Source organism: Haloferax prahovense DSM 18310, assembly GCF_000336815.1.
Lineage (GTDB): Archaea > Halobacteriota > Halobacteria > Halobacteriales > Haloferacaceae > Haloferax > Haloferax prahovense.
Genome location: NZ_AOLG01000057.1, coordinates 1 through 57,603, shown reverse-complemented (window position 1 = coordinate 57,603; position 57,603 = coordinate 1). Strand labels below are relative to the sequence as shown.

Below are 57,603 nucleotides of genomic sequence, written 5' to 3'. Positions count from 1 at the left end.
GTCACGCCCGATGACATCGACGACCCTCACGAGTTAGAGATGAGCATGACCATCGAGCGCGACGGCGAGGTCGTCTACGACGACGCCACGAACACTAGCGAGATGGTCCGCAGTTGCGAGGAACTCGTGTCGTACTTCACGCGCCACAACACGGTCCCCGAACTGGCGGTCATCCTCACCGGCACCTCGCTCGTCCCCGAACAACCGTTCGACCTCCAAGAAGGCGACCGCGTCGACATCACCGTCGAGGGTATCGGCACCCTCTCGAACGGCGTCACTACCGTATGACACCCACACCCACCGATATCACAGAGGAGTTCACGCGCCGCGACTGGCAGGGCGACGACGTGACGGGAACCGTTAGGCTCGCCATGATCGGCCTCGGCTGGTGGACCCGCGACGAGGCGATTCCCGCGGTCGAGGAGTCCGAGTTCTGCGAGACGACGGTCGCCGTCAGTAGCTCGAAGGAGAAAGCCGAGGGCGCGAGAGAGCTGGCCGGGTCGATAACCCACGGGCTCACCTACGACGAGTTCCACGAGGGCGTCGCGGCCGACGCCTACGACGCGGTGTACGTCGTCACGCCGAATGGATTACATCTCCCGTACGTCGAGACCGCCGCCGAGTTGGGGAAGGCCGTCCTCTGCGAGAAACCGCTCGAAGCGTCGGTCGAGCGGGCCGAGAAACTCGTCGCCGCCTGCGACCGCGCCGACGTGCCCCTGATGGTCGCCTATCGGATGCAGACCGAACCGGCCGTCCGACGCGCCCGCGAACTCGTCGAAGCCGGCGTCGTCGGCGACCCGGTGTTCGTCCACGGGCACATGTCCCAGCGCCTGCTGGACGAAGTCGTCCCCGACCCCGACCAGTGGCGACTCGACCCAGAACTCTCCGGCGGCGCGACCGTCATGGACATCGGGCTCTACCCGCTGAACACCGCCCGGTTCGTCCTCGACGCCGACCCCGTCCGCGTCAGGGCGCGCGCCCGAGTCGACGACGAGGCGTTCGAGGCCGTCGGCGACGAACACGTCAGCTTCGGCGTCGACTTCGACGACGGCACGCTCGCGGTCTGCACCGCCAGCCAGTCGGCCTACCAGTCGAGCCACCTCCGGGTGACCGGCACCGAGGGAGAACTCGAAATCGAGCCTGCGTTCTACAACCGACAGAAGCGCGGCTTCCGGCTGTCGTGGGGGGACCAGTCAGCCGACTACGACTTCGAGCAGGTGAACCAGATGACCGAGGAGTTCGACTACTTCGCGTCCCGCCTCCTGACGGAGACCGACCCCGACCCCGACGGCGACCACGCGCTCGTGGACATGCGCGCGATGGATGCGATTTACGCCGCGGCGGAGCGCGGCACCGACGTCCCGGTCGACACCGACGTCGACTCCGCCTCCGACGAGGCGTAAGCCCCGATTCGACGCGTTTTCGCCCGGAGTTTTATTATCGGGGTCGCCGCACCTCCCCGCATGCAGTTTGGTATCCTCGGCACCGCAGGTATCGGCATCGAATCGGTGATTCCGGCGATTCAGGCGAGCGACCACGCGGCGGCCGCCATCGCGTCCCGCGACGAGACGCGGGCGAGCGCGGTCGCCGACGAGGTCGGCATTCCCACCGCGTACGGCAGTTACGAGGCGCTGTTGGCCGACGACTCCCTCGACGCGGTCTACATCCCACTTCCCAACAGCCTCCACGCCGACTGGGTTCGGGCGGCCGCCGACCACGGTCTGCACGTGCTCTGCGAGAAGCCGCTGACCGCCAGCGCCGACGAGACGGCCGCCGTCTTCGACTACTGCGAGGACGCGGGCGTCACGCTGATGGAGGGGTTCATGTATCGCTTCCACCCGCGGACCGAGCGGGCCGCGGAACTCGTCGCCTCGGAACTCGGCGAGGTCGTCTCGGTCACGTCGAACTTCTCGTTCCGGCTGCCCGACGGGGCGGAGAACATCCGCATCGAGCCCGAACTCGCGGGCGGGAGCGTCATGGACGTCGGCTGTTACGCCATCAGCGCGGCGCGACTCTTCCTCGGGACGCCCGACCGGGTGTACGCGACCACGACCGACACGCGCGACTGCGGCGTCGACACGCGGATGTCGGGCGTCTTGGAGTACGACTCCGGCGCGACCGCCCGGGTCGAGTCATCGTTCGATACGCCCGAGACGCAGTACTACCGCGTCCAGACCACCGACGGTTGGCTGGAGGCGAAGACCGCGTTCAACATCGAGCCGACGGCGTCCGCCGAACTCACCTACGCGACCGACGGCCGCGTCGTCACCGAGACGTTCGACCCGATAGATAACTACCGACGCGAGGTCGAGGCGTTCGCCCGCGCCGTCGAGACCGGCGAGACGCCGCGAATCGACCGCGAGGAGTCCGTCGACCTCATGCGGACCATCGACGCGGTTTACGAGAGCGCCGACACCGGGCGCGCGGTCGACCTGAACTGACCGCCCGCGGGCGGTGTCCGCTTCGGCTCAGTCCAGCCGAACGTCAGAGCGGAACTCGGGGCGACCGGTCGCCTCCACGTCGAGGCGAAACAGCGCCCCGGCCGCGTCGCCTGCTCTCCCGTCCGGGTCGCCGCCGGCGGTCGTCACGTAGAGCGTATCGAGGTCGGACCCGCCGAACGCGACGCTCGTCACTTTCTCCGTCGGCACGTCGAACCGTTCGAGTTCGGTTCCGTCGCCGTCGTACTTGACCACACAGCCCCCCTCCCAGCGGGCGGACCAGATGTTGCCCGCCGAATCGACCGTCATACCGTCCGGCAGTCCGGGCGTGTCCGGCGATTCGACGAACCGCTCGCGGTCCGAGACGGCTCCCGTCTCCTCGTCGTAGCCGTACCGATAGATGGTGTGTACCTCGGTCTCCGTGAAGTAGAACCGCTCGCGGTCGCGGGTGAAGCCCATCCCGTTCGGAATGCCGACGCCGGTCTCGACCGTCGTCACCGTCCCGTCGGTGTCGAGGCGGAACAGCCGCCCGCCCGCGGATTCCGTGGGCATCGTCCCGCAGAACACCCGCCCGGCGGGGTCGGCGATGACATCGTTGAACCGGGTCGGCGAGTCGACAATTCGCGTCACCGCTTCGAGTTCGCCATCGACGACGCGGCCGACGCGACCGCGGTCCATGAACGCCAACAGCGACCCGTCGCGCTGCATCGTCACGCCGGCGAGAACCGACGTTTCGACGGGACAGTCGTGCGCTCCCGTCTCGGGGTCGTAGCGGTGGAGCCGCCCGGCTTCGATGTCTACCCAGTACAGCCGCTTTTCGTCGGGGTGCCAGACCGGCCCCTCGCCGAGCCGGCACGACGTGTCGACCGCTCGTGTGACAGTCATGGCCGTTCGTTCGCAATCGACCGCAAAATACGCTTCCCCCGAGTTCGCGGGGGTCGCCGCCACTCTCGTCGACGCCTTCAGAAGTGCGAAATCTTGTCTCGCCGGTAGAGGTCGAGCGAGAGCACCGTGTTCGGCGACCGCTGCCGGACCGCGTAGGCGATGGCGTCGGCGACCTCTATCGCCTCCGTCACCTCGCCCTCGTCGAACGACTCCGCCTGCGTCTCGCCGCTCTCGGAGCCGAACTCGGTCCTGACCTCGGTCGGGTTGACGCAGGTCACGCCGACGTTCTCCTCGCCGATGGACCCCTGCAGGCTCGACGCGAACCCGCGGACCCACCACTTCGTCGCGGCGTACACCGGGTTGTGGGGTCGCGGGTGGTTCCCGGACATACTCCCGAGGAAGACGATATTGCCCTCCGTCTCCACGAGGTGCGGAATCGCCTCTCTCGCCGTGTAGAACATCCCGTCGACGTTGACGCCGGTCATCAGCCGGTACTCCTCGTCGGTGAGTTCAGCGACCGGCTTGTCGACGCCGAGACCGGCGTTGCAGACGACGATGTCGAGCGAGCCGAACCGCTCGACGGTCGCGTCGACGAGCGCCCGGACCGCGTCGGGGTCGGTCACGTCGGTCGGCACGACGCTCACGGCGGCGTCCGTCGCCGCGCGAATCTCGTCCGCGAGCGATTCCAGTCGCTCGACTCTGCGGGCGGCGAGACATACGTCCGCGCCGTCTTCGGCGAGCACGCGCGCCGTCGCCGCGCCGATTCCCGAACTCGCTCCCGTGACGAGCGCCGCCCGCCCGTCGAGCGGGTCTTCCAAAGCGGTTGGTCGGTCGACCATACACCGTGATTGTGACCCTGTCGCATACGTGTTTTCCCCGTGGCAATCCGGCGACGGGCGCTTGGAACACGTTTATTAGACTTCCGTCGATTGTCATTGTATGGCACGTATTGCGGTTACCGGAGCGGCTGGCAACGTCGGAAGAGTCACGGTCGAGACGCTGGACTCGGACCACGACGTGACGCCCATCACGCACCGAGAACGCGAGGGACTCGATAGCATCATCCTCGACGTGCGCGACGAGGACGCGCTGACTGAGGCGTTCGAGGGCCACGATATCGTCGTTCACCTCGCGGCCAATCCGAACCCCGACGCGGCGTGGGACAGCGTCTACGAGGTCAATATCGGCGGCACGTACAACGTCTACGAGGCGGCGCTGGCGGCCGACGTCGACCGACTCGTCTTCGCCAGCACGAACCACGTCCACCAGATGTACAACATCGCCGACCCGACCCGCCCGGAGACCCTGGCCGCCGACGCCGAGGCGGTCGGCGTGTCGGACCCGGCGCGTCCCGACTCGTACTACGGCGTGAGCAAGGTGTTCGGCGAGGCGCTGGGCAACTACTACGCGGACCGACACGGACTGGAAGTGCTCAACCTCCGCATCGGGTGGCTCCTGACGGCCGAGGAGGTCCGCGAGAAGATGGACGAGGAAGAAGACGTCGCGCGCTACGTCCGCGCGATGTGGCTCAGCCCCGACGACTGCGCACAGGGGATGCGCCGGGCCGTCGAGGCTCCCCTCCCGGACTCGCCGCTCGCGGTCAACCTCGTCTCCGCGAACGACGACCGGTACCTCTCGCTCACGGAGACGATGCGCGCCATCGGCTACCGCCCGCGGGACAACTCGGCGACTGTCGTGGAGTGAGCGGGGACCGGAGCGAACTGTGAGTGAGGTTCCGACCTGTCGCGAGGCGCGCCGCGGCTGACGACGCCCGTCCCCGCTCGCCGGTTGGTTCACCCGTCGAACGCGGTTCCGAACTATTATTCAGGAGAACGAACGCGAAACATTTTCGAGACGAGTTGATTCAACCCCTCCGTTTTTATATCATCATCAGTCATTCACAACCTATATATGAGGGAAGATAACATGGGTACAACATGGCTGAGCATGGCTGTAGCGATGAAAGTGTGAACCGCCGAAAGTACCTGAAAGCCCTGTCCGTGGGTGCCGCCGCCGGCCTCGCTGGATGTACCGGGGGTGGCGGCTCCGAGACCGAGGCCACCGAGGGCGGGAGCGGTTCCGACGGCTCCGGCGGCGACACCGAGACCGGTGGGGACAGTTCAGGCAGCACGTGGGACTCGCAGCTCGAAGTCCTTCACGGCTGGGCCGGCGGCGACGGCGAGGCGGCGGTCACCGCGCTCATCGAGGCGTTCGAGGAGGAGCACCCCGAGATGGATACGAACTTCCAGGCGGTCGGGGCCAGCGCGAACGTGAACCTCAACGCGACGATTCTTCGACGGCTCGCGAACAACAACCCGATGAGTTCGTTCGCCAACTGGCCGGGGAAGAACCTCGAACGGTACTCGGGCGCACTGATGGACCTCGAAGCCGACGTGTGGGACGCCGAGGGATTCAAAGACACCATGCAGTCCCGCGCGGTGGAAATGTGTAAGCTCAACGACAAGATGCCGGCGGTCCCAATCGGGTCCCACCGGATGAACAACCTGTTCTACAACCCCGCCGTCTTCGAGGAGGCCGGCATCGACGCGTCGAGCCTCGATAGCGTCGACGCGCTCCTCGACGCGCTCGAAACCATCGACCAGAACACGGACGTGACGCCGATGGCGCAGGCGATGGTCGCGCCGTGGACGAACCTCCAGCTTTGGGCGCAGATTCTGACGAGCCAAAGCGGCGTCGAGGCGTACACGAACTTCATCGAGGGCAACCCCGACAGGGCGGCCGTCGTGGAGGCGCTCGAGGCGCTGAAGACTATCAACGAGAACTACATCACCGCCGACGCCTCGTCCATTAGCTTCACGACGGCGGGCCAGAAGGTCATCTCGGGGAAGGCGGCCACCATCCACCAGGGGAACTGGGTCTACGGCATGTTCCGCGCCGACGACAGCTTCAACTACAAAGAGCAGTGGGATTGGATACCGTTCCCGGGCACGGAAGGTATCTACTTCTACCACGTCGACTCCATCGTCGCGCCGAGCAACAACCCGAGCCGCGAGGAGACCATCGCGTGGCAGAAGTTCGTCGGCTCGAAGAAGGCCCAGATCGCCTTCAACAACCCCAAGGGGTCGGTTCCGCTCCGCACCGACATCGACCCGAGCGAACTGACCGACTTCCTCGCGATGACGTACGAGGACCTCACCGATTCGGAGGCCTACCCGCCGACCATCGCCCACGGGCTCGCAGTCACGCCCAAGACGATGGGCGCGTGTAAGACCGCCTTCGGCGACAACTTCATGGGGCCGTTCAAGGTCGAGGCCACCGCCGACGCGCTCATCGAAGCGGTCTCCGAGTAGGGCTTCGGTCGAAACTACACCTTTATCACTCACAAATAAAATATAGGTATATCCATGGCCACACACGATAACACGGAGCACGTCTCCGACGCGACCGACGAGGCGGTCGGGTGGGAGTCGAAGCTCCAGTATTTCCTCAACAGCGACTTCGTTCGCTCCGCGCCGTACTGGGGAATCCCGTTCGTCCTCATGAGCATCGCCGTCTACGGTGGCATCGGCTACAACTTCGCCATCTCGTTTACGGACTACGAGGGCCTCGGAACCCCCGATTACTCCGTTCTCGACCTGGAGATGTACGCCCAGGCGCTGTCGAGCGACGCGTTCATCGCCGCCGCGCAGAACAACTTGGTCCTCCTGGTAGGCTTTACGACTATCTGTCTGGTACTCGGACTGTTCCTCGCAATCCTGTTGGACCACGGCATCCGCTTTTCCGAGAAGTTCCAGACGGTCTATCTCCTCCCGATGAGCCTCTCGTTCGTCGTCACCGCACAACTGTGGCTCTGGATGTTCAACGTCGAAAGCGGCATCCTCAACCTCGTCGTGACGACCCTCGGGTTCAATCCCGTGGACTGGCTGGGGAACCCATCAATCGCGCTCGGTGCGGTGATATTCGCCCTCATCTGGCAGTTCAGCGGGTACACGATGGTCGTCTACCTCGCGGGGCTCCAGTCGATTCCCGACGACCAGTTCGAGGCGGCCCGCGTCGACGGCGCGAGCATCACTCGGACCTACCTCCGCATCATCGTCCCGCAACTGAAGGAAGCGTCCGTCAGCGCGGCCGTCGTGTTGATGGTGTTCGCGCTGAAGGCGTTCACCTTCCTGTACGCTCTCGTCGGACGCTACCGCCCGCCGAACGGGACGGACATCCTGGCGACACTCATGGTGCGCCGCGCGTTCAAGTTCGGTGAGTGGGCCTACTCGGCCGCCATCGCGACCATGCTCCTCGTCATGGCGCTCGGCGTCATCGGACCGTACCTCTACTACCAGTACAAACAGGGGAGTCTCTGACCATGTCACAGTCGTCATCCACAGGCAGTTTCGACGTCGCATCGCTCGTCGAGGACGTGAACCTCCGGCGCGTCGCCCAGTACGCGCTCGTCGTGTTCTTCCTCGGCTTCTTCCTCGTCCCGCTAGAGACGGGAATCATGACCGCCATCAAGACGAACGAGTCGGTCGCCCGCTCGCTCCCCTTCGCGCCGCCGGTCGGCGAGGGCTTCACCCTCGGTAACATCCAGTTCGCCCTCGAACAGCTCTCGGGGTCGTTCTTCAACTCGCTCATCATGTCGATTCCGGCGACTATCGGGAGCGTCCTGTTCGGGAGCATGGCCGCCTACGGCCTCACGATGGTCAACTGGCGGGCCCAGATGGGCGTGCTGATGCTCTTCGTCGTCGGCGTCTTCGTCCCCTACCAGGCCGTGTTGGTCCCGCTCGCGCGCTTCTGGAACAACATCTTCCCGCTCGCGCGGATGATAGAGCCGATGGTGGCGTCGATACCCTTCTTCCAGGGGTACCACGCGGAACTCGTCCCTCTCGTCATCACCCATATCGCCTACGGGATTCCCATCTGTACGATACTGTTCCGGTCGTACTACCAGAGCCTCCCGAACTCGCTCGTGGAGGCCGGTAAAATCGACGGCGCGAGCATCACGAAGATTTACCGGCGCATCATCCTGCCCATCTCGAAGCCGATGTTCGGCGTCGTGTTCATCTACCAGTTCACGCAGATTTACAACGAGTTCCTCTTCGCGTTCACGCTCGTCACCGGGTCCGACGCGCCCGCAGCACCGGTCACGCTGGTGCTGCCCGCAATCGGGGCGTCGACTTCCGGCATCGACTTCGGTATCAGGATGTCCGCGGCGTTCCTCGCCGCGGTTCCGACGCTCATCCTGTACGTCGCGTTCGCCGAGCAGTTCGCCAAGGGACTTCGCACGGAGGCCTAAGCTATGGGACAGATTCAACTCACCGACCTGACGAAGCGCTTCGGCGACACGGTCGCCGTCGACGACCTGTCGCTCGACATCGCCGACGAGGAGTTCCTCGTGCTCGTCGGCCCGTCGGGCTGTGGGAAGTCGACGACGCTCCGGATGTTCGCCGGCCTGGAGACCCCGACCAGCGGGGACATCTACATCGGCGGGGACCACATGAACTACCGCGTCCCGCAGAACCGCGACATCGCGATGGTGTTCCAGGACTACGCGCTGTACCCCCACATGACCGTCCGGCAGAACATCCGGTTCGGGCTGGAAGAAGAGGAGGGATACACGTCTGCGGAGCGCGACGAGCGCGTCGTCGAAGTCGCGGAGACGCTCGGCATCGCCGACCTGCTCGACCGCAAGCCCGACGAACTCTCGGGCGGTCAGCAACAGCGGGTCGCGCTCGGGCGCGCCATCGTACGCGACCCCGAGGTGTTCCTGATGGACGAGCCGCTGTCCAACCTGGACGCCAANCTCGGGCGCGCCATCGTACGCGACCCCGAGGTGTTCCTGATGGACGAGCCGCTGTCCAACCTGGACGCCAAGCTCCGGGCGGAGATGCGCACCGAGCTCCAGAACCTGCAGGACCAACTCGCCGTCACGACCGTCTACGTCACCCACAACCAGACGGAGGCGATGACGATGGCCGACCGTATCGCCGTCATGGACGACGGCGAACTCCAGCAGGTTGCCTCTCCCTTCGAGTGCTACCACGAGCCGAACAACCTGTTCGTCGCGGAGTTCATCGGCGAGCCGATGATAAACCTCGTCCGCGGAACGCGCTCGGAGTCGACGTTCGTCGGTGAACACTTCTCGTACCCGCTCGACGAGGACGTGATGGAGTCCGTCGACGACCGCGACGACCTCGTCTTGGGGGTGCGCCCCGAAGACATCGAAGTCGCCGACGCGGCCCCCGACGACGCCGCGCTCGACGATCACGAACTCCAGATGGACGTGACTGTCGTGGAACCCCACGGCGACCAGAACGTCCTCCACCTCTCGCACCCGGACCAACCTTCCGACGACGACGCGTTACAGGCGGTCACGGAGGGAATGCACCTCGTCACGCGGGGCGACCGCGTCACGGTGAGGATTCCGCCGGACACGATTCACGTGTTCGACGCGGAGACCGGAGCCGCGGTACACAACCGCCGACACGACCAGGAAGCCGACCTCACAGAACTCGAACAGTAGCCATGGCACGATTGACACTCGACGACGTAACGAAGGTTTACACCGAGGACGGCGGCGGCGACATCGTCGCCGTCGAAGAGATATCGCTCGACATCGACGACGGGGAGTTCCTCGTGCTCGTCGGTCCCTCGGGGTGCGGGAAATCGACGACGCTCCGGATGATGGCGGGACTCGAAACCGTCACCGAGGGCGAACTCCGACTCGAAGACCGCGTCCTCAACGACGTGTCCGCGCAGGACCGGGACATCGCGATGGTGTTCCAGTCGTACGCGCTGTACCCGCACAAGAGCGTCCGCGGCAACATGTCGTTCGGCCTCGAAGAATCGACCGACCTGCCGGACGACGAGATACGCCAACGGGTCGAGGAGACGACCGATATGCTCGGCATCTCCGACCTGCTCGACCGCAAGCCTAGACAGCTTTCGGGCGGCCAGCAACAGCGGGTCGCGCTCGGGCGCGCCATCGTACGCGACCCCGAGGTGTTCCTGATGGACGAGCCGCTGTCCAACCTGGACGCCAANGGGTCGCGCTCGGGCGCGCCATCGTACGCGACCCCGAGGTGTTCCTGATGGACGAGCCGCTGTCCAACCTGGACGCCAAGCTCCGGGCGGAGATGCGGACGGAGCTCCAGCGCCTCCAAGAGGAACTCGGCGTCACCACCATCTACGTCACCCACGACCAGACGGAGGCGATGACGATGGGCGACCGCGTCGCCGTCCTCGACGACGGCGAACTCCAGCAGGTCGGGACGCCGCTGGACTGCTACCACCGGCCGAACAACCTGTTCGTCGCGGGCTTCATCGGCGAGCCGTCGATGAACTTCTTCGACGGGTCGCTGGAGGGTGGCACTTTCCGCGGCGACGGCTTCGACTACCCGCTTTCGGACGCGACCAGAGACCAACTCGGCGGCGCGAGCGCCCTCACGCTCGGCATTCGACCCGAGGATATCGAGGTCGGCGAGCGGCGCTCCGGCGACCGAACCTTCGACGCCGAGGTGGTCGTCGTCGAGCCGCAGGGTAACGAGAACACCGTCCACCTGCGGTTCGCCGAGGGCCGCGAGGGGACTCGGTTCACCGCGACCACCACTGGACGGTCGAGGGTCGAATCGGGCGACCGGACGACCGTCTCGTTCCCCGAGGACGCGATTCACCTGTTCGACGGGGAGACCGGCAACGCGCTGAAGAACCGAGAGCTCCCGTCGAACCGCGCCATCGGCGCGTTCATCTCCGACTGACGACTCGGTCGACACCCCCTGTCGCCGTTCGTTCTTTCACCCCTGCGGGCCCTCCAGGCACCCCACCTCCTCGGACTGACCATCCACACCTTCTCTCATCTTTTGTTCGCAAGCGCTGCTCCGGTAGTCGTCAGTACTCGCCTCCCGGCAGCGCGGTAGCGACGTGCGCGAGTCGCGCCGCTCCGGTGTCGAACGACTGCGGGTAAAAGGCGGCCACGGCGGACGCGCCGCGAGCGGTGAGACGCTCACTTCTCTCGGCTGCGGTGTCGCGTCCAGTCGGTGTGTTATGTCAGGCTGATGCGGCCGCTGTGGGACAGTTTTCTCGGGTTACTCCTCGTCGAAGAGGGTCTCTCCTTCGACCATGTGTTCTCCGACGGCGTCGAGGTCGAGCGTCAGCCCGAGGCCGGGCTTCTCGGGAATCTCCATGCGACCGTTCTGAATCAGGTCGTCCTCCTCGACGAGGTCCTCCCACCAGCCGAGCTGATAGGAGTGGTACTCGAGGGCAAGCGAGTTCGGGATGGCCGCGGCGACCTGCGCGGAGGCCATCGTCCCGATGGGCGACGAGACGTTGTGCATCGCCACGGGGATGTAGTACATGTCCGCGAGGTCCGCAATCTTCCGCGTCTCGCGCATGCCGCCGACGCGGGGCAGGTCGGGCGCGATGATGTCCACCGCCTGCGGTTCGAGCAGCGTCCGCTGGCCGAACTTCCGGTAGACGTTCTCGCCGACCGCGATGGGCGTCGTCGTGGACTGGGTCACGAGCTTCTGCACGTCGTGGTTCTCCGGCGGCACGGGGTCTTCGAGCCACCACACGTCGTAGTCTTCCAGCTCGGACGCGAGGCGCTTGGCGCTCCCGCCGGTAAAGGACCAGTGGCAGTCGAACGCGACGTCGGCGCGGTCGCCGACGGCCTCGGTGACGGCCTCGACGATTTCGACCTTGTGGTCGATTTCGGGGTTGCGGAGGTGGCGGTTCGCGCGGTCCTTCTCGTGGCCCGAGGGCACGTCGAGGTCGAACTTGATGGCGTCGTAGCCGAGCTCCTCGACCACGCGGACGCCCTCCTCGGCGCAGGCCTGCGGGTTGGCCTCGTCTTCGGTGTGGAGGTCGCAGTAGACGCGCACCTCGTCGCGGTACTTCCCGCCGACGAGCTGGTAGGCGGGCACGTCGAGGAGCTTCCCGGCGACGTCGTGAAGCGCGATTTCGATGCCCGAGATGGCGGAGATGACCTTGCCCGAAACCGAGCCCTCGCCCGACATCTTCTGGACGAGGTGCTCGTAGAGACGGTCGATGTCGAGGGGGTTCTCGCCGACGAGGAACGGTTTCATCCGCTCGATGATGGCGGTGTCGCCGCCGCCCCAGTAGGCCTCGCCGGTGCCGACGACGCCCGCGTCGGTGTAGACGCGGACGAGAATCCACGGGTAGTTCCCGTCGACCATCGTCGTCTGTACGTCCGTGATTTCGGCGTCGCGGACGCCGCCTCGCGGATTCGTGATATCCATCGTCTCCGCGGACAGGTCGCGCATCGTGTACTCCGCGTTCGGGTCGCTAAGCTTCGCTTGCTCAACCATTGCGCACGTATATCTCGAAAGCCACTACAAAAGTGTGTGGGTTGGTAGTTCGTCGCTCAGTTCGCGTGTACTCCCCGAGCAGTAACCGTCGCTGTCGCCCGAGCACCGGCCGTCGTTGACGGCTTACAAATGGTGACAATTTCGCAAGAATTGTATGTCGGAAGAGAGAACACACGACCGATGACGGAACCCAGTAAAAACTACGTCAACGGTGAGTGGGTCGCTTCGGAGACCGGCGAGACGGCCGAGGTGACGAACCCCGCGAACCCGAGCGAGGTAGTCGCGACGTACCAGCACTCGAACGAGAACGACGCTGCGGCGGCCGTCGACGCCGCCGTGGCGGCCGAAGACGAGTGGCGAAACACGCCCGGCCCCGAGCGCGGGCGCATCCTCCGCGAGGCGGGCACGCTCCTCGCCCAGCGGAAGGACGAACTGACGGAGATTCTCATCGCCGAGGAGGGGAAGGCGCGGCCCGAAGCGGCGGGCGAGGTACAACGCGCAATCGACATCTTCCACTACTTCTCGACGAAGGCCGCCGACCTCGGCGGTGCGAGGAAGGGTGCGAGCGGACCGAACACGAACCTCTACACGCGGCAGGAGCCCGTCGGCGTCGCGGCGCTCATCACGCCGTGGAACTACCCCATCGCCATCCCCGCGTGGAAGCTCGCCCCGGCGCTCGCTGCCGGCAACACCGTCGTCCTGAAGCCCGCCTCCATCGCGCCCGGCGTCGTCGTCGAAATCGCCCGCGCGCTCGACGAGGCCGGCCTTCCGGACGGCGTCCTCAACGTCGTCACCGGCCCCGGTAGCTCGGTCGGTAGCGAGTTCATCGGCAACGAGGGCACGGACCTCGTCTCGTTCACCGGTAGCAGTCAGGTCGGCGAGATGGTCTACGAGCAGGCCACAGACGCCGGCAAGCGCGTTCAGACCGAACTCGGCGGGAAGAACCCGACGCTCGTCGCCGACTCGGCCGACCCCGCCGAGGCCGCCGACATCGTCGCTAACGGCGGGTTCGGCACCACCGGCCAGTCCTGTACGGCGTGTTCCCGCGCCATCGTCCACGAGGACGTGTACGACGACTTCGTCGCCGAACTCGTCGACCGCGCGGAATCCCTCGACGTCGGCCCCGGAACCGACCACGAGATGGGCCCGCAGGTCAGCGAGTCCGAACTCTCCTCGACGCTGGAATACATCGATATCGCCGAGGGCGAGGGCGCGACCCTCGTCGCCGGCGGCGGCGTCCCCGAGGGCGAGGAAGTCGAGACGGGCCACTTCGTCGAGCCGACGGTGTTCACCGACGTCGACCCCGACATGCGCATCGCACAGGAGGAGGTCTTCGGTCCGGTCGTCGCCGTCATCGAAGTGAGTGACTTCGACGAGGGACTGGTGGTCGCGAACGACGTCGACTACGGCCTGTCGGCCAGCGTCGTCACCGACGACCACACCGAGGCGAACCGCTTCGTCGACGAGGCCGAAGCCGGCGTCGTGAAGGTCAACGACAAGACGACCGGCCTCGAACTCCACGTCCCCTTCGGCGGGTTCAAGCGCTCCTCGTCCGAGACGTGGCGCGAGCAGGGCGACGCCGGTCTCGACTTCTACACCATCGAGAAGACGGTCTACGACAACTACTGAGCGGCTCCCGACGGTCGTCGACAGCGACCGTCTGCAATCGTCTCGTTCTTTTCTCTCGTCTCCTCTCGTTTCCTCTGCTGTCGTTTTCTCACCCGTCATTCGCACCCTCCCCCGGCCGAGACTGTTGGCTCAGCCCGCTCCAAACACGATTCTCTATAACAGAACGGCACTCTACGGGTGACTGCAGTATGGGTTACACGACTAGCTGTGTAATTTTCACTCGTAATCACACGCCGAGAGCTGTGTTAACATGGCTCTACATCGAGAATTCGAGGGGTTCGCGGTCTGTTCCGAGATAGCGAACAGGGTGCGTCAGTAGTTGATGTTGAGCTCGACGACGTTCGCCGCGCTCAGGACGCGTTCGGGGAGCGACCCGTGGAGGTCTTCGTCGCTGACCCGGCTGGCGGGTGCCGAGACGCTGATGGCACCGAGCACCTCGCCGGAGGACGATTTGATGGGTGCCGCGAGGCAGCGCAGCCCTTCGAGGCGCTCGCCGTCGTCGATGGCGTAGCCCCGCTCTCGAACCGCTTCGAGCACCTGAAACAGCTCCTGTCGCGTGCCGATGCTCTTCGGCGTCTTCTGTTCGAGACCGTGACGCTCGATTATCTCGTCCACCCGCGACTCCGGGAGGTTCGCGAGAATCGCCTTCCCGAGGGCGGTCGTGTGCAGGTTCGTTCGGAGGCCCGCGTAGGTGTCGAGGTCGACGGCGTCGTCGCCTTTCGCCCGCATCAGGTAGACGCCCATCCCCTGTTCTTCGACGAGGAGGTTGGCGAGTTCACCCGTGTCGGCGGCGAGCGACTTGACCTCGGGTTCGGCGACCTGATACACCTCCATCGACTTCCGACTGTGACCGCCGACTTCGAGGAATTTCAGACCGACGCGGTAGTCGTCGCCGTCCTTGAGAACGTACCCGTGTTTCTGGAGGGTCGTCAGGTGGTTGTGGACCGCGCTTTTTCCCATGTGGAGGTCGCTCGCCAACTCCGTGACTCCACAGGGTCCTTTCTCCATCAACTCTTCGACGAGCGCCAGTGTCTTCTCGGTGGTTCGCACCGGATGTTTGGCGTCCATAGCTACTCGTTGTCAAGTATCTGAATAAGTGTTCTGGTCCGGAGAACGGTGACGCCGAGTCGCAGAAAGGCGTCCCGTTCGACTCGGAAAACCGCTTTCGATGGTTGATGCTGAGCGTAACGCGAGAGTCGGCGGTGGGCGTTCATGAGTTGGACTTGTCACGGCGTCCGCCGCCGCCTCGCGCGTACTGGTATGACTGACACGTCACACGGTCGGACCGCTCGCGCCGACCACGCGTAACCTCGTGCCGGAGCATGATATTTTTTGGCATGGGTGTAGAGCTTGCCCGGCGGTCGTCTCCTCGGCGCGACCGGTTTGCCGTCGCGACCGCTGGTTCCTCCCCGACGCTCACCTCGATTATCGACCGAATTCATTTATAGATGTTTACATAGTTGTTATAAGATAGCCTACGTATCTCGATGACTCGCTTCCGTTTCACTCCCCTCTGGACAGTCGTTTTCGTCGCTGAAAATGGGTCTTACTAGATGTCTGGGCCACAAGTGAACCTTCCAATAACCCCGTCTGTCAGAACTGCGTAAACGTGTCAGATATCTCGCCCCAAAATATATTCAATCTGTGATTTCATCGATGAGTCCTCGGCCGCCCCGCGGGCGTCAGTCGTCGCCGGTCACGGCCCCCCCTCACACCGCTTCGAGCGAGCGAGCGCCGCCGGGCGGTCCGGTAGAACCACAGCGACGCGACGCCGCCGCCGACGACGTTCGAGGCGGCGAACGCGACCCAGATGCCGCCGGGACCGAGGGCGCTCGCCCCCCACAGCGCGGCCGGAATTCGCACGACGCCGAGGGCGAGGATAACGATGAGCGACGCTGCTGTCGTCCGCCCCGCCCCGCGCAGTCCGCCGGTGAACACCCGCATCAGTCCGACGAATCCGAACGAGGGGGCAATCGTTCGGAGGAAGGAAACGCCGGCGTCGACGACGGTCGCGTCGGCCGCGAACAGGCCGACGAGCGGACGGGCGGCGACCCAGACGACGACGCCGCAGGCGCTCATGGCGCCGAACAGGAACGCCGCGGCGAAGCGGTTAGTCGCCGTCGCGCGGTCGGTCGCTCCCGCGCCGAGGTTCTGTCCCGTCATCGTCTCGACCGCGCTCGCGAACGCGACCGTCGGGAGGACGACGACCGAGAAGATGCGCGTCCCGACCCCGTAGCCGGCGACCACGCCGGTCGAAAACAGCCCGACGACGGCCAAGAGGAGGTTGATTGAGACCGCCCGTCCGGTCTCTTCGAGGGCGGTCGGCAGGCCGAGTCGGAACAGCCGCCTCGCGGCCGCGGCGTTCGGGACGAACTGTCCCGGTCGGAGCCGAAGCCCGCGTCGTCCGTCGAGGAGGATGCCGACGCCGACGACGGCCGCCAGCCCGCGACAGCACACCGTCGCTATCGCCGCCCCGCGGATGCCGAGTTCCGGCGCGCCCCACCAGCCGAAGATGAGAATCGGGTCGAGGACGACGTTGAGCGCGACCGACCCCGCCATGACGAGCATGGGCGTGACGGTGTCGCCGCGGCCCCGCATGAGCGAGATGAACGCGTAGAACGCGAACACGAACACCATCCCCAGCGAGACGATGCGCATGTAGGCGGTCGCGAGCGGGAGGACTGCGGGTGACGCGCCCATGAACGCGAGCACGTCGTCGACCGCGACGTAGGCGACAGCGCCGACGCCGACGGCCGCGATGGCCGCGTACGTGAGCGTCTGCGCCGCCGCCCGTTCCGCGTCGAGCGATTCGCCCGCGCCGGTGTGTTGGGCGACGAGAACGCTCCCGGCGATAGAGAGTCCCAGTCCCAGCGAGAGGAACAGGAACACCAGCGGGAACGCGAACGAGATGGCCGCCAGCGCCTCGGTGCTGTAGCGCCCCAGCCAGAGCGTGTCCGCGACGTTGTACGCCGTCTGGAGCAGGTTCGTGACGACGATGGGGAACGCGAGGTAGCAAAGCGGCCTCGCGATGCCTCCCTCGGTCAACTCGAGTTCGGACGGTCCGACGAACAGGCCGTCGAGGCGCGCTCGGAGCTTCGTCACGCGACCCATCAGTCGTATCGGTCGCGCCAGTAGCGCGCGAGTTCCGCGCAGGTCGTCACCCACGTGTCGCCGGTCGAGAGCATCCGCTGGAGCAGGGACTCGAGCGCGTCGACGCGGCTCGCTCGGCCCACAATCTGCGGATGCATCGTCAAGACGAACAGCCGACCGCGCTCGCGAATGCCGTCGAACTCGGCTTCCCACGTGTCGAAGACGGGACCGTGCGGCGAGATACCCGACTGAAACTCGAACGTCGGACCCATGTTGAACCCCCAGTAGACGAAGTCGTCCAACAGGTAGTCGTTGGGAATCTCCACGAGGTCGCGGTCCTCGCGGAGGTACGGCATATCCGTGTCCTGCCACGAGGCGTCGTACAGCATCCCGGCGTCCTCGACGAGGTCGAGTGTCTGGTCGCGCATCCCGCCGACGGTCCGGTAGCCGACCGGGGGCTCGCCGGTGAGGTCTTCGACCACCTCGATGGTCCGCCGGAACTCGGTCGCCTCGCGCTCGGCGGACATCTCGCGGGGCGAGACGTGCGTGTAGCCGTGGTGGGCGATTTCGTGGCCGTGTTCGTGGAGGAACTTCACCGCCTCGGGCCACTCTTCTGCGACCTTGCCGGGGACGAAGAACGTGCAGTTCACGTCGTACTTTTCGAACAGTTCGACGAGCCGCGGCACGCCGACTTCCGGCCCGTAGTCGCCGCGGTAGTCCAACCGGGCGAACTCCGGGTCGAGCGCGGCGGCCGCGCGCCACAGTTCGTTGGCGTCGAGGTCGAACGTGAACGTCGCCGCGGCGCAGTACTCGCCCCACGGGTCCGGCTTGTGGTTCGAATCGACGCGCGCGAACAGTTCGTCGCTCATCGGTCGCCTCTCGCGTCGCTCTCCGGGACCCGGTCTCCGTCCTCGATTCCCGCCCGCGTCGCCGGTTCGAGGTCGGACAGCGCGTTCGAGACGGTCCCGTGGGCCGTCACCGCCGGCGGCGCGTGGTCGTCGTCGTAACCGTACTCCACGAGCCGATTCCGGTTCAGACAGAGCTTGTCGTACTCCGGTTTGAACAGGTCGAACAGCTCGAAGCGGTCTTCCAGTTCCGGGAACCGCTCGTGGTACCGCTCGATGCTCGCGCGGACCTGCCGCCACAGGCGTGTCTCGTCGTAGCCCTCGCGGCGCTCTAGTCGGTCGGCCACGTAGCGCAGGACGCAGACGAACAGCGTGCCGACGATGTGCTGGCACATCCCGTCCGGCGACTTCCGGTGGACGATGTCGTCGTGTTCGTACAGGTCGTCGGGGAGTCTGTCGAGTTCCGGCAGTCGCGTCTCGCTGACCGCGATTTCGTCCACGTAGTCCTTCACCGCCAGCCGGGTCGGCCGGCCGTCCCGAAGGACGAGCATCGTGTTCGTCCCGTGGGGCATGAACACCATCCCGTAGCGGTAGAGGTAGTGCAACAGCGGCGGCAGCAGCACGTCGAAGCAGTCGGCTAGCCACTCGTCGATGGAACAGCCGGCCCGCTCGGCGAGCGTGGAGACGACGGGCGTGCCGTCGGCGTCCTCGTGCATGAGCGCCGAGAGCGTGAGCACCTGCTCGTCGTCGTCGACGAGGGCTTCGACGCTCTCGCGCCACACCGCCCCGAGCAGTTCGTGGTACTGGTACGGCGCGTCGTCCAGTTGCGAGAACTCGGGGTGGTCGTAGTTGAGACTCGCAATCTCGCCCGGCAGCACCAACTCGCAGTCGTCGCGGAGGAACGGGTCGTCGTCGCGAATCGACTGCACGTACTCCGTGACCCGGGGCGCGGCGCGCGCCTGCTCGCCGGGCAGTCCCCGATAGACGATGGTGTTCAGCACGCGAATCGGGACCTTGACGTGCGGCTTTTCTGGGTCCGTGAGGTTCGTCAACGTCCGCACCGACTGCTGCGGGAGGTAGCTGTCGGGACCGGTCCCCAGCGGGACGATGTCGCCGGCCGCGATGTCCTTGGCGAACAGCTGCGCGACGGTGTTTTTCCACTGCCACTCGTGGACCGGGAGGTAGTAGTAGTCGTCGGGGTCGTGACCGCCGGCCCGGAGCGTCGCGTCGAACTCCGCCGCGGCCTCGCCGAGTTGCTGGGCCATCAGCGATTCGTACCGCAAGCCCTCGACGCTCCGAAAGTCGGCGCGGTCGCGGTGTGCAGCGACCCAGACGAGCGATTGCGGCGTCTTGCACTCGGGGGCGTACGCCCGGTAGTCGTCGTAGCCGAAGCCGATACGACCCTTGTTGATGGTGAACCACGGGTGACCCTCCATCTCGCCTTCGACCGCGGCGTACGGCATGTCCAGTAGGCTCTCGTCGGCATCGGCCTTGCGGGCGTCGATGTGGGCGTCGGCGACCAGCGTGTTGTTGTACTCCCGGACGAGGTGACTCGCCGTCTCGGGGGCCACGCCGAGCGACCCCCGCGCGTCGAGGAGGAACTGGACGGGGTCGGTCGCGGGCCGCCAGCCCTCTCCGTCTCCGTTTCCGTTCGGGTTCTCGTCGGCGTCTTCGCTCTCCACCTCGCCGCCGACGTCTCCGTCCCGTCGCTCGATGCTGTCGGGGTCGACCCGGTAACTGTCGAACGGCCGCGATTGGGCCGCGAACCGGTAGACGACGCCGTCGTAGTCGAGCCGGTACCGGGTCCACTCGCCGTCGGTGCCGCGTGCTTCGGGGTCGAGCAGCTCCTCGTACAGGAACTCCTCGAACAGCTTCGTGAGCAGGTCGCGGCTCACGTCCGCCCACCGGTCCGCGTCGAGCGCAGTCTGGAGCGTCTCCAGTCCGTCTATCTGTCCTGTGCGTCCCGTCCGTCCGTTCGTCCGCAGTTCCGGTCCGTTCATTCGTCTTCCTCCGCCGTCGATGCCGCCGCAGTCGCGCCGCCGGTCGTTTCGAGGAACCGCTCGACGGCGAAGTCCTGAAACACGGTGTCCTCGTCTTCGGGGTAGACCGTCCGGTCGCAGAGTCGGTTCACGATGTGCGCGTTGCGATAACAGCCGAGGCCGAGGTCGGGCGCGCCGACGCCGTGGGTGTGGCGTTCCGCGTTCTGGACGAAGATGCGCCCCGTCACGTCGTCGTCGAGGCGCAGTCGGTAGTCGTCGGTGACGCGGTAGCGACCCTCGTCGTCCCACTCGATGCGCGATTCGAGCGACGAGAGGAAACTCGGCGTCGGCCGGTGGTAGCCAGTCCCGAGGACGACGACCTCGCTCTCGTGGGCGAACGGCGTCTCGGACTGCCACTGCTCGCAGTCGAGGCGGTAGCGCGGTCCGTCGGAACCGGACACCCGCTCGATGCCCTCCACCGAGGTCATGGCGAACAGCCCCACGTCGGGGTCGCGGTCGCCGATGGAGCGACGGTAGAGCGCGTCGTATATCTCGGCGCTGGTGTTCACGTCGATGCCCTTGTACAGCAGGTCCTGTTCGGGGTACACCTCGTCGCGGGTCTCCTGCGGGAGGTCGTTGAAGTACGACGTGTACTCCGGCGTGAAGTGCTGGAGTCCGAGCTTCGAGTACTCCATCGGGAAGAACCCCTCCGAGCGCGTGAGCCAGTCGAGTCGGTAGTCCGCGTCGGCCTGCGCCTCCAAGAGGTCCAAGAACACCTCCGCGGCGCTCTGGCCCGACCCGACGACGGTTATCGAGTCGGCGTCGAGACACCGCTCTTTTCGGCTCCGGTACGCCGCGGTGTGGAACACGTCACGCTCGGGGTGTCCCTCCAGATTATCGGGGACGTGCGGCCGGCTTCCGACGCCGAACACCACGTCCTCGGCCCGGTAGCGGTGCTCCGCACCGCTTTCGGGGTGGCGGGCGGTCACCTCGAAGTAGCCGTCTTCGACCCACTCGACGTTCGTCACGCGGCGTTCGAACCGGCAGGCGTCGAGTCGCCGGCTGACCCAGCGCAGGTAGTCGTCGTACTCCCGCCGGGGAATCTGGAACGTCTCGTAGAAGTAGAACTCGTAGATGCGGCCGGTCTCCCGCAGGTAGTTGAGGTAGCTGTGGGGGTTCGTCGGGTCGGCCAGCGTCACGAGATCCGCGAGGAACGGCACTTCGAGGGTCGTCCCCTCGATGAGCATCCCCTCGTGCCACGCGAACTCGGCGTCCTGTTCGAGGAACACCGCGTCCACGTCGTCGGGCGCGCCGTCGAGCATGGCGGCTAGCCCGAGGTTGAACGGCCCGAGGCCGACGCCGACCACGTCGTGGACGGGGGTCATCGCCCCACCTCCGTCTCCGCGTCGGCCGCGACGTCGACACACCTATCGGTGTCCCCGTCTGTGTTCGCGTCCGCGGGTTCCGCCACCGCGTCGAAGCACCGCTCGCGCTCGCAGTGCATCAACAGCGCCTCCTTGTCGGGGAGGTCGATGCGCCCCTGCGGCTCGTAGCCGCACCGCTCGAAGACGCGGATGGCGATTTCGTTGCGAACGTCCGGTTCGCTGACGACGCGACCCGCGTCGGTCGCGCGGAACTGAAACGCGGTAATCGCCCGCAGGAGGGGAACCGCGTAGCCGTGTCCGAGGTACTCCGGCGGCCCGATGAGTAGGTGGACGCCGCGGTCTTCGGGCTCCGCGTCGTAGCGCTCGCCGACCACGTCGTCGGCCGCGCGGTACGCCTCCCAGTAGCTCATCGGCGTGTGGTCCAACAGGCCGACGTAGGGCGTGAGGTGGTCGTCGCCGAGCTTCGAATCGAGCTTCGCCCGAAACGCCGCCTCCGGCAGGTCGAGTTGCCAGTACGGCTTGACGTGGTCGGAGCCGAACCACGCGCGGAGCCGGTCGAAATCGAGAGTCGGGTCGACCTCGGCGAACGCGACGGTCCGGTCGATACGCTCGTTTCGAACCCGATACGCGTACTCGCGGCCCGCGCCCGCTCGCGCCGCCACGGTCGCGGTCGCCGAGTCGGCGTTCGAGCCGGTCATGGCGTCGGCACCTCCAGTTCCGTGACCAGCGGGTTGTCGATGTCCGCGTACACCGACTGGTTCGCCAGCGAGCCCTCCAGTTCGTCCATGTCGTGGAACCGCGTGAGTAGGTTCGCCTTGCAGGGAATCGTCTCCCTGGTGAGGAGGTCGTCGAGCAGCGACGACGACGGCCGGTCGTACCGGCGGAGCGATTCGAGTTCCTCGCGGAGGACGCCCAAGAGGCGTCGCTCGTCGACCAGTCCGGCCGTGCCGAAGGCGTTGACGAGGCCGAGGGCGTTGTTGATGATGACGTAGTACCGGATGCGCTCGTCGGCGACGGCGTCCGGGCAGACGGTGTCGGCGCGCTCGCCGATGCCGGGCAGGAGCGCGTCCACCTCGTCGTACGTCGACTCGGGGAGGTAGTAGCCCTGATTGTCGCGGTAGCGGAACGTCTCGGGATAGCCGCCGTCGAGCGTCAGGACGCTGTTCTGCTGGTGGGCTTCGACGCCCAGTCCGCGTTCGAGATAGAGCCACAGCACCGGCCGAACCGACAGTTCGAGGTACTGGCGGAACCAGTCTTCAGCCACCGCATCGGCCGGTCTGCCCTCGTGCTCGGCGATTCCCTCGACGAGCGTCGCCAGCCGCGACGACCCGTCGCCGAGGTGGTCCTGACAGAGGCCGACCACGGGCGTCGCGTTCGCCGCCGCGTTGCCGCGGAAGGGGTTCTCGCGGAGGACGGTCTCGAAGCCGGACTCGCCGTCGCCGAGGTCGACCGTCAGGTACGCCGGGTCGCGGACGACGTCGAACGCCGGGAACCGCTCTTCGAGGTCGTCGCCGAGTTCGGTGTCCAGCAGTTCGGTGACGGCGACGCCGCGCTCCAGTTCGGGGAGTTTGTTCGTCCGCTCGGAGTTGGTGATTTTGACGTTCAGCGAGCCTTTGACCATGAACGGCGCGTCCGGCGAGTACAGCGTCCGAACCGAGGAGGTCGGGTAGNTTGGTGATTTTGACGTTCAGCGAGCCTTTGACCATGAACGGCGCGTCCGGCGAGTACAGCGTCCGAACCGAGGAGGTCGGGTAGAACTCTCTGCCGACCTGGCCGACGTATTCGAGGCCGTCCCCGAGGTGCGCCTGCACTTCGGGTTGCGCGCGGAGGTAGTCCGCCTGCCACGGGTGGACGGGAATCAGCACCTCGTCGGCGTCGACGCGTTCGGCGACGAACGACTCGGGGACCGACTCGTCCGCTCGGAGCGCCGACGCGACCCACTCGGCCGCCGACTCGCCGCGCGCGGAGTCCTGCGAGACGAGCGAGGGGTCGGCGCTGAAGTACGCCAGCGGGAACGACCCGCGGAGTTCGGGCGCGTAGGTCCGCGACTCGTGGTCGGGGATGCCCTGTCTGCTCTTCGGCGTCGGGTGTAGCGGGTGGCCGAACACGAGCGACTGCTCGGCGTCGCGGAAGGTGGTGTCGAAGCCGTAGAGTCGCTCCTCGTCGCCGCGGCGGCCCTCGACGAACCGCTCGATGTTCTGACAACTCTTGACGACTCGCAAGAGGAGTTCGTCGGCCGCGCCGGTGTCGTCGCGGTCGAGTCTGAGTTCGGTCGTGACGAGCGTCACGAGCATCGTGTACTCGAGCGGGAGCGTTTCGCCCCGGGGAAGCCGGTAGACGCCGGGGAGGTCGAACAGGTGGCGGTCCGTCGGCGACCGGTACGAAAGCGGGACGTAGAGGTCGACGCCCTGGTGGAACAGCGGCGCGTGGACGACTTCGTCGGCGTCCGTCTCGACCGGTGCGTCCCCGGCGGGGACGACGGTGTAGTCGCCCGTCTCCCGGAGGTAGCAGTTCAGGAAGCTGTGCATCGTCGCTGACTCGGCCGTGTCGTTCGGATTCATGCGTGTCGGTCGTCGGTCGTCGTTTCGAGTGCGGTGCCGCGGGTCGAAATCTCGCGCAGGAGTTCTCGGAGGTCCTCGCGCGTCGTTCGAGGGTTCAGGAGCGTCAGCTTCAGGCACGTCTCGCCGTCGACGGTGGTCCGGGCCACCACGGCCTCGCCGTCGTCGAGAAGGGAGTCGCGGATAGCTTCGTTCACCTCGTCGGCGCTGCGTCTGTCGGGGTCATCGTCCCGTCCGTCGCCGGGGACGTACCGGAAGACGACGACGTTCAGTTCGGAGTCATGGACGAGGCGGAGGTCGGGGTCGGCCTCGACGAGCCTCGCGGCGTCGTCGGCGAGGTCGATGGTGTACTCGACCATCGACGCCAGCCCCTCGCGGCCGAGCGCCTGCATCGTGACGAAGGGTTTGAGCGCGTCGAACCGTCGGGTCGTCTGGACGGACTTCGAGACGAGATTCGGCACGCCCGCGTCGTCGTCGCGCTCCGGGTTCAGGTAGGCCGCGTTGCGGTCGATGAGGTCGTACGCCGACTCGTCGCGCACGAGGACCGCGCCGCAGCTAATCGGCTGGTAGAACAGCTTGTGGAAGTCGACCGCGACGGAGTCCGCGGCCTCGACGCCCGCGAGTTTGTCGGCGTGGTCGTCGCTCAGTGCGAGCGCACCGCCCCACGCGGCGTCGACGTGGTACCAGCAGTCGAGTTCGGCCGCGCGGTCGGCCAGCGGCCCCAGCGGGTCGATGCTGCCGAAGTCCGTCGTCCCGGCGGTCGCGACGATTGCGAACGGGCGCTTTCCGCGCTCGCGGAGGTCAGCGACCGCCTCGTCGAACGCTTCCATCGACAGGCGGCGGTCGTCGTCGGTCGGGACGGTGACGACGGCGTTCTCGCCGAGACCGAGGTGCGAGGCGGCCTGCTTGGCGGTGAAGTGGGCGTCGGCCGAACAGAGGATTCGGAGGTCCCTCGCTTCCGGCGGGAGGCCGGCCTGTTGCACGTCGACGCCGTACTCCTCCAAAATGACCTTGTTGCGGGCGAGGAGTAGGCCGACGAAGTTCGACTGCGTGCCGCCGCTGGTGAACACGCCGTCGCCGTCCTCGTAGCCGAACAGCTCGCACAGCTCGTCGACGAACCGCCGTTCGAGCTGCGTCGCGGCGGGGCTCTGGTCCCACGAGTCCATCGACTGGTTCGTCGCCGTCAGGAGCACCTCGGCCGCGAGCGCCGGAATCGTCGGCGGACACTGGAGGTGCGCGACGCAGGTCGGGTCCGAGACGCCGACGGAGTTTCGCAGAATCGGCTCGGTGCGGTCGAGCGCCGCGGCCACGCCGTCGCCCTCGTGGGGCAACATCTCCAACCGGGCGAGCGCGTCGTCGAGCTTCTCGGGCGTCGCCCCCGAGTACGGCGTCGCCTCGTCGGCGAACTCGTCGAGGACGAGGTCGCACGCCCGGCGAATCGCGTCCCGGTAGCGCGCTCGGTCGTCGCCGTCGCCGCTCAGGAACCACTTCGCGGCGTCCGGTCGCGGGTCGCGCCGCTCGCCGACGCCGTCGACGCCGCCGACGTCGTTCATGCGGCGACCTCCCGGCGGCCGTCGGCGTCGACCGCCTCGATTGCGGCCTCGACGGCGTCCGCGAAGATGCTCCCGATGGCGTCCACGTCGTTCGGGGTGACGACGAGCGGCGGGAGGAACCGGACGACGCTTCCGTGGCGGCCGCCGAGTTCGACGATGAGTCCGCGGTCGAAACACGCCGCGCGGACGGCGTCGGCGAGGTCCGGATGCGTCGGGAAGCGCCCGCAGGCGTCGGGCGCTCCCGCGGGGTCGACGAGTTCCACGCCGAGCATCAGTCCGCGACCGCGCACGTCGCCGACGGCGTCGTGGGCGCGCTTCGTCGCGTCGAGGTGGCCGCGGAGTCGGTCGCCCATGCGCGCGGCGTGGTCGTCGAGGTCGTGTTCGAGCACGTGTTCGATGGTGGCGATGCCGGCGGCCATCGCGAGTTGGTTCCCCCGGAAGGTCCCGGCGTGCGCGCCCGGCTCCCAGACGTCGAGCGACTCGTCGTAGACGACGACCGAAAGCGGGAGCGACCCGCCGATGGCCTTCGAGAGCGTGACCGCGTCGGGGACGATATCGGCGTGCTGGAAGGCGTACAGCTCGCCGGTCCGGCCGAGGCCGGTCTGAATTTCGTCCACGACGAGCGGGATGTCGCGCTCGCGGGTCATCCGCCGAATCTCGCGGGTCCAGTCGTCGGGCGCGGGAATCGCGCCGCCCTCGCCCTGCACGAGTTCGACCACCATCCCGGCGGGGTCCGTGATGCCGCTTTCGGGGTCGTCGAGGGTGCGTTCGACGTACCGGGCGGCGAGTTCGTGACACTCCTCGCCGCCGACGCCGAACGGACACCGATACTCGTACGGATACGGCAGGTGGTGTACGTCGGGCATCAGTCCCGGCACGTCCTCCTTCGGGTCGGTGTCGCCCATCAGGCTCAGCGCGCCGTTGGTCATGCCGTGGTAGCCGCCCTGAAACCCGAGGACGCTCCGGTTGCCCGTCGCGGTCTTGACGAGTTTGAGCGCGGCCTCGACGGCGTCGGTCCCGGCGGGGCTACAGAACTGCACCCGCGCGTTGTCGGCGAACTCGTCGGGGAGGCTGTCGAACAGCGTGTCGACGAACCGCTCCTTGACGGGCGTCGTGATGTCGAGGGTGTGGAGCGGGCGGTCCTCTGCGAGGACGCGCTCCATCGATTCGATCACCTTCGGGTGGTTGTGCCCGAGGGCGAGCGTGCCGGCCCCCGCGAGGCAGTCGTAGTACTCCTCGCCGTCCATGTCGGTGACGGTGACGCCCGAGGCCTCCCGTATCGCGTGCGGGAGGTGCCGAGGGTAGGTCCGCGCGCTCGACTCGCGGGCGGCCTGCTGTTCGAGCAACGCCTCGTTGCCGGCCGTTGCGTCGGTCATCGGGCTGTCCTCCGTCGGTTCGTCGTCGGTCTGTCGCTGTCGAGCATACAGTTTTAGGCTAGCCTAAAAATACAAAAAGTTTACTGCAGGAACGCCCTGTCTGAATAATAACGGGACAGCGCGGCCGCTACGCGGTCGCCGCGGAGCGTCCGCGACGACCCGCCTTCCCCCGCTTTCGGCGGTTTTCCCTGTCCGCACGCCGGCCGCGTCGGGTCGAGTCGGACGCTCGGGCTCGCGTCGGCCGCTCGCGTCGCCGCCGCGTTAGCTCAGCGCTCCCCGTCGAACGCCGTCACCAGCGGGTTGTCGACCTCGACGAAAAGCGGCGCGTCGTCGAGGGAGTCGTCCAGTTCGTCGATGTCGTGGAACCGCGTCAGGAGGTTCGACTGGCGGGTCAGCGTCGGCTCGGCGAGCAACTGGTCGAGGAGCGACGACCCCGGTGCGTCGACCTCGCGGAGCGATTCGAGTTCCTCGCGGAGCACCGCGAGCAGTCGCCGCTCGTCGACCAGCCCGCTCCGCCCGAGCGCGCTGACGACGCCGAGCGCGTTGTTGAGAACCGTCCAGTATATCATGCGCTGGTCCGCGATGTCGTCGCCGCAGACGGTGTCCGTGCGCTCGCCGACGCCGGGGAGGAAGTCGTCGAGTCGGTCGTACCGCGACTCGGGGAAGTAGTAGCCCTGATTGTCGCGGTAGCGGAACGCGGTCGGATAGCCGTCTTCCAACAGGACGACGCTGTTCTGCTGGTGGGCCTCGACGCCGAAGCCGTACCGGAGGTAGAGCCACAGCACCGGCCGGACCCCGACCGAGAGGTACCGCCGAAACCACGACTCGGCGACCGCGCCCGCCGACCGCCCCTCGCGTTCTGCGAGCGTCTCGACAATCGTCCCGAGTCGGGAGCGACCGCCGCCGATGGGGTTCTGACAGAGCGCCACTACGGGCGTCGCGTTCGTCGCCGCGTCGCCGCGGAAGGGGTTCTCGCGGAGGACGGTCTCGAAGCCGGACTCGCCGTCGCCGAGGTCGACGGTGACGTAGGCCGGGTCGTCGATGAGACCGAACTCGGGGAACTCGGCGTCGATAACGTCGCGGAGGCCGGCGTCGAGCAGCTCGCTGACGGCGACGCCGCGGACCAGTTCGTGCCGCTTGTTGACCCGCGCGGAGTTGGTGATTTTGACGTTCAGCGAGCCTTTGACCATGAACGGCGCGTCCGGCGAGTACAGCGTCCGAACCGAGGAGGTCGGGTAGNTTGGTGATTTTGACGTTCAGCGAGCCTTTGACCATGAACGGCGCGTCCGGCGAGTACAGCGTCCGAACCGAGGAGGTCGGGTAGAACTCCCTGCCGACCTCGCCGAGCGACTCGATACCGTCGCCGAGGCGCACTCGAACCGCCGGCTGTGCGAGGAGGTAGTCGGCCTGCCACGGATGGACCGGGACGAGTCCGTCGTCGGTGTCGCCGTCGAGGTGTTCGGCGACGAACGACTCGGGCACCGACTCGTCCGCCCGGAGCGCGTCGGCTATCCACGCCGGGGCGCTCCGGTCGAGCGTCGAGTCGTGGTCGAGGAGGTCGGCCGCGACCCGGAAGTAGTGGAGCCGGAACGACCCGCGTAGCTCCGGGGCGAACCGCGGTTCGTCGTGCGGCGCGATGCCCTGCCTGCTCTTGGGCGTCGGGTGTCTGTGGTGGCCGAAGACGAGTGACTGCTCGGCGTCGCGGAACGTCGTCTCGAAGCCGTAGAGTCGCTCCTCGTCGCCGCGGCGGGCCTCGACCGCCCGGGCGGTGTTCCGACAGCTCTCGACGACCCGGAGGAGCAGTTCGTCCACCGCACCCGGCGCGTCGCGGGCGAGCGACAGCTCTTCGAGGAGCAATCGCGCAAGTCGGAGGTAGTCGAGGTCGACGGCCCGGCCGTCCGGGAGGACGGAGACGCCGGGGCCGCCGAACAGGTGTCGGTCCCCGGCGGAATAGTACGAAAGCGGCACGAACACCTCGATTCCCTGCTCCGGAAGCGGGAGTCGAACTCCTCGTTTACAGTCGGTCACAAGCGGCGTTTCGGCCGCGTTGACGACCTCGTGACCGCCGATTTCGTGGAGGTAGCAGTTGAGGAAACTGTGCAACGTCGCTGACGCGGCGCGGTCGTCCGGGGCCACGTCGGCATCCGGTGTCCGCCCGACATCTCGGCTTGTCGCCATGTGTTTTAGGCTAGCCTAAAAACATATAAGAATTCTGGCGGAATGCGCCGCTCGACGGCGGAGCGAAACGGGAAAAGCGGGGCCGCGAAGCGGGACCGAACTACAGGTCGCCGTTGACGATGTCGCTGACGCGCTGGGCGTCGAACAGGCGCTCGTCGGCGTCGTACAGCGTCTGCGCGAGGCGGTCAGTCACGACGAGGTTCGTGATAGGGCCCTGGTAGAGCGCGCCGGCGCGGTAGACGTCGTCGTTCTTGACCGCGGTGAGTTCGCTCGCGACTTCGTGGCTCTCCATGAACGAGATGACCGTGTTCTGGAACTCCTCGCGGGTCTTGGCCTCCTGTCCGCGCAGGAGAAGCACTTCGGGGTCGACCTCCAGGAGCGTCTCGAAGTCGACTGCGCCGCGGTTGCTGTAGAAGTCCTTCACGTCGGTCGTCGCGAGCGCGTCGTTGACCTTCAGGTCGTTGAGGTGCTTGAAGCTCGTCCCCTCGTCGATGATGTAGGGGTAGAACTCCTCGGGCTCGTCGCCGCCGCCCCAGACGACGGCGGCCGAGGGTCGTTCGCCCTGCGCGGGGACGACCGGCGCGAGGTTCGCCTGGAACTCCTCGTGGACCTGTTCGAACGCCTCGAAGCGGTCCTCGCGCTGGAACACCTGCGCGAGCTTCTCGAACGCCTCGTAGAGGCTGTAGTAGCGGTAGTCCTCGTGCCACGCGTAGCCGCGCGAGAAGATGCTGTTGCCGAAGAACGGACCGACTTGGGTGCTGATCTCCTCGATATCGCCCTCGCTCCACTGGCCGCGGTTCAGGAGGAAGTTCGGGTCGGCGATGTGCACGTCCGCGTTCATGTCGTAGAACTGCTCTTTGCCGACGCCGCTGTCGCCCCACAGCTGACGGATGGACGACTTGTCGACGCTCACGTCCGGAATCTCGTCGTAGTACTGCGTGTGGTACCGGCCGGGGAGCCAGACGCCCATCGGCGCGTCGAGTCCGAGCGCGACGCCCATGTCGGCCCAACTGCCGTTGTTCGCGACCCACGTCTCCGGGACCGAGTCGAACGTGACCTCGCCGACCGGTTCTATCGACACCGAGTAGGATTCCGACGCCTCGGTCGTCGTCTCGGTTTCCGTCTCCGTCTCTGTCGCCGTCTCGGTCGCCGTCGCCGTGGTCGTCTCGGACTCCGTCGTCGTCGTCTCCGACCCGCCGCCACCGGTACAGCCGGCGAGCAGACCGCCCGCGACGACCGCGCCGCCGTACTGCAGGTACTCGCGCCGCGTCGATTCTCGACCGCTGTGTCCGTCGTTTGCCATGTATTTTAGGCTTCCCTAAATGCTTAAAACGTCTTCGAAATTTAGGCGAGCCTAACTCCCCCGTGTGGGACGGCTCAGTCCGTCGCGTCGACGGGGGCCCTGACGGCGAGGACCGTGAGGTCCGAGTACGGCGTCGAGTCGGGGCCGCTCCCGCCGGCCGAGTCGCGCAGGTCGCCGAGCGTCGTTCGGGTGATTCGCTCGTCGTCGTGGGTCAGGCGTTCGAGCACGAGGGCGTCCAGCGATTCGTCCGCGCCCGAATCGAGGAGGAACTCCGCGATGTCGCCCGGCATCCAGTCGAACGGCCGCGGCAAGACGAGCAGGTGGCGTTCGCCCACCGCCTCGGCCAGTCGGTCGAGGTCGGCGTCGAGCGACCCGCTCTTGTGGAGCGTGACGAACCGCGTGTCCTCCATCGGCGTCCGGGCGCGACTCGCGGCTATCTGGAGCGACGAGATGCCCGGAATCACCCTGACCGGTGGCTCGACGGCCCGCTGGACCTTCCCGAGGAACTGGTAGCCCGAGTGGTTCGCGTCGCCCATGAGGACCGCCGTCCCGCGCTCGCCGGCCGCGACGCGCCTCCCGAACTCGGACAGCGCCTCTGCTTCGTCGGCGTAGCCGCAGGTGAGCAGGTCGGCGTCGGTCTCGTCGGCGACGAAGTCGACGACCGTCTCGAAGCCGACGACCACGTCGGCCTCCCGAATCGCTCGCCGCCCGCGAGGCGTCAGATACTCCGAGTTGCCGGGGCCGATTCCGACCGCGTAGACCGGCGCGGCGGCGTCCTCGGCGTCCTCGCTGCCTCCACCAATTTCGCCGACGCTCGGTTCGGGCGCGGCCGCGGCGAACGTCGCCGGGTCCGCCCCCGAATCGAGGTCGTACGGGTCGTCCTCACTCATGGTCTTCGAGGTCGACGTCGCCGTTGCGAACGTCGCTCGCGACGTGAATCAACTCGTTCGTGAGCGCGGCCGCGAGGCCGCTCCCGCCGCGTTTCCCGACGTTCGTCACCGCCGGAACGCCGTACTCGTCGGCGATTTCGCGGACGCGCTTCCGGCTCGCTTCGGCCTTGACGAAGCCGACGGGCGTCGCGACGACGGCCGCCGGTCGGGTCCCGTTTTCGATGCAGTCGCAGAGCGCCAACGCGGCGGTCGGCGCGTTGCCGACGACCGCGATTGCGCCGTCGTAGACGCCCTGCTTGTCGAGTTCGAGCACCGCGGCCGCGGTCCGGGTCATGCCCGTCTCGGCGGCGAGTTCGGCGCCGTTGCCGATTGCCTTCCGCACCGGGCAGTCGTGGCCGCGGCCCGTGACGCCGGCCTTCGCCATCGTGATGTCGGTCACGATGGGTCGCTCGTCGAGGACGGCCCTCGCGCCCGCGACGACCGGGCCGTTCTGACAGCGAAGGAGGTGCTGGAACTCGATGTCGCCGGTCGAGTGGACCGCCTTCTGTCGCAGTCGGTCGTTCAGCGTCTCGTCGGGGACGAACGTCCGGACGATGTCCATGCTCGTCTCCGCGATGTCCATCGCGTCCCGCGTCGTCGCGCCGAGGTCGGCGTAGGCGTCTCGTTCAGTCATCTGATTGGGTTCCGGCCATGGCGTTCGTCGTGTTCGCTTCGAGGTCGCCCTCCACGGAGAGGTTGATGTCCTGCAACCGCTCTCTCACGTCGTCGTCGGCATCCCACAGGTCGCGGTCGATGGCTTCGAGGAACGTTGCCGTGATGCTTTCGAGCGCCCACGGGTTCACGTCGCGCAGCCACTCCTGTCGGTCCTCGTCGAAGGCGTAGGCGTCGGCGAGACTTTCCCAGAGGGTGTCGCTGACGACGCCCGTCGTCGCGTCCCAGCCGAGCGCCACGTCGACCGTGGTCGAGAGGTCGCCCGCGCCCTTGTAGCCGTGTTCCTCCATGCTGTCGAGCCAGTCGGGGTTGAGGACGCGCGCCCGCATCGCCTTGCGGACCTTCTCCTCGTTCGTGTAGACGCTGACGTTGTCGGGGTCGCTGGAGTCCCCGACGTACGAGGCCGGGTCGCTCCCGGAAATCTCGCCGACAGCCGAGACGAACCCGCCGTGGAAGGCGTACCAGTCGGAGGAGTCGAACTCGTCCTGCTCGGCGGTGTCCTCGATTTTCACCGTGGCTTCGACCCCGCTCAAGCGGCGCTCGAAGGCGTCGTGGGCCTCGGTCACGCTGCCGCGACTCCCAAGGGCGTAGCCGCCCCACTGGACGAACACGTCCGCGAGGTCGCTCCGGTCGTCCCACTCGCCCTCGTCGACGGCCTTGTTCGTCCCCGCGCCGTAGCCGCCGGGCGTCGTCGTGAACACGCGGTGTTTGGCCAGTTTCTCGGCCTCGTCGGCGGCGACGCCATCAGCCTCGAACTCGGCGGCGTCTTCCTCGACGTGCTTTTTCACGTAGTTCATCTCGTGGGGTTCGTCGAGTTCGACGACCGCGTCGACGGCGTCGTTGACGACGCTCGCGGCCTGCGGGAACGCGTCGCGGAACAGCCCCGAGACGCGGGTGGTCACGTCGATTCGCGGGCGGTCGAGTTCGTCCAGCGGAATCGGCTCCACGCCGTCGACGCGGCCCGCGTCGGTCCACACCGGTTCGACGCCCATGAACGCGAGCACCTGCGCGATGGTCTCGCCGCGGGTTCTGACCGTCGGCGTCCCCCACGCGACGACCCCGAACTCCTCGGGGTACTCGTCGTGGTCGCCGTAGTGGCGGTCGAGGACGCCCTCGGCGACCCGCTCGCCGACGCTCCACGCCGGCTTGGCCGGGACTTTCCGCGGGTCGAGCGTGTAGAAGTTCCGCCCGGTCGGCAGCAGGTCCACCCCGCCGCGGGTCGGCGCGCCGGAGCCGCCGGAGCGGACGTACTCGCCGGCCAGCGCGTCGGCGGTCTGCGGAATCTCGGCTTCCGCGGCCGCGACCCGCGGGGCCGCCTCGTCGCAGATGAACGCCAGCACTTCGCGGAGGTCGTCGTGCGCGCCGCGCTTGGCTCGCGCGTCGCCGAGTTGGTCGATATCGACCACGAGCAGGTTCATGTTCACCTCGTCGTCGGGGGCGGCGTCGACCTCCGACTCGGGCACGTCGAAGTCGCGTTCGGCGAGGGCCGACACCAGTTCGACGCATTGGTCGTAGACGCGGTCTGCGGCCTCCGAGAGGTACATCCCGAGGTCGTCGTCGTACGTCCCCGGTTCGTCTCGCATTCGGTCGTAATCGACGCCCATGACGCCCGCGACGCTCTCGCGGAGGCTCGGCGTGTCGGCGTTCGGGAGGCGCGTGAGCGCGACGAGGTACTCCACGAGGCGGTCGCTCTCGGGCGGTTCGCCCATCGTGTGGAGGCCCATCCGAATCTGCGTCGTCTTCACGTCGGTCAGGTACTCGTGGACGCGCTCGACGAGTTCGTCGAAATCGACGGCTTCGGGACCGACGTCGGCATCCGCGTCACCGATTGCGTCACCGACCGCGTCGGCGTCTTCGAACCCGAGTTCGACCGCGAGGTCGAGGTCGTCGACCGCGTCGAGGAGGAGTTCGCGGAGTTGGTCACCGCGCTCTGGGCGGGCCTCGTCCATGCCCGCCTCGCGGTGCTCGCGGGCGAGTTCTTCGAGGTCCGCGAGGTCGTCGTACGTTCCCGCGGTGCGCATAACCGGCGTGAGGTAGTCCACGATGGCCGCGTACGACCGGCGCTTGGCCTGCGTCCCCTCGCCGGGGTTGTTGATGATGTACGGGTAGACGTTCGGAAGGGCCGAGACCAGTTGGTCCGGGGCGCTCTCGCCGTTCAGCCCGACGGTCTTGCCGGGGAGCCATTCGAGACTGCCGTGGGTGCCGAGGTGGACCACGGCGTCGGCCTCGAACGCCTCGCGGAGCCACGCGTAGAACGCCACGTAGTCGTGCGGCGGCTGGAGGTCCGAATCGTGGTACACCTTCGAGGGGTCCATCCCGAACCCGCGCGGGGGCTGGACGGTCACGAGGACGTTCTCGAACTCGACGCCCGGAATCGCAAAGGGTCGCTCCGGCGGGTCGCCCCACTCGTCGACGACGTTGTCGCGGAAGCGGTCGTCGGCGTCGGCGAACCAGTCGACGTACTGGTCGGGTGAGACCACGTCGACGCTCAGGTCCCGCACGTCTTCGGGCGCGACCCAGCGGTCGTCCAGCGTCAACTGCGAGGTGAGGTCGTCGATGAGCGCTTGCCCGTCCGCGGGGAGGTCGCCGACGGCGTAGCCCCGACTCCGGAGTTCGGACAGGAGGTTGACCGTGCTCGCGGGGCTGTCCATCCCGAAGGCCGTCCCGATGCCGTCGTCGCTCGGCGGGTAGTTGTGCAGGACGACCGCGACGCGCTTCTCGTCGTTCGGGAGGTGGCGGAGCCGCGCCCAGTTGACCGCGAGCCGGGCGACGTGGTCGACGCGGTCCTCGATGGGGAAGTGCTGTTTCGGCGCGCTCCCGACGCCCGCCTCGTCTTCCATCCGCTCTTTCCCGCTTATCGGGTGGGTGATGACGTTGCCGTCGAACTCGGGGAGCGCGACCGACAGCGCGAGTTCGAAGCCCATCACGCCCGTGTCGCTCGACTCGTACCGGCTTCGGGAGCGCATGGTCGTGATGGCCTGTAAGACGGGAACGCCGAGTTCGGTGAGGAACACGTCCTCGGCGTCCGCGCCCTCGTCGTCGGCGTCGCGGCCGCGCTCGCTCATCGACAGCGAGAACATGAAGGAGCTGACGACCGCGTCCACGACGGGGCCGTCGTCGTCTGAAAACCAGTTCCGCGCGACCCACTCGGCGTTCTCCTGTCCCTCCTCGTCGGTCGCGGGGTTGCAGAACGCGGGCAGGACGTTCGCGCCGAGCGATTCGAGTCGCTCCACGAGCGCGTCCACGTACCGAGTGTTCGCGTGCGTCCAGTGGGACTCGTAGAACCAGACGCCGATGGTCGGCTTGTCGGGGTCGTGAGTATCGAGCAGTTCGTCGTACTCGACGCCGGGGTAGTCCGGGTGGTAGACGCCCTCAGTCGGGAGTTCGACCGGGTCGTCGACTTCGGTCTCGACGCCGGCGTACTCGGCGGCGAGGAACCGACAGAGGTTCTCGACGTTCACCGCGCCGCCGCGGTCGAGATATTCGCAGACGCGCTCGCGGTCGGCGTCGGCGACGGTCGTGTCCTGCCGCGCGAAGGCGTCGCCGGTGGCCTCGACGACGAGCGGCACGCCCGCCGCTTCGAGTCGTTCGACCGCGTGGTCGTAGCCGGGCATGCTGTCTTCGGCTCCGTGGAGCCAGAAGACGGCCGCCGTCGCCGACTCCAACTCGTCGACGAAGGCGTCCGCGTCGGTCACGTCGTCCAAATCGCTCGCGGAGCGGACGACGAGGTCGATTCCGTCGAGTCGGCGCGCGGCCCGCTGGACCGCGCCCAACTCGTTTTCCGTCGCTGTGTACAGTCCGATTGTCGGTGTCATTGATAAAGTGTTATTGTCTTACTGCAAGTACGATTTCGTATTCGATGACGACTCAGACGCTGCCGTTTTCGGCTATCGTCGGGCAAGACGAACTGAAACGGGCGTTGTTGGCCGTCGGGGCCAACGACGACCTCGACGGACTCCTCGTTCGCGGCGAGAAGGGAACCGCGAAGTCGACCGCGGTCCGCGCCCTCGCCGACCTCCTGCCCGAACAGGAAGTCGTCGCTGGCTGTCCGTACGGCTGTCCGCCGGACCCGGACGACCCGGCCCGCCAGTGCGACTCGTGTCGCGGCCGCGACGACCCCGCGGTCGAGCGCCGGTCGGTCCCGCTCGTGACGCTCCCACTCGGCGCGACTCGCGACCGGGTCGCGGGCACGCTCTCCGTCGCCGACGCGCTCGACGGCGAGGCGTCGTTCGACCCCGGGCTCTTGGCCCGCGCGAACCGCGGTATCCTCTACGTGGACGAGGTGAACCTCCTCGACGACCACCTCGTCGACCTGCTTTTGGACGCGGCCGCGAGCGGCGTCAACCGTGTCGAGCGCGACGGGGTGAGCGTCGAACACCCCGCCGAGTTCACCCTCGTCGGGACGATGAACCCCGAGGAGGGCGACCTCCGACCTCAGCTCCGGGACCGCTTCGCCCTCCAGGCGACCGTCGTCGGCAGCCGCGACGTCGACGACCGCGTGGAGATTATCGACCGGGCGCTGGCGGGCGGCGACGACCCGGAGACGGTCGCCGACGCCCACCGCGAGGGGACCGCGGCGCTCGAAACCGCGCTCCGCGAGGCGACGGACCGCCTCGACTCGGTCGCGCTCCCGGTCGAGTTCAAACGCGACATCGCCGAACTCTGCGTCGACGCCGGCGTCGAGGGCCACCGCGCCGACATCGCCATCGCCCGCGCGGCCCGTACCCTCGCGGCGCTCGACGGCCGGACGAAGGTGCTCGAAGGCGACGTGCGCGAAGCGGCCGCGCTCGCGCTCCCGCACCGACTCCAGAGCCGCCCGTTCGACGACGACCCGGACGTCGACGACGTGCTCGACGACCACTTCGACGAGGCGGACGGCCGGGACGACGGCGACGGAGAGCAGGACGGTGGCGGTGACGGGAGCGAAGGTGCCGGTGGCGACGGTGGAGGCGACGGCCGCAACGACGACGGTGGAGAGGCTGTCTCTTATACACATCTCTGAGCGGGNGAGGAAGCCGGTTCCGACGCCGCGAGAGAGGGTTCCGATTCCGATGCTGGGGACGGCGATGACGGGGACGATGCCGGCGGCGACGACCGAGGTGGAGCGGTCGGCGGAGCCGACGAGAGCGGACCCGAAGACGGCGATTCGGAAGACGGGACTTCCGGAGACGGCGATACCGACGACTCCGCAGACGACGACCCCGACGAAGCAACGCCGCTTCTCCCCGGGCAGAGCCGGGCCGCCATCGGCGACGTCGAGCGGCCGCCGGTCGAGGACGCGGCCCTCGACGCGGAGACGCCGGGCGACGGGAGCCGCGCCGCAGTTCGGGAGTCGCGGCAGGGGCGAGGCTCGCGGGTGCGGACCGAACCGGCGACCGAGACCGACGACATCGACGTGCCGGCGTCGGTCCGGGCCGCCGCCTCGGCCGGTCGGTCCCGCGTCACCCGGTCTGACCTCAGAACCGCGGTCGCCCGCGGGTCGGCCGCGACGCTCGTCGTGTTCGTCGTGGACGCGAGCGCGTCGATGCGCGCCGCGATGCGGCGGGCGAAAGGCACCGTGCTGTCGCTCCTCGAAGACGCCTACGAACAGCGCGACGAGGTCTCGTTCGTCGCGGTCGCCGGCGACGACGCCGAGGTGTTGCTCCCGCCCACCGACAGCGTCACGCTGGCGGCGCGGCACCTGAAGGAACTCCCCACGGGCGACAGGACGCCGCTTCCGTCCGGGCTGGACGCCGCCCGTCGGGTCATCGACCGCTCGGACGCCGCCGGCGCGCTCGTCGTCGTCGTCACTGACGGCCGGGCCAACGTCGCGGACGGCAGTCCCACCGGACAGACCCGGTCGGCGGCGCGGAACCTCGCCACCGCCGACGCCTCGGTCGTCGTCGTCGATGCCGGCGACGGCGGTATCGGAGTGACCGACATCCTCGTCTCCGAGACGGGCGCGCGGCGCATCCCGCTGTCCGACCTGTCGGCCGAGCGGGTCGCCGAGGCCGCGCGCTCCGCGGACGGGCAGTAGCGGGGACTCAGTCGTCTCTTTTGGCATGGTGTGTTCCTATCGAATCGGTCGCGTGTGGAGTCGATACGCCCCGCGAGTGACGCCCTCGTCGTGGTACTCGACCGGCTCTTCGACCACCGCGAGGACGCCCCCGCCCGCGGCGACGGCGGTCGGGATTCCGGGGAGTCCCTCCGTTTCGACGTGTCCCGCGTCGGGGGCGAAAACGTGGACGCCGTGGCGCTCTGCCTCCCGCTCTCGGAAGTGCTGGGCGGACGGCACGAACACCCGCGAGTCGGTGGCGGCGGCCGCCCGTGCGAATCCGCCGGTGTCGCGGGTCCACAGACGGTCGCCTCCGGCGACTGAGACGCCGACCGCGGTGTGTTCGTCGGGGTGTCGCGCGTCCGGGTCGCGGGTCGACTCGGCGAACGTGTTCCCCGTGACGAAGACGGCGGTTCCGTCGGCGACGCAGACGTGGTTCGGGTAGGCGTAGACGGTCTCGTCGCCGACGCGGCGCTCGGTCGCGAGGTCGAGTCGCCACCGCGTCTCCCCGTCGAAATCGATGAGGTAGCCGCGTTTGTCGCCGTGGCTGGCGACGGCCAGCGCGTCGCCCGCGAAGGCCACGTCGCCGACGCGTCGGTCCCCGTCGGTGTCGGGGTCCCACGACGCGACCCGCGCCCCGGAGTGTGCGTCGAGGAGAACGAGGCCGTCCTGTTCGGGGTTCGGACAGCGGTTGTACGCGACGGCGACGCGGTCCCCCTCGGCAGCGACCGCGATGGGCGACGCGTGGACGTGTCTGCGCCACGCGAGTCGCCCGCCTCGGTCGAACCCGAGGACGACGCTCCGCCAGACCCTGTCCTCGCCGTCCCGCTCGTAGCGCCGGGCGGCGACGACGACCCTGTCGCCCGTCACCGCGAGGTCGACGACGTACGGTCGGAAGAACAGCGAGTCTTTCGTCGCCGTGCCCACGTCGTCAGCCGTCGCGTACGTCCAGCGGGTGACGCCCGTCTCGGCGTCGAGGACGCGAACCAGCCCGTCGCCGCCGCGCTCGCCGACGACGAGCAGCTCGTCGCTCCCGGCCATCGACACCACGGAGTGCTCGCCGCGCGTCCGCCAGCGCTCGCCGGCGTCGGGCGCGGCGTCGGAGGCACTGGCCGCGTCGGCAGCAGTCTCCAGCGCCATAACGCGGCCGTCCGCGGTCCCGACGAAGACGGCGTCGTCGGTCGCTTCGACCGCGGAGCGCGCCCAGTTGTGGCGACTGCTCGCGGGCGCGACTTCCCCGAGGTCGCGGCGGGCCGTGAGTGGGGACGGTGCCATCGGGCTCAGTCCTCGACGGGAAAGGCGTCGTGGAGCGTGTGGTGCGCCTCTCCGAGGTCATCGAGGAACGCATCGGCTCCCTCGCGGATGCGGCGAAGCGACCGCTCTGCGTCGCGGACGGCGACGAGCCGTCCCCGGAGGTAGCCCGATTGCGGGTCGTCGTCGTCGATTCGCGTCGCCTCTTCTTCGAGGTCGACGAGCGCGGCGTCGAGATGCCGCTGGGCCTCGTCGAGGGTAGTCGCGTTCGCGAGCGCCTGAATCGGGCCGGCGTCGTCGAGGTAGTCCTCGAGTTCGGCTTCGGCGTGTCGCTTCGCGTGTTCGTCGGTCGTTCCGGTGATGTTTAACAGCGCGAGTCGGAGCGCTTCGAGTTCTGCGCAGGCCATGATTAGAGTGATTGGTGGACGAGGTTCGAGACGATGCGGTCCCGTTCGAGGTGGGACGAGACGATGCGGTCGGTGTCGTCGGGCGTCACGCCGCCGTACCAGACGCTGTCGGGGTAGACGGCGACGATCGGGCCGTCGCCACACTGGCCGAGACACGAGCTTCGAGAGACGTGCACGTCGCAGTCATCGGCGTCGCGCACGCCCTGTCTGAGCTCTTCGAGGACGGTCGCCGCGCCGCTGGCGGCGCAGGTCTGGTTCGTGCAGACCGCGACGTGTTTCTCGGGGGCGTCGTGGACGTGCGGGTCGTCGTCGACGTCGCTTCGGTCGGCGTGTTCGGCCTGATGGACGAGCGAGCGGAGCATCGCGCGAGCGCCGCCCTCATCGTCCTCGTAGCCGGCGAGTTCGACCTTGTACTTGCAGGTGTCGCAGGACATCTCGACGCTCCCCGAGCGGGCCTCTCGATACCGGTCGGCGAGCGTCTCGACCACCCGGTCGTCCGTGCCGAGCGGTCCCGATGCGCCGGCGTCGACGTAGGGGTACTCCTCGTCGAACGTCTCGGCCTTGTCCACGATTCGCCCCGTCAGCACGCCGTCGCCGAGCATGTACGGGAGGACGACGACCGCGTCCGGGCGGTCCTTGGCGACGGTGTGAAGCGTCTCCTCCAACCGGGGCGTGGTGACGCCGATGAACGCCGATTCGACGCGGGTGAACCCGCGGCCCTCGTACAGCAGGCGCGCCAGTTTGTGCACGTCGCCGTTCGAGTCGGGGTCGCTCGACCCGCGGGCGCAGAGCACGACCGCCACGTCGTCGTCCTCGCGGTCGACGCCGAGGTCGGACTCGACCGCCCGCGCCCGCTCGTCCAGCAGGTCGACGAGCGAGGGGTGGATGCCGAGGTGCGACCCGAACCGGAACTCGGTGCCGTCGTGGGTCGCGCGGGCCCGCTGGACCGCCAGCGGCACGTCGTTTTTGACGTGGCTCGCGGCGAAAAGTGAGAGCGGGACGACGGTCATCGTCCGGCAGGTCGGTGCCATCGTCTCGATTGCGTCGTCTATCGAGGGCTCGGCGAGTTCGATGTACGCCGCGTCGACCGGAACCGACAGCCGCGACTCCAACTTCGCGGCGAGCGTCCGCACCTGCTCGTTAGACTCCTCGCGGCGCGAGCCGTGGCCGACGAGGAGGACGGCGTCGTCGTCGAGCGCTGGGTCGGGCCGTTCGAGGCTCATGCGTTCTCGGCCTCTTCGAGACTGCGGACGAGCTTTCGGCGCCGCGTCGGCGCGAACAGGCTCGTCTCGTCGCTGCCCTCGTAGACCCACTCGCCGAAGCCGGCGGCCGCGTCGTCGTCGATACCGAACCAGTAGCCGCCCGACGAGGTCTCCTGAATCGGGCCGGTCGGCGCGTCGACCGGACAGGCGTCGAGCAGTCGGTCCACGGTGTCGAGGAGCGCCCGGTCGTGGTGGACGAACGAGATGCCGACCGTCCCCGCCGAGGACTTGAAACAGACCGTCCCGCAGGATTCGAGGAGCCCCCGAAGGAGCTGTTTTCGCCGGTCTTCGAACACATCGAAGCGGTAGCCGCCGGCGTCGTCACCGACGGGGAGACCGAACGCGGCGCTCGCGCGTCTGACCACGTCGCCTTCGACCATGACGTGGTACTCGTCTTTGACGCGGGTGACGGCGGTGTTGTGCGCGTATTCTCGCTCCGTCTCTCGGCGGTCGATGTCGCCGCCGCCGGCGATGGTCGCGAGGCGGTTCGCGCAGGTCTCGTCGTTCGTCAGCGCCGTGAACTGCCCCCGCTCGACGCGGCCGCCGCCGGCGACGTGGCCCCACAGGTAGGCCGTCTCGGGCGCGCTCTTCAGGAGGTCGTCCGCAGGGTCGACGCCGGCGTCGCTCACGCGTCCACCTCCCGTACCGAAATCGCGCCGGGCGGACAGGCTCGCGCCGCGAGTGTCGCGTCGTCATCCGCCTCGGCGTCGCCTTCGAGGAGGGCGACGACGCGTTCGTCGCTGCGCTCGACGCGCACGACGCCGGCCGCGTCGGGGTCGATCGTGGCGAGCCCGTCGTCGTCCTCGACGAACCGCCCGTCGCGGGCGAGACAGGCGAAGATGCCGTCGCAGGCGTCTCGGTCGATTGCGATTTCGAACATCTCAGTACTCGTACTTCTGCTCGTAGCCCCGCGGCGTCACCATCCGGTCGTCCCAGACGTACGTCTCCTCGTTGCCGACCAGAAGCGTCGTCGTCATGTCCACGAGGTCGGTCTCGCCGAGGTCGGGCAGTTCGCGGAGTTCGACGATTTCGACTTCCTCGTCGTCGCGGCCCGCGCCGTGGACGATGCCGACCGGCGTGTCGGGCGCGCGGTGTTCGAGGAGAATCTCGCAGCACTTCTCGTAGTTCGCCCGGCGCTTGCGGCTCCACGGGTTGTAGATGGCGATGGTGAAGCCCTCCTTGGCGGCCGCGTGGAGGCGCGACTCGATGGTCGGCATCGAGGTCAAGTGGTCCGAGAGGCTGATGGTCACGGTGTCGTTGACGAGCGGCGCGCCCAGTCGGGCCGCGCAGGACTGCGCCGCCGGGACGCCGGCGACCACGTCGAAGTCGACCATGCTCGCGGTCGCGCCCTTCGATTCGAGGATTTCAAGCGCGAGGCCGGCCAGCGCGTACACGTTGGGGTCGCCGCTCCCGACGATGGCCACGTCGTTGCCGGCGAGCGTTCGGTCGACCGCCTCCTCGGTCCGAGAGACCTCGCCGCACATCGGCGTCGAGTAGATGTCGTCTGCGCCCTCGACGATGTCGTCTGGGAGGAGTTCGATGTAAGTCGTGTAGCCGACGATGTGGTCGGCCTCGCGGAGGGTGTCTTTCGCCAGCGTGGTCATCTCGCTCGCGCGACCGGGACCGAGGCCGACGGCGACGAGTTGCCCCGGTTCGCCGTCGAAGTCCTCGATGGTCGCTTCGACCTTCTCGGCGGTCTGTCCCTTCTTCGAACCGCCCGAACTGCCGCCGCACTTCGAAGCAGCGTCGCCGTCGCCCTTCGAGGACGACGCGCGACACCTCGATTCTGAGTCGGCTGCGTCAGTCGATTCCGCCGTCGCTCCGCCGCACTTCGATTCGGATTCCGTGTCTGATTTGCTCATGCGTTAGAAGTCGTCGACGTCGCGCCCGCCGCGGGGCGTGACGAGGTACGTTTCGTAGTCGTTGCTCCAGGGTTCGGTCTCGTGGGTGCCGATGAGAATCGAGGTTCCCATCCCGCCCACGTCGTCGTCGTGGGCTTTCGCGTCGCCGAGGGTCGTCACCGAGAACGTCTCGTCGTCCAGATTGCGGCCCGCCTCGCCGCGGCCGGCGTCGTTGAAGATGCCGACCGGTACGTCGTCGGCCCGCTCCTCGCGGACCACGTCGATGGCGCGTTCGTAGTTCCGCCAGCAGTTGTACAGGACGATGACGAAGCCGCTGATGGCGGCCGCGCGCAGTTTCTCTTCGATTTCGTCCCAGCCGCGCCACTTGTCGGACAGCGAGACCGTACAGAAGTCGTTCGACAGCGGCGCGCCCATCATGGCCGCGCCGCCGAGCGCCGCGGTGACGCCGGGGACGATTTCGATTGGCACGTCGGTCGCCTCGTCCGTCTCCGCCATCGTGAACACGAGGTCGGACTTCCCGTAGACGTTCGGGTCGCCGCCGGAGACGTGGACCACGTCCTCGCCGTCGCGGACGCGCCCGAACGCCTCGCGGGTCAGTTCGACCTGCTTTCCCATCGACGAGCGGACGACTTCCGGCCCCTCGTCGCTTTCTTCGGGTGGGAGCGTTCCGTCGTCGCGAAGGAACTCCTGATAGAGGTTCGAAGCGACCACGCAGTCCGAGGTCGAAACGAGTCCCTTCGCCCGCTGGGTCATGTGGTCCGGGAGGCCCGGGCCGATGCCGACGACGTAGAGCGTCCCGTAGTCGTCGGGCACCTCGTCGCGGCCGCTGGAGCCGGACGCCGGTTCGCCGCCGTCGCTCATCGTCCCACCGCCACGGTCACGGCGTCGTCGTAGCGCCGCTTTTCGACGACCAGTTCGTGGTCGCGGCCGCCGGCGATGGCGCTCGCCTCGGCGATGCCGGGCCAGCCGATGAGTTCCTTCGACCGCGAGGGCGTCGGCCCCTCGAACTCGGAGAGGGTCTCCTTTTCGAAGTAGACGACGCCCGCGCCGATTTCCTCGGCAGCGTCGAGCATACCGGGTTCGTCCGCCTTTCGCGTGCCGGTGGCGACGAACTCCACGTCGTCCCAGTCGCGGTCGGCGTCGTCGAGCGCCCGCTCCCACGCCGTCAGGAACTGCGCTTTCTTCGCGCCGGAGACGCTCCCGGTCCCGAGGACGACGCCGTCGTCGCCGTTGCGCTTCAGGACTGTCACGTCGTCGCCGACGAGGACCGCCTTCGGGCCGTCGAGTCGGGCGACCGGGCCGAGTTCGTCGTTGAGGACGGCGAGGTTCGTCGCCACGGTCGAATCGCCGTTGACGACGTGGGAGTCGAGCGCCTTCGCCTTGCTCTCGACGCCCTGTTTGCCCGCGGCCTCCGAGGCGGTCGTCATCGCCGGGACGGCCCCGAGTTTCGAGAGGTCGTAGGCGACTTGGTTCGCGCCGTGGTGGCCGCCGGTGAGCGGAATCGCCCACGTCAGTTCCTCGTCGACGACGACGACCGCCGGGTCCTCCCACTTGTCGTCGAGGAGGCCCGCGGTCTTCCGCATGGCGATGCCGCTGGCCATGAGGCCGACGAAGCAGTCGTACTCGCCCCAGTGGTCGGCGAACACGTCGCCGTGGTAGGTGAGAACGTCTATCCGGTCGTAGTCGTCCGCGAGGTCGCGCTTGATTTCTTCCGCCGTGTCGAGCTTTCGTTCGAAGCTGACGATGGCGATTTCGTCGGCGACCTCGCCGTCGCTGTCGGGAGTACTACAGTGGCTGCTTTCGGAGTCTGTCGAGTTGCCGCTCATTGTGTCTGCCCCTCTGTTTCAGAATCGGGTTCGTCGTTCGGCGCGTCGCCGCCGCGGGCCCAGTCGCCGTAGAGGAACGACCGCTCGTAGTTCGAGCCGTTCACCGCCTCGCCGATGATGACGAGCGCCGAGGCGCGGTAGCCCGCGTCTTCGACCCGCTGGCCGATGGTCTCGATGGTCCCCTCGATAACGTCTTCGTCAGGCCACGAGGCGTGGTAGACGACCGCGACGGGCGTGTCGGGGTCGTGGCCCTCGTCCAGTAGTCGGTCCATCGTCTCGGCGACGGCGTGGGTGCCGAGGTAGATGCAGACCGTGGTGTCGCCGAAGCCGACGAAGTCGCCGATGTGGTCTTCCTCGGGCGAGAGCGTCCGACCCCGCGGTCGAGTGAAGACGACGTGGTTCGAGACCTCGTTCAGCGTCAACTGGGTGCGGAGCGTCGCGCTCGCGGCGAACGCGGAGGTGACGCCGGGGACGAGGTAGCTCGGAACGCCCGCCTCGGCCAGCGCGTCCATCTGCTCCAAGGCGGCCCCGTAAATCGCCGGGTCGCCGCTGTGGAGTCGGACGACGGTCCGGCCCGACTCGTAGGCCTCCGCCATCAGGGGAATCAGCTCTTCGAGGTCCTTGCCGACGCTGTTGACTCGTTCGGCGTCGGCGCAGAACTCGTCTAAGAGCTCGCTGTTGACGAGCGACCCCGCGTGAACCACGAGGTCGGCGTCCTCGACGAGTTTTCTTCCGGCGACAGTGAGCAGGTCCGGGTCGCCCGGTCCCGCGCCGACGAAGGGGATTCCCTCCTCGTCGGTGAAGCCGGTGTCAGCGTCGCCGTCGACGCTCACGCCGACCCTCCCGATTCGACGCCGTCGAACGCGGCGGTCGCCACCTCGCGCTCGACGCCCTCGCGCTCCGCGTAGGCCAGCGTGTAGTAGTCGCGCTCCGCGAGTTCGTCGGGGTCGTCGGTGACGACCGTCTCGCCTTGCTCCATGAACAGGCGGCGGCCGAACCGAACGTCGTAGCCCGCCTCGGTCAGTTTCTCGTGGGTCGTCGGCGCGTCGGTGACCTTGAACAGCACCATGCGGTCGGGGCCGGTCGGCGCGGAGCCGTTCGCGGCCTCGCGGAGCGCGAGCCCTGTCCCGGACTCGATTTCGACGCCGAGCACGGTCGTGAAGGCCGTCATCGCGCTCACGCCGGGGACGACTTCGAGGTCGACCTCGGGGTGGAACGCGTCGAGGGTGCGGCGGAGGTGCCCGAACGTCGAGTAGACGTTGGGGTCGCCGAGGGTCACGAACGCCACGTCCTCCGTGTCGGCGCGGGCGGCCACCTCGGCGGCCGCCTCCTTCCACGCGCGGCGGAGTTCGTCGGGGTCGCGCGTCATCGGGAAATCGAGGTCGCCGATACGCTCCTCGGGGACGTGGTTCAGCGCGACCGTCCGCGAGAGTCGGCCGGGCGAGTAGACCACCGCCGCCGATTCGAGCAGGCGTTTCCCCTTGACGGTCACGAGGTCGGCGTCGCCGGGGCCGAGACCGATGCCGTAGACGGTCATAACCCCTCCGCGTCGCGTCGGCCGACGACGACGTAGACCGGGTTGTTCGACCGGAAGCTCGTCGCGCCGGCGAGTTCGTAGCCGTGGCTCACCTGCAGCTGGACGACCTCCGAGAGCAGGTCGCGCTCGCGGAACGCCTCGATGGCGTCGCCGGCGGGCTCGACCCGCGAAACGTTCATCACGACCCGGTCCACGCCGGTCTCGACGGCGTGGTCGAGGACGGCCTCGAAGTTTCGACTGCCACCGATGAACATCGCGTCGGCGTCGGCCGGGAGGCCGTCGGGAGCCTCCGCGTCGCGGAGCGTCACGTCGGCGTCGTACTCGTTCGCCCCGAGGTTCTTCCGCGTCACGTCCAGCCGCTTCGGTTTCCGTTCGACGGCGGTCACGCGCTCGACCCGCCGGGCCGCCTCGATGGTGATCGAGCCGGTACAGGAGCCGACGTCGACGAAGTGGTCCGTCGACCGCAAGCCGAGTTTGTCGAGCGTGACCGCTCTCACCTCCGGTTTCGTGGGTCCCGCCTTGGCGTCGTGCGGGAGCGTTACCTGTGACATTCGACTCGACAATCCGGGCGCGGTTTGAAAACAATTGTGCTTGGAGTACAGCAAATTAACTTTCATAAAATCGCCCCGCCGAGTTATTAAATCTAAGTTGTCGAAACACAATCTGGCTTGTCTTCGAAAGTTTTACAACCGGACTTGTTTTTCATCAATTTGAGTTTATCATGGCTACGGCGAACACCGTCAACGGCCGAATCGAACGCGCCCGAACCGAACTGTCTCCCACGCAGATGGCTGCGGGACTCCTCTTCATCGCCGCGTTGGGCTTTACGCTCCTGTTCGTGCAGGACCCGCTCGTCCACGACTCGCTGCACAACTTCCGCCACGCGGCCGGTATCGCCTGCCACTGACGATGTTCGCCGAGTACCTGACGCGGGGAGTGAAGGCGGGACTGGTCGCCGGACTGGTGTTCGGCTTGTTCATGGCCATCGTCGCCAACCCCCTCGTCGCCTACGCGGACGAACTGAACCACGCCGCCGTCGAGGAGAGCGCCCACAGCCACGAGGCGGAGGGGACTCACAGCCACGAGGCGGAGAGCGCCCACAGCCACGAGGCGGAGGGGACTCACAGCCACGAGTCCGGAGGCACCCACGCCGGCGAAGGCGGCGGCCATCACGACACCGCGGTGTCGATGGCGGTCACGAAGGCCGTGAGCGTCGCGGCCGGCGGGCTGTGGGGCGTCGTGCTCGGCGGCGCGTTCTTCGGGGTCGCGTTCTTCTTCCTCGAACCGGCGATACCCGGTCCCAACGCCGCGAAGAGCTACCTGATGGGGTTCGCAGGATTTGTCACCGTCTCGGGCGCGCCGTGGCTGGTCCTCCCGCCGGCCGCGCCGGGCGCGGAGCAGTCGCTTTCGGCGGCGACGCGGCTCCCGCTCTACGCCGGGATGATGCTCGCCGGGGCGCTCGCCTGTCTCTCGGCCGGCTACGCCTACGTCCGCCTGCGCGAGTCGAGCGGCCTCGTCGCGGCCGCCGTCGGTGCGGTCGTTCCGTTCGGTCTGCTCGCGGCCGTCGCCGTCGTCGCCCCCGATAACGCGGTTCACGGGGCGCTGTCGCCGACGCTCGAAACCGGACTCGCCGGACTGTTCGCCTTTGGACAGCTCCTCTTGTGGCTGGTCCTCGCGGCGGCGCACGCCCAGTTCCGGTCGTCGGGCGAGTCCGAGTCGGCGACCCCGATTGCGGGCCGGGACGCGGCTCCCGCGGCCGACTGATGCGCGACCGAACCGACGAGGTCCGCGAGCACGGCTTTACCGACCACGTGCTGGTCTGTACGAACAGCCGAGAGTCCGACTACGCCGACTGCGCCGAGGCCGACGGCACGGCGGTGTACGACGCGGTGACCTCGTGGTTGCGCGACCGTGGCGTCTTCTGGTCGCGGGTCCACGTCGTCGAAACGAGCTGTCTCGGGCTCTGTAGCACCGAGGGGGCCGCGGTCGCCATCCACCCGCGAAACCGGTGGTACTCCGACGTTCGTCCGGACGACGTGCCGGCGCTGTTGGCCGACGAGTTCGGTCCCGACGCGTCGAACCTCGGCGTTCGACCCAATCGCTGACCGTCTCGGCGACGACCTCCGGCGTCTGCGCCGCGCCCGTCTCACCACCGTCTTGCCGCTATCTCCGTGACGAGGCCGGGATTGGACGCAGAACAATAATATCGTTGCACTTCTGATTACGGTTCATGGACGAGAAGGACCTTCGAATCCTCAAGGCTATCGGGACGCTCGAATCGGGGAGTCCCGACCGGATAACCGAGGAGACCGGCATCCCGAAGTCGACCGTTCACTACCGCCTCGAACGGCTCCAAGAGCAGGGAATCATCAAGAACGACATCTTCGACATCGACTTCGAGAAGGCCGGACTGAATCTCACGCTCATCACCGAGGTCTGGGCCGAGTACGGCTCGGAGTACCACAAGGAGGTCGGCGACAAACTCGGCGAGGTGCCCGGCGTCAACCAGGTGTATTTCACGCTCGGCGACACCGACTTCGTCCTGATTTCGCACCTCGCCTCGCGCGCGATGGTCGAGGACCTCATCTCGGAGTTCGAGGAGATAGACGAGATTTCGCGGACGAGTTCGACGTTCGTCATCACGACCATCAAGGACGAGCCGAACCCGCTGAACGACTACGAACTCGAAGAACTGAAAGACGCGCTGCTTCCCGACGTGTCGTAACGCGGTCCGCGTCGCATCCGAATTCTACCGCACCGCGCTTCGACCGCCGGAGGCGGCTTAGTCTTCGAGTTGCTGGGCGCTCAGGTGCGCCTTGGCCTCCGTCCGGGTCGGAAGCCCGCCGGCGACGGCCAGCAGGACGACGCCGAGCAGGCACCAGCCGCCGACCATCGCCCACTCGTAGGGCCACGCCAGCGCCGAAGGCGAGCCGGGGAGGTAGAGGCCGACGAAGAACACCGTCAGCAGCAGGCCGAGCGCGCCGACCGCGTAGCCCGCCGGGAGCTTGAACGGCCGGTCGAAGTCGGGGTCGCGGTACCGGAGCACGAGGAACGAGACGACGACGAGGAACCACGCCGACACCATGCCGAGGCCCCCGGCGTTGACGACCCACACGAGCATCTGCTCGCCGAACAGGGGCGCGAGCGCCGCGAGGCCGCCGACGAGCACGATTGCGGTCGACGGCGTGTCGTGGTCGTCGTGAATCGTCGCGAGCCGCTCGGGGAGCATGTTCGAATCGGCCATCGCGTAGATGGCGCGACTGGCTCCGAGGACGAAGCCGTTCCAGCTCGTGAGGATGCCCGCGAGGCCGGCCAGCGCCATGATGCGGCCGATGGTCACGCTGTCGAACGCGATTTCCATCGCCGTCGCCGCGGGGAGCGAGCTCTCGACGAGCGTCGCGCCCGTGGCGACCTGTCCGGCCGCCCAGATGACGGCGATGTAGAACGCGGCGGCGCAGGCGACCGAGAGGCCGATGAGCCCGCCGAGGAGCTTCGGCGACACGTCGGCCTCGCCCGCGGCCTGCGGAATCACGTCGAAGCCGACGAACATGAACGGCGTCATGATGGCGACCGTGAACACGCCGCCGATGCCGGCTCCCGCGAGCGGCGGCGACGACGGCGAGGTGCCGTTGAACAGCGCGCCGAGGAGGAGCGTCAGGCCGGACAGCGTGATGACGAGCGCGAGAATCGCCTGGAACTGCGCGGCCGGGCGGACCCCCCGGTAATTGAGGTACGTGATGACCACGGAGCCGATGACGCCCGTCGCCACCCACGTGCCGTAGACCGGCTGGCCGGCGACCGTCCAGAGTTCGAACACGTTGAAACCGGGGACGATGTACGCGAGGGCGCTCGGGAGCGCCACCGCCTCGAACGCGACGACGCTGATGTAGCCGAAGATTATCGCCCACGTGCAGACGAACGAGCCGGCCGGCCCCAACGCCCGCATGCTGTAGACGTGTTCGCCGCCGACGAAGGGCATCGCCGAGGCGAGTTCGCCGTAGATGAGCGAGACGACGAACACCATGAACCCACCGAGGACGAACGCCGAAATCGCGCCGGTGACGCCGCTCTGGTCGATGAAGTACCCCGTCTGTACGATCCAACCCCATCCGATCATCGCCCCGAGCGCGAGCACGAACACGTCGCGCTTCGAGAGGACGCGTGAGAGTTCTCCTGTCATGGTTATGATTGACATCACCACATTCTAACTTACTCACTATATATCTTACTGTGTTCAATTTTTAGAGGAAATAAGGAACACAGTCCAATAGAGAATCATGGTCTGGAACGACAAACTGGCCGACGATTCACCGGAAAATCGGCAAACGGCCGGCGGTTCGAATGGTAGTCAACTCGCAGAATCGAAAAAAAGCGTCCGCGTTCGATTCGGTTTGATTCGCCTTCCGGGCGTCGCCGCCGGTGTTGTCGCGGCTGTCGCGCCGAGTTCCTGTTCGGTTACTCGTCGGCGGGCGCGTCCTCGACCCAGACCGTCTTCGTGTTGACGAACTCTCGAATCCCGTGTCGGGAGAGTTCGGTCCCGTAGCCCGAGTTTTTCGTCCCGCTGAACGGGACCCGCGGGTCCGACGCGACGATGTGGTTGACGGCGACGTTGCCCGCGGTGAGCCTCGTCGTGAGCGCCTCGCCGCGTTCGGCGTCGGCCGTCCAGACGCTCGCGCCGAGGCCGAAGGGCGTGTCGTTCGCCACGCGGACCGCGTCCTCCTCGTCTTCGACCCTGACGACGGTGGCGACGGGACCGAACAGTTCCTCGGTCCTCGCGGGCGCGCCGTCGGGCACGTCGGTCAGCACCGTCGGCGGATAGTAGTGGCCGGGTCGGTCGAGCGGTTCGCCGCCGAGTCGGAGCGTCGCGCCGGCGTCGACGGACGCCGTGACCTGTTCGTGGAGCGTCTCCATGAGGTCTGCTCTCGCCTGTGGCCCCACATCAGTCTCGGGGTCCGTTGGGTCGCCGACGGTCAGCGCGCGCATCTCTTCCGTGAAGCGTTCGACGAACTCGTCGTAGACGCCCTCGTGGACGAGGAAGCGCTTCGCGGCGATACACGACTGGCCGTTGTTCTGGGTTCGTGCCCGCGCGGCCTGCTTCGCGGTCGCTTCGAGCGGCGCGTCGTCGAGGACGATGAACGGGTCGCTCCCGCCGAGTTCGAGCACCGTCGGCTTGAGTTCGCGGCCGCTCGTCTCCGCGACGGCCCGCCCGGCGCGGGTGCTTCCGGTCAGACTCACGCCCCGAACCCGGTCGTCTTCGATGACGCCGGCGACGCGCTCGGCGGGAATCTGCAGCGAGGTGAACACGTCGTCGGGATAGCCCGCCCGCTCGAAGACGGAGGCGATGGCGTCGGCACAGCCGAAGACGTTCGGCGCGTGCTTGAGCACGGCGACGTTGCCGGCGGTGATGTGCGGGGCCGCGAACCGGAACACCTGCCAGAACGGGAAGTTCCACGGCATCACCGCGAGCACCGGGCCGATGGGCTCGGAGGAGACGTACGTCTTCGACCCCGGCACGGTGCCGATGTGCTCGTCCTGCAGGAACTCGGAGGCGTGTTCGGCGTAGTAGTCGCAGACCCACGCGCACTTTTCGACCTCGGAGACCGCCTGCGCTATGGGCTTGCCCATCTCTTCTGTCATCAGGCTCGCGTACTCCTCGCTGTGCTCGCGCAGCACGTCGGCCGCGGACGCGAGCAACTTCTCGCGCCGCGAAATCGGGGTCTCGCGCCACGATTCGAACCGGTCCCACGCGGCGTCCAAGCGCGCGTCGACCGTCGCCTCGTCGTGTTCCTCGTGCGTCTCGATGACTTCCTCGGTTGCGGGGTTGATGGATTTCATGGTCGGCTCTCGGGAGCGCGGCGGTCGCTCGCGACTCCCGCTTGCCCCGACTGTCGTCCCATATATTGATAAATGTTCCAGTAGAGTGGGATTATTTGGACTGTGTTCAACACGTCCTCGGTGGCGAACGGAGTCGAGTACGAGGTATCCAGCCACGTTCGAGTTCCGCGCGACCGTTTCGTGACCGAAGCCGACGAGTAGATTTGAACTTTATCCCATACAGAATAATTTATTAGGATTCAGTTTAGACTTTGTGTTCATGAGAGAACGGGAGACGAACTCGTCGGTCGAGGCGGCGTACGACGACTACCTCATGCCGATTTGGAAATCGCTGAACGTCCCGGTCGAGCGGGCGTCCGGTTGCACCCTCGAGGACTTCGACGGCAACGAGTACCTCGACGTGTTCTCCGGCATCTCGGTGACGAACGTCGGACACAACAACGAGGCCGTCGTCGAGGCCGCGACCGAGCAGTTAGAGGAGTTCGTTCACGGCTGTTCGTACGTCCACCCGAACCGGCCGGTAGCCGACCTCGCGGAGACTATCGCCGAGGTGACGCCGGGCGACCTCCAGAAGTCCTTCTTCTGTAACTCCGGCACTGAGGCGGTCGAGGGGGCCATCAAGCTCGCCCGGAAGTACACCGGCTCCAAGGAGGTCATCTCGCTGGAGATGGGCTTCCACGGCCGAACCCTCGGAAGCCTCGCGCTCACCGGCAACAGGGCCTACAAGCAGGACATGGCCCCGACGATTAACGACGTGGCTCACACCGCGCCGCCGTACGCCTACCGCTGCCCCCGCTGCGACGGCGACACCTGCGGCGCGGACTGCGCCGACGCGCTCGAACGGGTCATCGGCTCGCACACCAGCGGCGACCTCGCGGCGGTCGTCGTCGAACCCGTCATGGGCGAGGCCGGCATCGTCGTCCCCTCGGAGGCGTGGCTCAAGCGCGTCCGGGACATCGCCCACGACCACGGCGCGCTCCTCATCGCCGACGAGGTCCAGACCGGCTACGGCCGCACCGGCGAACTGTTCGCCAGCGAGCACTTCGGGGTCGAACCGGACATCCTGACGCAGGCGAAGGGCATCGCCAACGGTCTGCCCCTCGGCGCGTTCACGGCCCCCGCGGAAATCGCCGACGCGTTCGGCTCCGGCGACCACCTCTCGACGTTCGGCGGCAACCCCGTCGCCTGCGCGGCCGCACTGGCGACTATCGAGGAACTGGAGAACGGTATCATCGACACCGCCCGCGAGAACGGCGAGTGGCTCTCGGCCGAACTCGCCACGCTCGAATCGGACTACGACGTGGTCGGCGAGGCCCGCGGCCTCGGACTGATGCAGGGAATCGAACTCGTCGACCCGGAGACGACCGGCCCGCAGCACGTCGCTCCCGCCCCCGACAAGGAACTCGCCGCCGCGGTCGGCGAGCACCTCCGCGAGGAGTCCAACGTCGTCATGGGCGTCGGCGGCTACTACAAGAACGTCATGCGCTTCCAGCCGCCGCTGACGATTTCGCAGGCGCAACTCGGCGAGGCCGTCGACGCGCTCCGAGTCGCGCTGGACGACCTGGCCTGAAAAGAGTCCTCCCTCCCGCGCTACCGACCGATTCAGGGGCGGTCCAGCTCTTTGTCCCACGCCTTCCACGTCTTCAGAAGCGGGATGATGGTGTAGTCGTCGACGATTTCCTCACCGTCGAAGAGGTCCCAGACGTACTCCTTCAGCGCGTTCAGGTCGGTGTGCCACGCGCTGAAGACGAGGTCGTACTCGCCGAGACAGGAACTCGTGTTGTAGACGAGTCCCTCGTCGATGAGCATCGTGATGAACTCGGTCCGCACGTCCGAAGAGACGTGCTGGTTGAACGAGACGAGCACCTGTGCGTCGGCGAGGTCGGCCTCCTGGAGGACGATGACCGCGAGGATTTCGAGCACGTCGCTCTCTTGAAGCTTCTCGCGGCGGCGACGAACCGCGGTCCGGGAGAGGCCGACGCGCTCGGCGAGCTCCGTGTCTGAGATGCGGCCGTTCTCGTTGAGCGCGCGGAATATCTCGTAGTCGTGCTCGTCGAGGTAGTTTTCGAGGACCGCCTCCGGCGTGTTCGGGTCGGACGGGGCGTCGGCGGACGTGAGGTCGGGGTTTTCCATGGTCGGATGTATTCGGGGGTGCGATTTGAAACTGCTGGTGGCGTAATCGAATCAAAACGACACGTAAGTTGTGCCGAATTGGCTAGTCAACGCGTCGGGGCGGGGTGGTGGTACGAGTTAGTTCGGTCGCGGGACGCCGCGCGAAACGCGGCGTCGAGGGCGATTCAGCGGTTCGGACGGCGGTGGGACTGCGGCGACTGCGTCGTCACCACCCGGTCTCGTCCCGCGGGAGTGGGTCGTAGGGGATCTCGTAGCCGAACGCTTCGGGGCCGATGACGTCGAGCGCCTCGGGCGTCGTGAGCAGTTCGGGCGCGGGCACGCCGAGGACGCAGACGCGCTGGCCGTACCGCAGGGCGTCGGTCATGACCGGCGCGCCGGTGTCGGTGTCGACGAGGCAGATGAGGTCGGGGACGGTCGTGAGAAGCTCGCCGTCGTCGTCCCGCGCGACGAGGAACTCGTTTTGGAACTCGATTTCGAGGGTCGCGTCCTCGTCCAACCCGGTGAGCGTGACGCTCCCGAGAGCGAAGCCGTCGCGGTTGCGACGGTGTACGTCCACGATTTTGCCGGCGAACAGCTCCTCGCCGCCGAGGAGTTCGCGGCCGGCGTCGACGGGGTCGGTGCCGGCGTCGCGGGCGCGTTCGACCGTCCGCCCGAGTTCGGTGGCGAGTGAGACGGTGTGGGGTACCGCGTACTCCGAGACGAACGCGCCGGTCATGAGCGGGAAGGCGTAGCCCGAGCGGCCGCCCATCTGAACGGTGATGGCCCGCGCGAGGTCTTCGAGGCGCTTGGCCGAGTCGATGTCTCGGTAGACGACCTGATTGCCGCGCTCGTCGGTCGTCGCCGCGTAGTTCACGGGCGTCCCGTAGATGAAGAACGTGTCCATCTGTAGCTCGGGGAACGCCCGGCCCATGCCGTCGGCGTCGACCACGGGGAGGTCGGTCATCGCCGCCACGCACAGCGGGGCCATGCTGTTCGCGCCGCCGATTTCGCCGGGGATGAGCGCGTCGACCGTCTCGCCGGAAAGCTCCTCGATGGCCCGAAGCGACTGCACTTCCTCGTCGCCGCCGGCGAACTTCTCGACGCTGATGGTGGGCGCGCCCATCCCGCCGACGCTCGCCACGGTGGCGTCGGCCGGCAGGTCCCGCGGGTCGACCAGTTCGACCGAGTCGGGGTAGGCGTCGTCTTCGAGGAGCGTCTGGAGTCGCAGGCGGCCGAGGCGGGGGTTGCCGCCGCCGCCGGTGCCGAGGATGCCCGCGCCGGTGCCGAGCGCTTCGAGGTCGTCGAGCGTTATCTCCGTCAGGTGTGGGATGTCGAAACTCATGGGTGGTCCGCGAGTGGTTCGTAGGTCGCGTCGAGGCCGAACGACGCCGGCCCCCACACGTCGAGTGCGGCGGGCGTCCGCATTATCTCGGGCGTCCGGATGCCGAGCACGCGGACTCGCGCCCCGTACCGGAGGCTCTCGGTCGGAATCGGACCGCCCGTCTCGCGGTCGAGGACGGTGATGAGGTCGGGGACGGTCGCCACGTAGCCCCCGTCGACCGCCGCGCCGAGATTCTCGTTTTGGAACTCGATGCGCATCGTCGAGCCCTCGTCGCCGTCGAGGCCGTCGATATCGACGTGGCCGAAGACGAATCCGCGTTCGGTGCGGCGCTGAACGTCTACGATTTTCCCCTCGAACAGCGACCGCGCCTCGCCGTAAATCGACTCGCGGGTCACCTCGCGGATGGCGCTCATCGCGTCGTCTTCGGCGAGTCGGAGCGCGCGACCGAGGTTCTTCGCGAGCGACATCGTGCCGGGGATGGCGGTCTCTTTGACCTGCGTCCCGGTCATCGGGTAGTCCGAGACGTAGGCGACGCCGCCCATCCTGACGGTGACGCCGCGGGCCAGCCACTCCAACTGGTCGTTGTCCTCCGTCTCGATGAGGCAGGTGCTCCCCTGCTCGTCGCTGACGGCCGCGGGCGTCCCGCTGACGCCGTAGATGTTGAACGTCTCGTGTTGGAGTTCGGGGAAGGCGCGTCCCATGCCGTCGGCGTCTACCACGGGAAGTCCGCGGCGGGCCGCGACGGCGAAGGGGAACGTCGAGTTGATGCCGCCGCACTCGATCGGCATCGTCGCGTCGGCGGTCTTCCCGAGTTCGCGCTCGATTCGCTCCATCGAGGCGACGGCCTCCCGCCCGCTCGGGAGCTTTTCGACCGAGACGGTCGGCGCGCCCATCTGGGCGGTCGGGATGACGAAGTCGTCCGCGTCCAGTTCGTCCGGGGGGAGGAGTTCGACGGGGCCGAACTCCTCGATGGCCTGCTTCGCGACGAGTTTGCCGACGTGGGGGTCGCCCCCGCCGCCGGTGCCGAGGACAGTCGCGCCGAGCGCGATGTCTTCTATCTCCTCGACGCCGATTTCGACCGTCATCAGTGGTCGAGCGCCCCGGCGGCCTTCACCTTGATTCGCACCGCGTTGCCGGGCAGGTACGAAAGCGGGACCTCCTCGACGTCGACGATGTCCACACTGTCGGCGTCCGCGCCGGCGGCGAGCGCGTTGTCGGTGGCCTCGTCTTTCGCGTGCTGGATGGCCTCCTCGCGGTCCATCTCGTCGAGGCTGTAGATGCGGTCGACCTCGCCGGAGACCTGCGCGATGGCGACGCCGACGGCGTTGGCGACCTCGTAGTGGTCGGGCTTGTGGACCTCGCTCGCGCCCGCGATGTCGTCGGGGACGAGGATGCTCCCGCCGCCGACGATGACCACGGGGACCGGCTCGGCGCTCGTCTTCATGCGGTCGACCTCGCGCTCGACGCGCTCTCTGACGTACTCGCGGGCGGCCTCGACGATTTCACCGTCGACGTCCGGCGTCTCGGAGCCGATGTCGATGGTGCCCGCGGCGACTTCGAGGTCGGTCGCGGTCAGCGTCTCCCCGCCGAAACACTTCGCCTCCTCGGTCAGCTTGTAGCCGACGCTCTGGGGGCCGACGGTGACGCCGCCGTCGGTCGAGACGATGGAGCCGCCGCCGATGCCGATGGCGATGATGTCGGGCATGCGGAAGTTGGTCTTCACCTCGCCGATTTCGACGGCGACGCTGCTCTCGCGGGGGAAGCCCTCGGTGACCGCGCCCACGTCGGTGGTCGTGCCGCCCACGTCGACGATGATGCCGTTTTCGACCGCGGAGAGGTACGCCGCGCCCCGGACCGAGTTCGAGGGGCCGCTGGCGACCGTGAAGATGGGGTAGCGGATGGCGTAGTCGACGCTCATCAGCGTCCCGTCGTTCTGGCCGAAGTAGAGGTTCGCGTCGATGCCGCGTTCGTTCATCGCGTCGACGAAGGCGTTCGCGGCCTCCGAGGCGACGCTGGTGCTGTCTCTTATACACATCT

Annotated in this window: 46 protein-coding genes and 4 pseudogenes; 16 read left to right on the top strand and 34 right to left on the bottom strand. The window is 67.5% G+C overall.

The features are described 5' to 3' along the window. The 3 genes from C457_RS18530 to C457_RS18520 form a co-directional block, all read left to right on the top strand. Positions 1 to 288, top strand: a 288-nt coding sequence (locus tag C457_RS18530; RefSeq protein ID WP_008097050.1) for a fumarylacetoacetate hydrolase family protein, incomplete at its 5' end; no start/stop codon positions are given. Then, positions 285 to 1,403, top strand: coding sequence for a D-xylose 1-dehydrogenase Gfo6 (gene gfo6, locus C457_RS18525; RefSeq protein ID WP_008097048.1), 1,119 nt, complete (start codon positions 285 to 287; stop codon positions 1,401 to 1,403). The genes C457_RS18530 and gfo6, both read left to right, overlap by 4 nt. Positions 1,404 to 1,463: 60 nt before the next feature. Next, a complete protein-coding gene (locus C457_RS18520; RefSeq protein WP_008097046.1) occupies positions 1,464 to 2,441 on the top strand; it encodes a D-xylose 1-dehydrogenase in 978 nt (325 codons plus the stop codon). 27 nt (positions 2,442 to 2,468) lie between these two features. Here C457_RS18520 and xacC read toward each other — a convergent pair whose 3' ends face one another. Together xacC and C457_RS18510 are read right to left on the bottom strand one after the other, a co-directional pair. Continuing rightward, entirely contained in the window at positions 2,469 to 3,323 is an 855-nt protein-coding gene (xacC, locus tag C457_RS18515) for a pentonolactonase XacC (protein ID WP_008097044.1), read from the bottom strand. Between the two features lie 77 nt (positions 3,324 to 3,400). Continuing rightward, positions 3,401 to 4,162, bottom strand: a complete 762-nt coding sequence (locus C457_RS18510; protein ID WP_162832780.1) for an SDR family oxidoreductase — start codon at positions 4,160 to 4,162, stop codon at positions 3,401 to 3,403. A 100-nt stretch (positions 4,163 to 4,262) separates the two neighbouring features. On the opposite strand from C457_RS18510, the gene C457_RS18505 reads away from it, so the two are divergent. From C457_RS18505 to C457_RS20280, 6 genes and pseudogenes are all read left to right on the top strand, one after another. Further along, entirely contained in the window at positions 4,263 to 5,027 is a 765-nt protein-coding gene (locus tag C457_RS18505; protein ID WP_008097042.1) for an NAD-dependent epimerase/dehydratase family protein, read from the top strand. Between the two features lie 296 nt (positions 5,028 to 5,323). Continuing rightward, positions 5,324 to 6,634 (top strand): extracellular solute-binding protein, encoded by a 1,311-nt coding sequence (locus C457_RS18500; RefSeq protein ID WP_193363441.1) that lies wholly within the window; start codon positions 5,324 to 5,326, stop codon positions 6,632 to 6,634. A gap of 54 nt (positions 6,635 to 6,688) precedes the next feature. Beyond that, the gene (gene xacH, locus C457_RS18495; RefSeq protein WP_008097040.1) at positions 6,689 to 7,642 is read left to right on the top strand and encodes a xylose/arabinose ABC transporter permease XacH; all 954 of its coding nucleotides are present in this window, start codon (positions 6,689 to 6,691) and stop codon (positions 7,640 to 7,642) included. Positions 7,643 to 7,644: 2 nt separating this feature from the next. Then, entirely contained in the window at positions 7,645 to 8,574 is a 930-nt protein-coding gene (gene xacI / locus C457_RS18490) for a xylose/arabinose ABC transporter permease XacI (RefSeq protein ID WP_004972182.1), read from the top strand. A gap of 3 nt (positions 8,575 to 8,577) precedes the next feature. Further along, positions 8,578 to 9,801 carry an ABC transporter ATP-binding protein gene (locus C457_RS18485; RefSeq protein ID WP_008097039.1) on the top strand — a complete coding sequence of 408 codons (1,224 nt, stop codon included), beginning with the start codon at positions 8,578 to 8,580 and terminating at the stop codon, positions 9,799 to 9,801. Between the two features lie 2 nt (positions 9,802 to 9,803). Beyond that, a pseudogene (locus C457_RS20280) lies at positions 9,804 to 11,035 on the top strand (ABC transporter ATP-binding protein). A 327-nt stretch (positions 11,036 to 11,362) separates the two neighbouring features. Here C457_RS20280 and C457_RS18475 read toward each other — a convergent pair. Then, on the bottom strand, positions 11,363 to 12,601 hold the full coding sequence (locus tag C457_RS18475; protein WP_004972176.1) for a xylonate dehydratase: 1,239 nt from the start codon (positions 12,599 to 12,601) through the stop codon (positions 11,363 to 11,365). A 180-nt stretch (positions 12,602 to 12,781) separates the two neighbouring features. Here C457_RS18475 and xacF point away from each other — a divergent pair, with 180 nt between their 5' ends. After that, positions 12,782 to 14,230, top strand: a complete 1,449-nt coding sequence (gene xacF / locus C457_RS18470; RefSeq protein ID WP_008097030.1) for a 2,5-dioxovalerate dehydrogenase — start codon at positions 12,782 to 12,784, stop codon at positions 14,228 to 14,230. A gap of 312 nt (positions 14,231 to 14,542) precedes the next feature. Here the strand turns inward: xacF and xacR are convergent, their stop codons facing one another. From xacR to cobN, 14 genes and pseudogenes are all read right to left on the bottom strand, one after another. Continuing rightward, a complete protein-coding gene (xacR, locus tag C457_RS18465) occupies positions 14,543 to 15,298 on the bottom strand; it encodes an HTH-type transcriptional regulator XacR (RefSeq protein WP_008097029.1) in 756 nt (251 codons plus the stop codon). A gap of 582 nt (positions 15,299 to 15,880) precedes the next feature. Continuing rightward, the gene (locus C457_RS18460; protein ID WP_008097026.1) at positions 15,881 to 17,341 is read right to left on the bottom strand and encodes an MATE family efflux transporter; all 1,461 of its coding nucleotides are present in this window, start codon (positions 17,339 to 17,341) and stop codon (positions 15,881 to 15,883) included. Then, positions 17,341 to 18,189: a polysaccharide deacetylase family protein gene (locus C457_RS18455; RefSeq protein ID WP_008097025.1), complete on the bottom strand. Its 849-nt coding sequence runs from the start codon at positions 18,187 to 18,189 to the stop codon at positions 17,341 to 17,343. The genes C457_RS18460 and C457_RS18455 overlap by 1 nt, the downstream gene beginning before the upstream one ends. After that, the gene (locus C457_RS18450; RefSeq protein ID WP_008097024.1) at positions 18,186 to 20,165 is read right to left on the bottom strand and encodes an IucA/IucC family protein; all 1,980 of its coding nucleotides are present in this window, start codon (positions 20,163 to 20,165) and stop codon (positions 18,186 to 18,188) included. The genes C457_RS18455 and C457_RS18450 overlap by 4 nt, the downstream gene beginning before the upstream one ends. Further along, positions 20,162 to 21,529, bottom strand: a complete 1,368-nt coding sequence (locus tag C457_RS18445) for a lysine N(6)-hydroxylase/L-ornithine N(5)-oxygenase family protein (protein WP_008097023.1) — start codon at positions 21,527 to 21,529, stop codon at positions 20,162 to 20,164. Before C457_RS18445 ends, C457_RS18450 begins: the two co-directional genes overlap by 4 nt. Then, positions 21,526 to 22,227: a GNAT family N-acetyltransferase gene (locus tag C457_RS18440; RefSeq protein WP_008097022.1), complete on the bottom strand. Its 702-nt coding sequence runs from the start codon at positions 22,225 to 22,227 to the stop codon at positions 21,526 to 21,528. The genes C457_RS18445 and C457_RS18440 overlap by 4 nt, the downstream gene beginning before the upstream one ends. Next, positions 22,224 to 24,090: pseudogene (locus C457_RS18435) on the bottom strand (IucA/IucC family protein). Before C457_RS18435 ends, C457_RS18440 begins: the two are co-directional and overlap by 4 nt. Then, positions 24,087 to 25,640, bottom strand: a complete 1,554-nt coding sequence (locus C457_RS18430) for a pyridoxal phosphate-dependent decarboxylase family protein (protein ID WP_008097021.1) — start codon at positions 25,638 to 25,640, stop codon at positions 24,087 to 24,089. The pseudogene C457_RS18435 and the gene C457_RS18430 overlap by 4 nt, the downstream one beginning before the upstream one ends. Continuing rightward, positions 25,637 to 27,067, bottom strand: a complete 1,431-nt coding sequence (locus C457_RS18425; protein ID WP_275039365.1) for a diaminobutyrate--2-oxoglutarate transaminase — start codon at positions 27,065 to 27,067, stop codon at positions 25,637 to 25,639. Before C457_RS18425 ends, C457_RS18430 begins: the two co-directional genes overlap by 4 nt. A 215-nt stretch (positions 27,068 to 27,282) precedes the next feature. Then, positions 27,283 to 29,152, bottom strand: a pseudogene (locus C457_RS18420) (IucA/IucC family protein). A 142-nt stretch (positions 29,153 to 29,294) separates the two neighbouring features. Further along, the gene (locus C457_RS18415) at positions 29,295 to 30,497 is read right to left on the bottom strand and encodes an ABC transporter substrate-binding protein (RefSeq protein WP_008097018.1); all 1,203 of its coding nucleotides are present in this window, start codon (positions 30,495 to 30,497) and stop codon (positions 29,295 to 29,297) included. Between the two features lie 74 nt (positions 30,498 to 30,571). Further along, positions 30,572 to 31,387, bottom strand: coding sequence for a cobalt-precorrin-7 (C(5))-methyltransferase (locus C457_RS18410; protein ID WP_008097017.1), 816 nt, complete (start codon positions 31,385 to 31,387; stop codon positions 30,572 to 30,574). Then, positions 31,380 to 32,060, bottom strand: a complete 681-nt coding sequence (locus tag C457_RS18405) for a precorrin-8X methylmutase (RefSeq protein WP_008097016.1) — start codon at positions 32,058 to 32,060, stop codon at positions 31,380 to 31,382. The genes C457_RS18410 and C457_RS18405 overlap by 8 nt, the downstream gene beginning before the upstream one ends. Then, the gene (gene cobN / locus C457_RS18400; RefSeq protein WP_008097015.1) at positions 32,053 to 35,913 is read right to left on the bottom strand and encodes a cobaltochelatase subunit CobN; all 3,861 of its coding nucleotides are present in this window, start codon (positions 35,911 to 35,913) and stop codon (positions 32,053 to 32,055) included. Before cobN ends, C457_RS18405 begins: the two co-directional genes overlap by 8 nt. Positions 35,914 to 35,957: 44 nt before the next feature. On the opposite strand from cobN, the pseudogene C457_RS18395 reads away from it, so the two are divergent. Continuing rightward, positions 35,958 to 38,114: pseudogene (locus C457_RS18395) on the top strand (VWA domain-containing protein). 36 nt (positions 38,115 to 38,150) lie between these two features. On the opposite strand, the gene C457_RS18390 reads toward C457_RS18395, so the two are convergent. From C457_RS18390 to cbiT, 11 genes are read right to left on the bottom strand one after another with little or no spacing between them, the layout of a single operon-like run. Then, entirely contained in the window at positions 38,151 to 39,407 is a 1,257-nt protein-coding gene (locus tag C457_RS18390) for an outer membrane protein assembly factor BamB family protein (protein ID WP_008097014.1), read from the bottom strand. A gap of 5 nt (positions 39,408 to 39,412) precedes the next feature. Continuing rightward, on the bottom strand, positions 39,413 to 39,790 hold the full coding sequence (locus C457_RS18385) for a DUF3209 family protein (RefSeq protein ID WP_008097013.1): 378 nt from the start codon (positions 39,788 to 39,790) through the stop codon (positions 39,413 to 39,415). A gap of 2 nt (positions 39,791 to 39,792) precedes the next feature. Further along, positions 39,793 to 41,013, bottom strand: coding sequence for a CbiX/SirB N-terminal domain-containing protein (locus C457_RS18380; RefSeq protein ID WP_008097012.1), 1,221 nt, complete (start codon positions 41,011 to 41,013; stop codon positions 39,793 to 39,795). Then, positions 41,010 to 41,681: a hypothetical protein gene (locus C457_RS18375; protein ID WP_008097010.1), complete on the bottom strand. Its 672-nt coding sequence runs from the start codon at positions 41,679 to 41,681 to the stop codon at positions 41,010 to 41,012. Before C457_RS18375 ends, C457_RS18380 begins: the two co-directional genes overlap by 4 nt. Next, positions 41,678 to 41,932: a ferredoxin gene (locus tag C457_RS18370; protein ID WP_008097009.1), complete on the bottom strand. Its 255-nt coding sequence runs from the start codon at positions 41,930 to 41,932 to the stop codon at positions 41,678 to 41,680. Before C457_RS18370 ends, C457_RS18375 begins: the two co-directional genes overlap by 4 nt. A 1-nt stretch (position 41,933) precedes the next feature. Next, positions 41,934 to 42,914: a precorrin-3B C(17)-methyltransferase gene (gene cobJ, locus C457_RS18365; protein WP_008097008.1), complete on the bottom strand. Its 981-nt coding sequence runs from the start codon at positions 42,912 to 42,914 to the stop codon at positions 41,934 to 41,936. 3 nt (positions 42,915 to 42,917) lie between these two features. Beyond that, the gene (locus C457_RS18360) at positions 42,918 to 43,775 is read right to left on the bottom strand and encodes a precorrin-3B C(17)-methyltransferase (RefSeq protein WP_008097007.1); all 858 of its coding nucleotides are present in this window, start codon (positions 43,773 to 43,775) and stop codon (positions 42,918 to 42,920) included. Beyond that, positions 43,772 to 44,740 (bottom strand): cobalt-precorrin 5A hydrolase, encoded by a 969-nt coding sequence (gene cbiG, locus C457_RS18355; protein ID WP_008097006.1) that lies wholly within the window; start codon positions 44,738 to 44,740, stop codon positions 43,772 to 43,774. The genes C457_RS18360 and cbiG overlap by 4 nt, the downstream gene beginning before the upstream one ends. Next, positions 44,737 to 45,573 carry a precorrin-4 C(11)-methyltransferase gene (cobM, locus tag C457_RS18350; RefSeq protein WP_008097005.1) on the bottom strand — a complete coding sequence of 279 codons (837 nt, stop codon included), beginning with the start codon at positions 45,571 to 45,573 and terminating at the stop codon, positions 44,737 to 44,739. The genes cbiG and cobM overlap by 4 nt, the downstream gene beginning before the upstream one ends. After that, a complete protein-coding gene (locus C457_RS18345) occupies positions 45,570 to 46,277 on the bottom strand; it encodes a cobalt-factor II C(20)-methyltransferase (protein ID WP_008097003.1) in 708 nt (235 codons plus the stop codon). Before C457_RS18345 ends, cobM begins: the two co-directional genes overlap by 4 nt. Then, positions 46,274 to 46,828, bottom strand: a complete 555-nt coding sequence (cbiT, locus tag C457_RS18340; RefSeq protein ID WP_008097002.1) for a precorrin-6Y C5,15-methyltransferase (decarboxylating) subunit CbiT — start codon at positions 46,826 to 46,828, stop codon at positions 46,274 to 46,276. The genes C457_RS18345 and cbiT overlap by 4 nt, the downstream gene beginning before the upstream one ends. A gap of 170 nt (positions 46,829 to 46,998) precedes the next feature. On the opposite strand from cbiT, the gene C457_RS18335 reads away from it, so the two are divergent. The 4 genes from C457_RS18335 to C457_RS18320 all read left to right on the top strand — a co-directional run bounded on the left by C457_RS18335 (position 46,999) and on the right by C457_RS18320 (position 49,002). After that, the gene (locus C457_RS18335; RefSeq protein ID WP_008097001.1) at positions 46,999 to 47,184 is read left to right on the top strand and encodes a CbtB domain-containing protein; all 186 of its coding nucleotides are present in this window, start codon (positions 46,999 to 47,001) and stop codon (positions 47,182 to 47,184) included. A 2-nt stretch (positions 47,185 to 47,186) separates the two neighbouring features. Next, a complete protein-coding gene (locus C457_RS18330) occupies positions 47,187 to 48,041 on the top strand; it encodes a CbtA family protein (RefSeq protein WP_008097000.1) in 855 nt (284 codons plus the stop codon). Next, positions 48,041 to 48,382: a (2Fe-2S) ferredoxin domain-containing protein gene (locus tag C457_RS18325; protein WP_008096999.1), complete on the top strand. Its 342-nt coding sequence runs from the start codon at positions 48,041 to 48,043 to the stop codon at positions 48,380 to 48,382. Before C457_RS18330 ends, C457_RS18325 begins: the two co-directional genes overlap by 1 nt. Positions 48,383 to 48,507: 125 nt before the next feature. Next, the gene (locus tag C457_RS18320; protein WP_008096998.1) at positions 48,508 to 49,002 is read left to right on the top strand and encodes an Lrp/AsnC family transcriptional regulator; all 495 of its coding nucleotides are present in this window, start codon (positions 48,508 to 48,510) and stop codon (positions 49,000 to 49,002) included. A 57-nt stretch (positions 49,003 to 49,059) separates the two neighbouring features. Here the strand turns inward: C457_RS18320 and C457_RS18315 are convergent, their stop codons facing one another. Both C457_RS18315 and C457_RS18310 read right to left on the bottom strand, forming a co-directional pair. Then, positions 49,060 to 50,472, bottom strand: a complete 1,413-nt coding sequence (locus C457_RS18315; RefSeq protein ID WP_008096997.1) for an APC family permease — start codon at positions 50,470 to 50,472, stop codon at positions 49,060 to 49,062. A 260-nt stretch (positions 50,473 to 50,732) separates the two neighbouring features. Further along, the gene (locus C457_RS18310) at positions 50,733 to 52,112 is read right to left on the bottom strand and encodes an NAD-dependent succinate-semialdehyde dehydrogenase (protein ID WP_008096996.1); all 1,380 of its coding nucleotides are present in this window, start codon (positions 52,110 to 52,112) and stop codon (positions 50,733 to 50,735) included. Positions 52,113 to 52,371: 259 nt separating this feature from the next. On the opposite strand from C457_RS18310, the gene C457_RS18305 reads away from it, so the two are divergent. Further along, positions 52,372 to 53,682 (top strand): aspartate aminotransferase family protein, encoded by a 1,311-nt coding sequence (locus C457_RS18305; protein WP_008096995.1) that lies wholly within the window; start codon positions 52,372 to 52,374, stop codon positions 53,680 to 53,682. Positions 53,683 to 53,714: 32 nt separating this feature from the next. On the opposite strand, the gene C457_RS18300 is transcribed toward C457_RS18305, so the two are convergent. The 4 genes from C457_RS18300 to C457_RS18285 all read right to left on the bottom strand — a co-directional run. Then, the gene (locus C457_RS18300; RefSeq protein WP_007274222.1) at positions 53,715 to 54,245 is read right to left on the bottom strand and encodes an Lrp/AsnC family transcriptional regulator; all 531 of its coding nucleotides are present in this window, start codon (positions 54,243 to 54,245) and stop codon (positions 53,715 to 53,717) included. 205 nt (positions 54,246 to 54,450) lie between these two features. Continuing rightward, positions 54,451 to 55,566, bottom strand: coding sequence for a DUF917 domain-containing protein (locus C457_RS18295; RefSeq protein ID WP_008096994.1), 1,116 nt, complete (start codon positions 55,564 to 55,566; stop codon positions 54,451 to 54,453). Continuing rightward, entirely contained in the window at positions 55,563 to 56,651 is a 1,089-nt protein-coding gene (locus C457_RS18290; protein ID WP_008096992.1) for a DUF917 domain-containing protein, read from the bottom strand. Before C457_RS18290 ends, C457_RS18295 begins: the two co-directional genes overlap by 4 nt. Then, on the bottom strand, positions 56,651 to 57,603 hold a 953-nt coding region (locus C457_RS18285), incomplete at its 5' end, for a hydantoinase/oxoprolinase family protein (RefSeq protein WP_008096987.1). The genes C457_RS18285 and C457_RS18290, both read right to left, overlap by 1 nt.

Coding starts and splice junctions, on each gene's coding strand:
- gfo6 (WP_008097048.1), top strand. CDS start 285: ATGACACCCACACCCACCGATATCACAGAGGAGTTCACGCGCCGCGAC.
- C457_RS18520 (WP_008097046.1), top strand. CDS start 1,464: ATGCAGTTTGGTATCCTCGGCACCGCAGGTATCGGCATCGAATCGGTG.
- xacC (WP_008097044.1), bottom strand. CDS start 3,323: ATGACTGTCACACGAGCGGTCGACACGTCGTGCCGGCTCGGCGAGGGG.
- C457_RS18510 (WP_162832780.1), bottom strand. CDS start 4,162: ATGGTCGACCGACCAACCGCTTTGGAAGACCCGCTCGACGGGCGGGCG.
- C457_RS18505 (WP_008097042.1), top strand. CDS start 4,263: ATGGCACGTATTGCGGTTACCGGAGCGGCTGGCAACGTCGGAAGAGTC.
- xacH (WP_008097040.1), top strand. CDS start 6,689: ATGGCCACACACGATAACACGGAGCACGTCTCCGACGCGACCGACGAG.
- xacI (WP_004972182.1), top strand. CDS start 7,645: ATGTCACAGTCGTCATCCACAGGCAGTTTCGACGTCGCATCGCTCGTC.
- C457_RS18475 (WP_004972176.1), bottom strand. CDS start 12,601: ATGGTTGAGCAAGCGAAGCTTAGCGACCCGAACGCGGAGTACACGATG.
- xacF (WP_008097030.1), top strand. CDS start 12,782: ATGACGGAACCCAGTAAAAACTACGTCAACGGTGAGTGGGTCGCTTCG.
- xacR (WP_008097029.1), bottom strand. CDS start 15,298: ATGGACGCCAAACATCCGGTGCGAACCACCGAGAAGACACTGGCGCTC.
- C457_RS18460 (WP_008097026.1), bottom strand. CDS start 17,341: ATGGGTCGCGTGACGAAGCTCCGAGCGCGCCTCGACGGCCTGTTCGTC.
- C457_RS18455 (WP_008097025.1), bottom strand. CDS start 18,189: ATGAGCGACGAACTGTTCGCGCGCGTCGATTCGAACCACAAGCCGGAC.
- C457_RS18450 (WP_008097024.1), bottom strand. CDS start 20,165: ATGAACGGACCGGAACTGCGGACGAACGGACGGACGGGACGCACAGGA.
- C457_RS18445 (WP_008097023.1), bottom strand. CDS start 21,529: ATGACCCCCGTCCACGACGTGGTCGGCGTCGGCCTCGGGCCGTTCAAC.
- C457_RS18440 (WP_008097022.1), bottom strand. CDS start 22,227: ATGACCGGCTCGAACGCCGACTCGGCGACCGCGACCGTGGCGGCGCGA.
- C457_RS18430 (WP_008097021.1), bottom strand. CDS start 25,640: ATGAACGACGTCGGCGGCGTCGACGGCGTCGGCGAGCGGCGCGACCCG.
- C457_RS18415 (WP_008097018.1), bottom strand. CDS start 30,497: ATGGCAAACGACGGACACAGCGGTCGAGAATCGACGCGGCGCGAGTAC.
- C457_RS18410 (WP_008097017.1), bottom strand. CDS start 31,387: ATGAGTGAGGACGACCCGTACGACCTCGATTCGGGGGCGGACCCGGCG.
- C457_RS18405 (WP_008097016.1), bottom strand. CDS start 32,060: ATGACTGAACGAGACGCCTACGCCGACCTCGGCGCGACGACGCGGGAC.
- cobN (WP_008097015.1), bottom strand. CDS start 35,913: ATGACACCGACAATCGGACTGTACACAGCGACGGAAAACGAGTTGGGC.
- C457_RS18390 (WP_008097014.1), bottom strand. CDS start 39,407: ATGGCACCGTCCCCACTCACGGCCCGCCGCGACCTCGGGGAAGTCGCG.
- C457_RS18385 (WP_008097013.1), bottom strand. CDS start 39,790: ATGGCCTGCGCAGAACTCGAAGCGCTCCGACTCGCGCTGTTAAACATC.
- C457_RS18380 (WP_008097012.1), bottom strand. CDS start 41,013: ATGAGCCTCGAACGGCCCGACCCAGCGCTCGACGACGACGCCGTCCTC.
- C457_RS18370 (WP_008097009.1), bottom strand. CDS start 41,932: ATGTTCGAAATCGCAATCGACCGAGACGCCTGCGACGGCATCTTCGCC.
- cobJ (WP_008097008.1), bottom strand. CDS start 42,914: ATGAGCAAATCAGACACGGAATCCGAATCGAAGTGCGGCGGAGCGACG.
- C457_RS18360 (WP_008097007.1), bottom strand. CDS start 43,775: ATGAGCGACGGCGGCGAACCGGCGTCCGGCTCCAGCGGCCGCGACGAG.
- cbiG (WP_008097006.1), bottom strand. CDS start 44,740: ATGAGCGGCAACTCGACAGACTCCGAAAGCAGCCACTGTAGTACTCCC.
- C457_RS18345 (WP_008097003.1), bottom strand. CDS start 46,277: ATGACCGTCTACGGCATCGGTCTCGGCCCCGGCGACGCCGACCTCGTG.
- cbiT (WP_008097002.1), bottom strand. CDS start 46,828: ATGTCACAGGTAACGCTCCCGCACGACGCCAAGGCGGGACCCACGAAA.
- C457_RS18335 (WP_008097001.1), top strand. CDS start 46,999: ATGGCTACGGCGAACACCGTCAACGGCCGAATCGAACGCGCCCGAACC.
- C457_RS18330 (WP_008097000.1), top strand. CDS start 47,187: ATGTTCGCCGAGTACCTGACGCGGGGAGTGAAGGCGGGACTGGTCGCC.
- C457_RS18325 (WP_008096999.1), top strand. CDS start 48,041: ATGCGCGACCGAACCGACGAGGTCCGCGAGCACGGCTTTACCGACCAC.
- C457_RS18320 (WP_008096998.1), top strand. CDS start 48,508: ATGGACGAGAAGGACCTTCGAATCCTCAAGGCTATCGGGACGCTCGAA.
- C457_RS18315 (WP_008096997.1), bottom strand. CDS start 50,472: ATGTCAATCATAACCATGACAGGAGAACTCTCACGCGTCCTCTCGAAG.
- C457_RS18310 (WP_008096996.1), bottom strand. CDS start 52,112: ATGAAATCCATCAACCCCGCAACCGAGGAAGTCATCGAGACGCACGAG.
- C457_RS18305 (WP_008096995.1), top strand. CDS start 52,372: ATGAGAGAACGGGAGACGAACTCGTCGGTCGAGGCGGCGTACGACGAC.
- C457_RS18300 (WP_007274222.1), bottom strand. CDS start 54,245: ATGGAAAACCCCGACCTCACGTCCGCCGACGCCCCGTCCGACCCGAAC.
- C457_RS18295 (WP_008096994.1), bottom strand. CDS start 55,566: ATGAGTTTCGACATCCCACACCTGACGGAGATAACGCTCGACGACCTC.
- C457_RS18290 (WP_008096992.1), bottom strand. CDS start 56,651: ATGACGGTCGAAATCGGCGTCGAGGAGATAGAAGACATCGCGCTCGGC.